The sequence below is a fragment of the Saccharothrix longispora genome, assembly GCF_030852425.1.
In the GTDB taxonomy this organism is placed as follows: domain Bacteria; phylum Actinomycetota; class Actinomycetes; order Mycobacteriales; family Pseudonocardiaceae; genus Actinosynnema; species Actinosynnema longispora.
Genome location: NZ_NSDM01000005.1, coordinates 409,306 through 466,976 on the forward strand (window position 1 = coordinate 409,306; position 57,671 = coordinate 466,976).

Sequence of the window (57,671 nt, forward strand, 5' to 3'; positions counted from 1 at the left end):
GCCCCCGTCTCCGCCGTCCTCGACATCCCCGCCGGGCACGTCCGGTTCGTCGCCGCCGACCGGACCGACACCGCGGTCGAGGTCCGGCCCGCGAACGCCTCGAAGGGCCGCGACGTGAGGGCCGCGGCGCGGACCGCGGTCGAGTACCGCGACGGCGTCCTGCGGATCTCGGCCCCGTCCTCGCCGAAGGACCAGTTCCTCGGCCCTTCCGGCCGCGTCGACGTCACGGTCCACCTGCCCGCCGGTTCCCGCGTCGAGGCCAAGGCCGCCGACCTCGGGTTCCGGGGCGTCGGACGGCTCGGCGAGGTCGCCTTCGCGGGCTCGCACGGCGCGGTCGAGCTCGACGAGGCCGCGGGCGTCCGCCTCACCACGCACGCCGGTGACGTCTCGGTCGGCCGCCTCACCGGCCCGGCGGAGATCAGCACCGGCAAGGGCGACATCCGGATCGCCGAGGCCGTGCGCGGCGCGGTCGTGCTGCGCACGCAGGCCGGCGACGTGTCGGTCGGCGCGGCGGCCGGCGCCTCCGCCTCGTTGGACGCGGGCACCTCCCGCGGTCGCATCGACAACGCGCTCCGGAACACCGGCCGCGGCGCCCCCGACCTGGAGTTCCACGCGACCACCGCCCACGGCGACATCACCGCCCGCAGCCTCTGAACGGCCGCGGCCCCACCAGGCGGCGGACGGCGGGTACCGCGGGCCGGGCGCTCCGGGTCAACCGGTGGCGTCGACCCGCGGGGCCGGGCACTCGCCGCCCGGCGCGGTCAGCAGCTCGAAGTGCCACATCTCGTTGGCGTACGCCTGGCACAGGCCGTAGTCCGCCCCGTTGCGGACGAGCCAGTCGGCGGCGTCGGTCGGCCCGATGTCGATGGCCTCACCCCGCACGTGCGCCGACTTCTCCGGCGTGGTGACCCACCGGCGCGCCTCCTCGACGCTCCCGTGCACGGCCACGGCCTCGTCGAACAGGCGCCGCTGGTAGCCCTCGCCGCGCCAGCCCGAGGTCACCCTCAGCTCGATGCCGGCCGCGCGGGCGTCCACCGCCGCCGCGCGCACGGCCGCCACCAGGGCGGCGTCCAGCCGGGAGAGCGCGGGGTGGTCGGAGTCGTCGAGCGCGATGCTGGTGTTCGCCGGGATGCTGCCGTCCACCTCCGGGCCGGCGCCACCGCCGTTCCCGGGCGCGGCCGGGGAGGCGCACGCGGACAACGCCACCACACCCGCCGCCGCCGTCAGCAAACCCGCCGCGCGCACGTGCGCCGATCGCCGGAACATGTTTCCTCGCAGGTGGTCTCGGAGTCCGAACGCCTCCGACACTGCCCGCGGGATGTCTTCGCCCCGTGCGCGTCGTGTCCCCGTCGTGCGACAGTCTCAGCCGTCGCGGGCGGGCTCGCCCCTCGGCACGGTGAGGGTGAACACCGCGCCCCCGTCGTGGTCGACGTCCAGCCGGCCGCCGTGCAGCCGGGCGTTCTCCAGCGCGATGGCCAGCCCGAGGCCGCTGCCCGGGGTGCGGGTGCGGGCCCGGTCGCCGCGCACGAAGCGGTCGAAGACGACCGGCGCCAGCCCGGCGGGCAGGCCGGGACCCGAGTCGGCGACGGCGACGCGCACCCGGTCGGGCTCGGTGCCGTCCACGGTCACCACGACCGGCGGCTCGCCGTGCCGGACCGCGTTGGCGACGAGGTTGCGCACGATCGTGTGCAGGCGTCGGGGATCGCCGAACGCGGTGGCGTCCCCGGTCCGGCGCACGGTGACGTCCGCGCCCGGCGCGCTCCACTCGACGGCGTCCGCGGCCAGCGCTTCGAGGTCGACCGGCTCGGGCCGGAGTTCCGCGACCCCCGCGTCGAACCGGGACATCTCCAGCAGGTCCTCGACCAGCGCGCTCAGCCGCCGCACCTGGGTGCCGACCAGTTCCGCCGACCTCGCGCGGTCCTCGGCGTCCGGGCTGTGCAGGCCGTCGGCGGCGGCGACCGCCGACGCCAGCGGGGTGCGCAGGTCGTGCGCCACGTCGGCGACGAACCGCCGCTGCTGCCGGTCCTGGCGGCGCAACCGCTCGATGGACTCCCCCAGCCGCTGCGCCATCGCGTTGAACGACCCGGCGAGGTCGGCCAGCTCGTCCCGCCCCCGCACCGGAAGCCTGGTGTCCAGCGCCCCGTCGCCGAACCGGCGGGCGGCGTCGGCGGCGGTCCGCACCCGGCGCTGGACGCCCCGCGCGGCCAGCACGCCCAGCGCACCGCCGACCAGGACCACCACCACCGCCACCGCGGCGAGCCGGTCGCGCAGCACCGCCAGCTCGTCGTCGATGCCGCGCGTGCCGTAGAACTCGGCGAGCAGCACGCCGGGCTCGACCTGGCCGACGATGACCAGCTGCGGACCCTCCGGGGTGTCGGCGGTGTAGCGCACCGACGACAGCCGCTCCCTCGCCCGGTCCACCTCCCGCACGGGCAGCTGTCCGGGGAACTCGCCGGCCGTGCCGGCGACCGGCAGGTACGCCCCGTCCCGCGCGGTGGAGAGCGCACCGGACGACGGCGTGAAGTTGACCACCGCCCAGGTGAGGCCGAGGCGGGCCCGCATGTACTCGGCGACACCGTCCACGACGGACGTGAAGCCGGCGCCGCGGACGAGGAACTGGTGGGCCTGCTGGGCGTCGGAGTCGAACGCGGCCTGCGCGGAGGCGGTGAAGCGCTCCCGGGTCGCACCGGCCTGGAGGTGGTAGGCCGTCAGCGCCACGGCCGCGGTGGTGAGGAGGGTGATGACCGCGACGGTCAGCACGATCGCCGCCCGCAGGCCGATCGTCGGACCGGGCCGCCACCTCACGGCTCGACCAGGCGGTACCCGAACCCCCGCACGGTGCGCAGCAGCACCGGGTTGGCCGGTTCGGGCTCGATCTTCGCCCGCAGGCGGGCCACGGCGGCGTCGACCAGGCGCGAGTCGCCGGCGAACCCGTAGTCCCACACCCGCTTGAGCAGGGTCTGCCTGCTCAGCACCTGGCCCGCGTGCTCGACGAACTCGATCAGCAGGCGGATCTCCGTGGACGTCAGGCCCAGCTCGACCCCGCCCCTGGTCACCACCATGGCGGCGGTGTCGACCTCCAGGTCGCCGACGGCGCGCACGTGCCGCCTCGGCGGCCGCGCGGGCGCGGCCCGGCGCAGGATCGCCTTCACCCGTGCGTCGAGCACCCTGGGTTCGACCGGTTTCACCACGTAGTCGTCGGCGCCGCACTCCAGGCCGACCACGACGTCCACCGCGTCGCCGCGGGCGGTCAGCAGGATCACCGGGACCGCGTCGTGCGCGCGGATGCGGCGGCACACCTCGAAGCCGTCCACGTCGGGCAGCATCACGTCGAGCAGCACCACGTCCGCCGACGTCGGCCGGTCGGCCAGCGCCTCCAGCGCCCGCTCCCCGGTGGCCGCGACGGCGACCTCGTGGCCGAGCGCGCGCAGGGCGCGGGACAACGCCTCCGCCAGGACCGCGTCGTCCTCGACGAGCAGCAACCGTGACACTGGTGGAACTCCTCGTCCTCGGCCGGTCGGCGGCAACGGTATACCAGCGGTTACGCCGAACGGCCGACAGCCGCGTGACGAAGTGTGACGAACGCGCACGGCCGGGTCACGGCGTCGTCGCGGCGACGGCACCGGACCGGTCGGGGGCGGCCGGAGGACGGGTCACGCGGGCCGGGCCAGCGCCAGCGTGAGCTCGAGCACCCGCTCCGGCGAGGTGATGTCGCCGAACAGGTCCCGCACCTGCCCCATCCGGTACCGCACGGTCTGCGGGTGCACGAACAGCGACGCCGCCACCTCGTCCCGCCGGCCATGGTGCAGCAGCCACGCCCGCAGCGTCTCCTCCAACCGCCGCGCGGTCGCCGGCCGCTGGTCGCGCAGCGGCGCCAGCACCCGTGCGCGGAGGTCGGCGTACGCCTCCGCGTCGGCGTCGAGCACCAGGTCGACCAGGCACTGCTCGGTGTCGACGGTGCCCTCGGACAACACACGGGTACGCGTGGCCCGGGTGAACGACGACGCCACCCGCGTCCACGGCCGGGTCGGGCCGACCACGGCGGAGCGGTCCGCCAGCAGGCGCAGCACGTGCCCGCGGTCCGCGTCCGGCACCAGGAGCACGGCCGTCGAGTCCTGCAAGTCCTCCAGCAGCAGCGTGCGGGGGTCGAGCACCCGGTGCGCCGCGTGGGCCTGCGCGGACGGCAGCACCACGGCCGTGAGCGAACCGGGAGGCGTCCAGCCCGCTCGTTCCGCGCCCGTGAGCAGCACGTCCTCGTTCGCGCCCGCGATCAGGTCACGGCAGAGCCGCTCCAGGTAGCGCTCCCGCGCCCGACCCCGGACGGCCAGTTCGTCGGCGTGCCCCGCGGCGCTCGCCGCGGACAGCTCGTCGATGTAGGCGAAGAGCAGCTCGGCGAACGTGGCGAGCCCCTCGGCGGGCAGACCGGACGACACGGCCCCGGCGGCGAGGCCCCGCCACGCCACCCGCGCACCGACCCGGTAGGCGCTGAGCAGGGCGTCCATCGAGCGTCCGTCGCGCACTTCGCCGCGGCCCAGCTCGTAGGCGGCCTCGGTGGCGACCTCCTGGGTGTCCGCGCCGTCCGCCACGTCCAGGAAGTGGCCCAGCGCGGTGCGCACGGCGCGGCGGATCGTGCCGCCCATCCGGCCCGACAGCGCGCCCTCGTAACTGGGCACCTCGTCGATCACCGCCTGGACCACCTCGTTGGCCGTGACCGGCAGCAACGCCCGCAGCGCCGTGATCGTGGCGTGGTCGAGACCGGGTTCGGCGACACCTCCGACAGCGCGGCTCACTTGTTCTCCCGGTACAAATTCCAGAGTGGAGTTCACGTCGTGCGGTCAGGACTTTACGCCCCGGGACACATCATGCTGGACACATGACAAGCGTCGCCCTCCGCACCAGGGCGTTGAGGCTGCTGGAGATGGTCACGACGCCGCTGCTGCCGTCGGACTACCTGGACCTGGTCGACCCGCTGCGCGCGGGCGCCGACCTGCGTGGACGCATCGAGGCGATCCACCCCGAGACCCGCGACGCGGCCACCATCGTGATCAAGCCCGGCCGCGGCTGGAAGGGCCACGTCGCCGGGCAGTACGTCCGGGTCGGCGTGGACGTCGACGGCGTGCGGCTGTGGCGAGCCTACTCCGTCACCTCGCCCGCGAACCGGGCCGACGGCCGCATCACGATCACCGTGAAGGCCATGCCGGACGGCAAGGTCAGCAACCACCTGGTCCGCAGGGCCGAACCGGGCGCGGTCATCCACCTCGACCAGGCCGCCGGCGACTTCGTGCTGCCCGGGACCAGGCCCGCGAAGGTGCTCTACCTGACGGCCGGCAGCGGCATCACGCCCGCGATGGGCATGTTGCGCGACGCCGACCTCGCCGACGTGGTCGTGCTGCACTCCGCGCCGACCGAGGCGGACGTCATCTTCCGCGACGACCTGCGCGACCTGGCCGCCGACACGACCATCCGGTTGATCGAGCGGCACACCGACACCGAGGGCGTGCTCGACGTCACCCGCCTCGACGAGCACGTGCCCGACTGGGCCGAGCGCGAGACCTGGGCGTGCGGTCCGACGGGCCTGCTCGACGCCGCCGAGGAGCACTGGGCGCGGCACGGCGTGGCCGACCGCCTGCACACCGAGCGGTTCCGCCCCACCGTGCTGGCGACGGGCGAGGGCGGCGCGGTCACGTTCACCACCACCGACCGGACCGTCGAGGCCGACGGGGCCACGCCGCTGCTCGACGTCGGCGAACAGGCGGGCGTGCTGATGCCGTCCGGCTGCCGCATGGGCATCTGCTTCGGCTGCGTCACACCACTGCGCGCGGGAGCCGTCCGCGACCTGCGCACGGGCGAGGTCACCACGGCCGAGCCCGGAGTCCTCATCCAGACCTGCGTGTCCGCCGCCGCGGGCGCCTGCGAGATCGAGCGCTAGGAAGCGAGCAGCATGACCGCGATCGACCCCACCGCCCACCTGTCCGACGAGCAGATCGAGCAGCTCGGCCGCGAGCTGGACGCGCTGCGCGACGAGGTGGTGTCCAGCCGCGGCGAACGCGACGCGGCCTACATCCGCAAGGTCATCTCGGTGCAGCGCAAGCTGGAGATGGGCAGCCGGGGGGTGCTGCTGTTCTCCCTCTTCCCGCCCGCCTGGCTGATCGGCACCGCGGGCCTGTCCGTGGCCAAGATCCTGGAGAACATGGAGATCGGCCACAACATCCTGCACGGGCAGTGGGACTGGATGCGCGACCCGAAGATCCACTCCACGACCTGGGAGTGGGACCACGTCTCGCCCGCCGCGCAGTGGAAGCACTCGCACAACGAGCTGCACCACACCTACACCAACGTGATCGGCAAGGACAACGACCTCGGCTACGGCATCATGCGCGTCGACGAGGACCAGAAGTGGCACCCGTTCCACCTGGGCCAGCCGCTGTGGAACTTCATCAACGCCTGCTTCTTCGAGTACGGCATCGCCGCGTACGACCTGGAACTCGGCAAGAACCTGCACAAGCGCCGCCGCAACAACCCCGAGTTCCGGGCGCGGGCCCGCGAGGTCGGCAAGAAGATCCGCAAGCAGGTCCTGAAGGACTACGTCATCCACCCGCTGCTGTCCGGCCCGTCGTTCCTCACGACGCTCGCCGCGACGTTCACCGCGAACCTGGTCCGCAACCTGTGGAGCCACTCGGTGATCATGTGCGGTCACTTCCCCGAGGGCGTCCAGACCTTCGAACGCCGCTCGATCGTCGGCGAGACGCGTGGTCAGTGGTACCTGCGGCAGATGCTCGGCTCGGCCAACATCAGCGGCAGCAAGGCGCTGCACATCATGACCGGCAACCTGTCGCACCAGATCGAGCACCACCTGTTCCCGGACCTGCCGAGCAACCGCTACGGCGAGATCGCGCCGAAGGTGCGGGAGCTGTTCGACCGCTACGGCCTGGAGTACGTCACGGGTTCGATGCCGAAGCAGGTCTTCTCGGCGTGGCGCAAGGTCTTCCGGTTGTCGCTGCCGAACAAGGCGGACCGGGCCAGGACCAGGACGCCCCGCCGCGTGGAGGAGCGCGTCGCGGCGTGAGCCCCGGCGGGCGTCCCGCTTCCCGGTGTGACGGCTTCCCGGAGCAGCTCGTCCCAGGGCGGTGCCGGCGGGGGCCGGGCGGTCGATGGAGTGGGCCTCCACCGCCGGGGCGTCCGTACGCACCGGCACGAGGTAGCCGGACAGGTCCGGGCCGACCACCCGGGCGGCGCGCCGCCCGTCGCCTCCACCGGTGCGCCGTGCCTGCCGACGACGGCGCGGTGGCTGTCGCGCGGCGCGGTCGCGCACGTGGAACAGGTGGCCGTGCGCGGTCACCACCTCGTCCACCGGCCGGCTACCTGCTCGAAGGCCGATCCCCGCCGCGCTGCGACGCCTGGACGTCTTCGCCCGGAGGGTCGACGTCCGTCACCCCGGGCAGCACCCGCGCGTGCCCGGTCCTCGACCCCGGCACCGGGGCGCTGCGGTGGGCGACTGCCGGGCACCGCCGCCACCACCGGGCACCCGCACCACCGGGGACGCGGGACCGGGATCACCCACACGCCGGCCGAACGGGTCACCCCCCACCGCGGCGAGGGCGGCACCACCACCGACTTCCCCCTCGCCTCGCGACCCCGTGTCCCCGCGCCACCCGCGGAAGACCGCGGGTTCCTGGTCGTCCGCACCGTTCGACCGGGCTCGTGACAGGTGTCCGGGACCGCCGACCCTGTGCGGCGACGGCACGTCGGTCGACGCTGGAGGGGGCGCCGGATGGTCGCCGGAAGTGCCTCCTTCCCCTCCCAGCCCACCGAGGTCCCCCACTGCGCCACCGACTCCGCCGCGCACTCGGCGGACACCTCACTCCCCAGACGATCCTCCGCATCGGCTACGGCACGCACGTCCCGCCCACCCCACGCCGCGACGTCACCGACCTGCTCCTCGAACCCTGCGCGTCCCGGCCCTGAGCGTTCCCGCCGCCGTGGCGCGAATCCGTCGCCATGTGGCGGTCCAGCCGCTCCCCCAGCCGCTGCCACCGTCCATAGCATCGGGGCATGGACGACACTTCCGCCGAGGACGGCGTGGAAATCCGATCGGACACCGGCGGGCACATCGGGCGGCGGGCGCTGCTGGAGTCGGGCGCACGCCTCGCGGTCGGGGCGGGCGTGCTCGGCACGGCCGCGGCGACGCAGGGCGGTACCGCCGCGGCCGCCGCCCCCTCGGCCCGCCGCCCCGCCACCGGGCTCCGGCTCCCGGACACGGCCCTGGCCCGCCAGGCGATGCGGTTCGCCCGGGACGAATCCTCGGAGGTCCTGTTCAACCACGTCATGCGGTCCTACCACTTCGGCGTCCTGCTGCTGGAACGCGCCGGCGCCCGCTACGACCGCGAACTGCTGTTCATCGGCAGCGTGCTGCACGACCTCGGCCTCGTCGAGCGCTTCACCACCCCGACGGAGCGCTTCGAACTGGACGGCGCCGACGCCGCCCGCCGCTTCCTGCGGGAGCGCGGCATGGCGGCCGATCGCGTCGACGTGGTCTGGGACGCGATCGCGCTGCACACCAACGCCACCATCGCGGCCCGCAAGCGCCCGGAGATCGCCGCGGTGGCCGCCGGCGCCGGAGTCGACGTCGGTGGGCGCGGACTGGAGGCGCTGGACCCCGACGACGTGGCCGCGGTGGTCGCCGCCCACCCGCGAACGGGGTTCAAGCGCGACACCGTCGACACGATGGTCGACCAGTGCCGCCGCAAGCCCATGGCGTACTTCACGCACCCGTTCGCGGAGGTGGGTCGACGCCACATCCCGGGCTTCGCGGTGCCGACCGTCGAGGACGTGGTGCTCGCGGCGCCGTTCCCCGACTGATCACCGTCGCGCAGTCGCGGAAGCCCCCATCCGGCGCTCCCCCGGACCACCTGGCCGGGTACAGCGTGTCGGAACAGCCCGGTCGGTCGGTGCCGACATCCCCGATCGGCGAGGGCGCGCAGGCGGGCGGGACTCCGCGACCGGTGACGCGCTCGGTGTTCGCGACCGCGCTTCCGAACCGGCGAGGAGGCTCCCACCCCTGATCAGGAGAACGCGCGACAGAACCCTGGTGACCACGGGTGGTCCTGGTCGGCCTCCTCGTGTCCACCCCGACGCCGGCGCGAGCGGGAACTGCCGCGACTGCGGGCCCCCCCGACTACGGGCAGGTGTTCACCGACACCTCCTACCAGGGCGGCTGCTTCGAGTGGCCACTGCACCGGGGAACCGTGCACTTCCCCGACTGCGTGAAGAACAAGGCTTCCTCGTTCAGGAGGAGTCGGGCGCGGTCGTCGAGCGGGCCGGCGGGTACGTCGTCGCGCTCGTGCAGGAGGACACCGAGGGCACGTACGCCCGGCAGGACGGCCGGCCGGTGCGGCACGAGGACCCGGAGGACGCCGACGGCCACCTGGAGATCGCCGACGATGCCGACGGCCGGGTCGTGCCCGGCCTCGACGTCACCGTCACCCACGACGGCCGGAACGTGCCCGACACCCGCCTGCCGCTCCTCTGGCACCCGTTCCTCCCCCACCACGGCACCAACTCCACCGTGCCCGGCAAGGGCGATCACGACGTCCAGGTCCGCATCGCCCCGTCGGGGTTCATGCGCCACGCCCCCGTCAACGGCAAGCGCTGCGAACGCCCCGTCGAGGTCGCCTCCCTGACCGTGCCGTTCACGCCCAGCCCCGACGCGCGCCGAGGCGACCGGCCGCGCCCGGGGAGGCCGGTGTTCGGCTGGAGCGCGTCTCCCCGCTGCGGTCGTGGTGGGCGGCCCGGACGTCGACGGCGGCGCGCTGCTCGTCGTCGCGGGTGGCGGTGGTGACGTCGCGCAACATCCGGAGCAGGGCGTTCAGCACGGTGGGCTCGTGCCGGCCGCACCGGCGGACCTGACCGCACACGAGGTCCAGGTAGTAGGTGATGTCCCGGTCCGGGGCCACGAGCCGCCCGACGCCCCGGTGGTCGTCGTGGAGGGTGCCGCCGAGCCGCCTGCCGCCGACCTCCACCGCCACCTCGGAGAGGTGCCCGACGGCGTGGACGGCGGTCACCGGGTCGTTGATGCCCGGCGACAGCGCCTTGACGGCGATGTCGACGAGCTGCCGGAACCCGAACGCCGCGTCCTGCTCCATCGTGCGCTCGTAGTCGAGCACGACGCCCTCCCGCACGCCGGCCTCCACGTCCGCGAGCTCGACGGGACCTCCCCCGCGGCTCCAGGCGGACGCGAGCGGTGTGCCGCGCACGACGTGGTCGCCGGGACGCACGTCGAGTCGGATCAGGACGTCCGACGCCGCGGCGGTGCGGAGCAGGCGGTCCACGTCCTACGCCACCGGACCGCCCGCGGCACGGCCGGGCATCGCCGCGGAGGTGTCACCCGGTGGACGACGATGGCGGCGTGTGCCACTGTGGAGGGCGCGCAGCGAGCCGAAAGCAGTCCCCTCGCTCCTGGTCGTGACCAGTGGCATCGCGGCTGGGCGTCGTCATCCGCCGAGGTCCCCCACCGCACGTCCAGGTTCGGCGCGGTCGGGAGGAGACGGCATGACCGCTGGTCACACGCTCGACGACATCGGCGCCGATCCCGTCTTCCGCGCCACGGCGGCGCCGTACCTGATCCTCGACCCCGACCTGCGCATCCGCGCCGCCAACCCCGCCTACCAGAAGGCCACCCTCACCACCGAGGTCGACCTGCGGGGCGTCCACCTCTTCGACGCCTTCCCCGACGACCCTGGCAACCCGCACGCCGACGGCCAGGTCAACCTGGGCGCGTCCCTCCAGCGGGTCCTCAGCCGCGCGCAACCGCACCACATGGGCATCCAGCGCTACGACGTGCCCCACCCCGAGGACCGCACCCGCTTCGTCAAGAGGGCGTGGAGCCCGCTGAACACGCCGATCCTCGACGACCGCCGCGTGGTCGGCATCATCCACCACGTCGAGGACATCACCGACCTCTGCACGGCCCTGGAGCCCGACACCCCCGACCTCCGGCGGTGGCAGGACCCGCGGCGGCTGGGCGAGCTGACCGCGGTCCTGTCCCGGCTGCGACGGGACCACCACGCAGTGGTCACCGAGAACCGCCAGCTCCACCAGGCCCTCCACCGCCGCGGCGTCATCGAACAGGCCAAGGGCATCCTCGTGGGCACCCGCCTCTGCACCCCCGACCAGGCGTTCACCATCCTGGTCCGGCTGTCCCAGGACACCAACACCAAGCTCTACGACGTCGCCCAAGCCCTGATCGACGACACCCTCGGCCGAAGGCGCCCGCCGACCCCCGGCCCGCGAAGGCGGGACGAGCACGTGCCGGCACGCCCGCCCGACGATCCGGCGGCCGACGACTGAGAGCCGTGCCCCCGCGCCGCGGGACCGGCTCAGGGGGTGTGGCGCTCGGGTCGGGGCGGGACGCGCAGGGCGAGCAGGGCGGTGTCGTCGTCGGGGCGGTCGTGGTTGTGCTCGGCGATGACGCGGCCGATGTGGGTGACGACCTGCCGGGCGGTCATGTCGTGGCAGTCGGCCAGGACCAGGGCCAGGCCCTCCTCGGTCAGCTGGGGGCGTTCGGCGCCGGGGGCGCTCGCGGGTGGGCGGGCTTCGGTGGCGCCGTCGGTGTAGAGCAGCAGGGCGTCGCCGGGGGCGAGGCGGAAGCGGACGTCGGTGAGGGTGACGTCGCGGACGATGCCCAGCAGGGTGCCGGTGCGGCCGACGGGGATGACGCGGCCGTCGGCGCGGCGGATCAGCGCGGGCGGGTGCCCGGCCAGGCAGAGGCGACCGGCGACGCCGCCGCGGGTGGTGCGGAAGGTCGCGTGGACGGCGGTGAGGAACCGGGGGCTGTGCTGGTCGAGCATGGCGGTGTTCAGGCGGGCGAGGATGGTCGCCGGCGACAGGGTGCGGGTGGCCTCGGCGCGCAGGGTGTAGCGGGCCAGGGCGGTGACCTTGGCGGCCTCGGTGCCGTGCCCGCACACGTCGCCCAGCACCGTGCACCACCACTGCGCGGTGGCCTGGAACAGGTCGTAGAAGTCCCCGACGACCCGGTCGCCTTCCGCGGGGAGGTAGGAGGCCGCCGTCTCCAGCCCGGGCACCGGGGTCAGGGTCGGGGGCAGCAGGCTGTCCTGGAGGCTGCGGGCCAGCTCGGTGGAGGTGCTCAGGGCGGTGCGGGCGGTGGCCAGCGCCGCGCGCGAGGTGGTCAGCGAGTGGCGCAGGTTCAGCTCGTTGGACACCGCGCGGGCGAGGGTGGCGAGGGCCTTGAGCTCCTCGGGCCGCCACCGGCGCGGGGCGTCGTCGACCACGCACATGCTGCCCAGGACCTCGCCGCCCGGACCGAGGACGGGGTAGCCGGCCCACGCGCCGACGTCCACCGGCGCCACGGAGGGGTGGTCGCGGGTGCGGGGGTCGGTGGCGGCGTCGTCGACCACGAACGGCTCGCCCTCCAGGCCGACCAGGAAGTAGCAGAAGCTCCGGCGCACCGGGGCCTGCCTCGCGGCCGGGGCGTCGGGACCGACGCGGGACTTCCAGAACGAGCGCTGGTCGTCGACCAGCGTGATGAACGCCCGGGTGCACCCGGTGGCCGCCGCCGCGAGCCGGGCCAGGTCGTCGAACGCCTCCTCCGGCCCGGTGTCGAGCAGTCCCGTGGCCCGCACCGCCGCCAGCCGCGCCGGGTCCGACAGCCCGGCGGGCAACCCGTCCTCCCGCAGACCGCCGGGAAAGACCACACCGTTCACCGACGTCACGACGGACCCCTTTGCGACAACTCCCCGGTCACCCGACCGAGGGTGCCGTCGTCGATCCGTGGACCGCCCGACGTGTACACAGCGTAGTCCGCCGTGGCGATACCGCCGTCCGTCGCCCGATCGGCCGCGGTGCTCGTGCGGCGACCGCGTCGGGCCGTGGCCGTGTGGTGGCGAGGTCGCGCCGGCGGTGGACCGACGCCGGCGGGACGGCGCCCCGCGTCGCCGTCAGCGGTGGGCGTGGAGCGCGGCGGCGATGTCGGGCAGGGCCAGCACGTCGTGCACCAGGCCGGTGTCGATCGCGGAGCCGGGCATCCCGAAGTAGGCGGAGGTGCCCTCGTCCTGGGCGAAGCCGGTGCCGCCGCAGTGGACGACGGCGCGGACGCCCGCCTGGGCGTCCGCGCCCTTGCCGGTGAGCACGACCGCGAGGACACGGGGACCCCACATGACGGCGAGGGTGGCCGGCAGCAGGTCGGCCGAAGGGCGGGACGGGGGCGGCGCCCCGGTGTCGAGCAGCCCGATGCGGGCCTGGGAGGTGACGGTCAGGTGCCGGGCCGCGGGCACGACCAGCACCGTGCCCACCACGAGTTCGTCGCCGTCGACGGCCGCGCGCACGCGCAACGCGGTGCGCCGCACCAGGATCTCCGCCAGGAGGCTGACGCGATCGGGACTCACGTGCCGGGCGACGATCACCGCCGCGGGCAGGTCCGCGGGCAGCGGGTCCAGGACCCGGGTCAGGGCGTCCAGGCCCCCGGCCGAGGCCACCAGCGCCACGACCGGGAACCGCAGCAGCCCGGATCGGACGCGGCGAGGTCGCCGCCGACCGGCTCGTCCACGATGCCGCTCCTCCCGCGCCCGGGCGGCGACCGCGGATCGGCCGACGCGGGACCGGCGCGTCCCGGCACAGGGTAGAGAACGTCCCAGGGGTGTCCGACCGCCTGGTCGACCAGGCGCAGGTCGCGTTCGGGCAGGGGCCGTGCGTGGACGTGCTGTACGAGAAGCACACCGTGTGGCTGCGCGACACGAGCCGGGAGCGCCGGTGGCCGCTTCACCGCCCGTGCCGCCGAACTCGGCGTGCGCAGCACGCTGTCGTTCCAGCTCCACGTCATCGACGACGACCTGGGCGCCCTCAACCTGTGCTCGCGCCACGTCGACGCCTTCACCGAGCAGCCCGAGCCGGGTGGGGCCGAGCGCTGCCGTGCCGATCCGGAGCTGCTTCGACCAACACCGTGGACCACGACCTGACCGCCCCCGCAGCCCGGCCGCCGATCCCACCGCCCGGCCTGGTCACCTTCGGTCACAGCACCGCGGACCGGGGCGCGCTGGCGGAACTCCTCCGGGGGGCCGGCGTCACCGCCGTCGTGGACGTCAGGACGGCTCCGGGCAGCCGTCGCGACCCGGACCTGGCACGACAGCGGTTGGCCGGGTGGCTGCCCGACGAGGGCGTCGCCTACCGCTGGGAGCAGCGCCTGGGCGGCTTCCGCAAGGCGCCGCCGGACTCGCCCGACACGGTCTGGCGCAACGCGTCGTTCCGCGGCTACGCCGCACACACCCGCGCCCCGGGGTTCATCACCGCGATGGACGTCCTCCTGGACCAGGTGGGCGAGGAGCGCACCGCGGTGATGTGCAGCGAAGCGGTGTGGTGGCGGTGCCACCGACGCCTGATCGCCGACTTCGCCGTCCTGGCGCGCGGCGTGCCCGTCCTCCACCTGATGCACGACGGACGCCTCACGGCGCACACCCCGACGCCGGGCGTGCGCCTGCGCGACGACGGCCTGCTCGTGTACGACGCGTGAGGCCGCACCGCGCTCCCACCCGGTCGGGTGCGCAGGGGTACGGGCGCGCCGCTCCAGGTGCTCCCCAGCCACCTTCGGTGGTGCTGCCCCGATGGCCGCCACCAGGGCCCGGTGACACCATCCCCGGGGGGCGGTCGGGCGGGCTGGTGATCCCGGGCGGACGCGCCCGCCGCCGAAGGTGGGCGCGGAGCGGACCGGCCCCGCGTTCGTGGACGAACCCCGCGCGTGCCCGCGGGTCCGCCACGTCCTGCCGACCGCGACCGCCCTCGCGGCGAGCCTCCGCGAAACCCGTTGGCGGCCCGCGGCGACCACTGCTACCTTTCCGGCGGCCGTGCCGGAGAACGAGGAGGTGGTACCCGTGAACGTATCGACATGGGTGCTCTCCTCCGGGATCACGGTCGGGCGATAGGTCGTCCGGGAGCGCCGTTCACGAGCACTCCCGAAAGGCACGACCATGCGATTCACCTCCGAACACCGCCTCGACGACGACGTCCTCGAACGCGGGTTCACGCTCGGTGACATCCCCGGCATCCTGTGGACGCCCGCGGCCGCGGCCGCACCGGCCCCGCTGATCCTGCTCGGTCACCCCGGCGGGCTGCACAGGATGCACCCCCGCTTGGCGGCCCGTGCCCGGCACGCCGCGGCGGAGGGCTTCGCCGCCGCCGCCATCGAGCTCCCCGGGGGTGGTGACCGGCCGCGTTTCGCCGCTGTCGAGGAGGCCCGCGCCGACCTGCTCCGGGTGCTGGAGGCCGGTGAGCCGGTCGACGACGGGATCGTCGACCGGCTCGTCCTCCCGCTGGTCGACGAGGCGGTCCCGGAATTGCGGGACACCCTGCACGCCCTCCTCCCGCTGCCCGGGCTCGGTGGCCCGGTCGGCTACTCGGGAGGGGTGATCGCCATCGGCGTCCGGCTGGCGCTGGTCGAGCCGCGCATCTCGGCCGCCCTCCTGTTCGCCGGGAGCTTCGTGCCCCGCGTCACGTTCGAGGAGGCCCGGCGGGTCACCATCCCGCTCCAGGTCCTGTTGCAGTGGGACGACGAGGGAAACGACCGGCAGATGGCCCTGGACCTGTTCGACGCCTTCGGTTCCGAGGAGAAGACGCTGCACGCCAACACGGGCGGGCACACCGGCGTCCCGCGGTTCGAGGGGGACGACGGGAACCGGTTCTTCGCCCGGCACCTGAGGTGATGGCGGGCCATCACCTCACGCACGACGAAGCCCTTCCGCGCGGCGGAAGGGCTTCGTCCCGTTCGATGCGCGGGCGCGCTAGCCCCCGACCCGGGAGGTCGCGCCGGCCCGTCCGACCTCCGCCGCCGACGGTGCCACGCCGCAGCTGGGGCGATACACCATCCGGTTGGAGCAGCTCGCGAGGTTCCAGTTCATCGCGAGGAACGACCCGGCCGGCGGGTTCGGGTGGAAGTAGTCGTTGACGTTGCAGTCCCAGTAGTAGTCCAGGTTCCCGTGGCTGGCCGCCGCGAGCGACGACTCCGGGCTCTGGCCCATCGGAGCGACGCTCGCGTTGGCCGGGTCGGCCCTCGCGGCGAGCGCCGTCACGGCACTCACCCACACCGTTCTCGGGCGGTTGCGCCGCGGATGGGCAGCAGCGGCGTCGAACCCGCAGCGGTGAGCACATCCGCCGGTGAGGCGACTCCAGCGCTCGACGCGTGGTCGAGCACGGTCGAACGTCTGCGGACACCACCCGCACCCCGACGCGCCACCGACACCGCGTCCTGACCGGCTTCGGCGCGGGTCGGACGCCGCGGCCGTCGAGCCGCGGCGTCCGGTCGTTCCCGAGCGCGTCAGTTGGGGCAGTGGTAGCTGCTGCCGTAGTTCGGCAGCAGGTCGTCACGGACCCAGCCCCGCTTGCCGGTGGTGACGTTCCGCAGGTAGGTCCACGTGTAGCCGTCGTTCGCGCTCGTGTAGCAGTAGTAGTCCAGCCGGTGCGAGGGCTCGATCGTGCCGACCGACGTGCAGGACGTGGACGAGCCGGTGCGGATGCGCGCACCGGAGGTGCCACCCGTGATCCCCGAGATCGGGTCGGAGTTCGGCGGCACCACCGAGCTGTTGCAGGCGTAGTGCTGCACCGTCACACCGTCCCCCTTGGGCGTCTCCGCGTGGGCCGGAGCCGCGATCAGCACCGCCGGCAGCGCCACCCCCGCGACGGCCGCTGCCAGCTTCGACATTCCTCTCATGTCCTCCCCCTTCATCGAAGTTCCCCCAGGCAGGAGCGACTTTCCTCCCGACCGGTGAACTCCACAAGAGTGTTGCGCCAGGGTGAAAACGTCCGGCCCCCACGGCGCCCAGAAGACTCCGATCAGGGAGGACACCTTGCCGCACAGCCATTCCGCGACCGCCGACCTCGTACGCACGACCGTCACGTCGATCGCCGTCCCGCGGTGCGAGGCGGTGCTCGTCGGCCACCGGTTGCGCGACCCCGTTCACCCGCAGGTGTTCCACGACCGGGTCGACGCCGTACGGAACCGGCCGACGGGGCGGCGTCAGGCCACACGGTGGTGCGCCGACGTTCCAGGCCGTGGATGTCGTCACGGTGGTCGTGGTGGCGAGCGGCGGAGGTCTCGTCCCGGCCCCGGCACTCGACGGCGCAGGCGATCCGGCCCGAGGCCGGTGCGGGCACGACCAGGGCCGTGCTCCCTTCGGCATCGGTCAGGGCGATCTGCCGGGTCGTGCTGGTGAACCAGTACCGGGGTTCCCCGGAACGCACGTCGGCCGGCACGTCGGTGGCGGAGCCGAAGACGACCAGCGTCACGTGCGCGGTGTGCTCGCTGGTGACGCTGTTGAGACCGATGCCATCGCCGGCCGACACCGCCGACCCCTCCTCGGGACCCCACTTCGGCCGCGGGTCGTCTTCGAGGCCCTGCGGGTGGCTGACCAGGTAGAAGCGCGAGAACAGCACCCGGACGGAGGTCTCGTGCAATGCCCGGGATTCACCCACGGTGGGTCCCGGGCACACTGTGCCCGTCAACCAGCTCATGGTGCCAGTACCGCCACCAGCCGCCGCCCGCGGATCTCACGGCCCTCGTCGCACAACCGCCCGTCGACCAACTGGCCCCGTCCTCGACCGGTTCGAACTCCGGGAACGCCGCCGGCGCTCCAGCACGACATCCGAACTCCGCGCCAGGCCGCTCAGGGTTGCGCAGATCGTCCAGCAGCCGGAAGGCGGGCCGACATCGCCTCCCCCTTTCCGACAACTCCCCCGCACCGCAACGGACATCCACATCACCCGTTCGGCGCACCCCGCGGTGAACAGCCGGGTGCGCTTGCCCATCGCCCTACCGCCGGTTTCCCGGATCAGCCGAGCGCAGACCCGCGAGAAGATGTTCCGGGAGGCACCTCCGGCCACGGGCGTCCACCCCGTTCGCCGGTGTCGCCGCCGGCGCCGTGCGCACAGGCCCGATCGGCACCACCCGGACGGGGGTGGCCGCGGTGATGCGTCGTGCGCAGCCGGACATGGCACGCCATGAGACGGTGACCGCCGCCGTGGGGTGGGAGCATCGTTGCGAGGGGGAACCGCCGGGATGGAGACGTGATGGCGAACGGCGTGACTCCGGCGGCGGCCGTCATCGCCGGTACCCCCGCGGTTCCGAACTCGGCGCGCCGCGCACCTCGTCGGTGGTCGCCGGGAACGCGCACGCCGTCGTCGGTGTCGGGCGCGCCGCCCGGTCGGCGAGCCCGGACCACCGGTTGCCGGGTGTCGGCCCCGGCGCTGATCTCGCGGATGCTCGACGTCGACCACGGCATCGCGGTGCCCGCCGGGACGGTGGTGGTCACCGCGGGGGTGCCGGGAAGCCGTGGTCATCGTGGCGCGCGCTGTGCGGTGCCCCCGAAGACCGTCTTCAGAGTGGCCCGACGGGTACGCGCCCCCGTGCCCTCCACGTCGTGCCGGACTTCGCCGAGCCGCCTGGTACCCGGATGCCGGCGGCGGGCCGATCGAGGCGGCCGAGAGGCTGTTGGAGCGCTGCGGCATGCTGTGGACCCCGATGAGCTCCTACCGGGACGACGGTCACCGCGCCGCCGTCGTCGTGCGGTCACCTGGAACCGCAGCCGGTCCGCGAGGGCGTGCGCCGGCTGTCCCCCGATCGCCGGAGCGGTGTGATCGAGTCGCCAGAGAAGGGAAACCCATGAGTCATCCGAACTGGACGCCGGACGACGTCGGCGAGTACTACAACGCCCTGACCCCCGCGTCCGACGTGTTCCTCGCCGGCAACGAACACCACGGCTACTGGTACGACGACGAGGACGAGGCGCCCATCGAGGAGGGCTCCGCGCGCCTCACCCGCAAGATCGTCGACACACTCGGTCTGCGCCCCGGCGAGCACCTGCTGGACGCCGGGTGCGGCGCGGGCGCGCCCGCGGTGCTGATCGCCGACGAGTACGGGGTCCGGGTCACCGGCGTCACGATCAGCTCCGTCGGGGCACAGCTGGCCCAGGCACGGGCGGACGCGAGCGGCCTGTCCGACCGGGTGCGGATCGAGGTCGGCGACTACCACGCGCTGACCCACCCCGAGAACCACTTCGACGCCGTGGTCGCGATCGAGTCGCTCATACACGCCGTGGACCTGGACAGGGCGTTGCGGGAGTTCTACCGCGTGCTCCGGCCCGGCGGTCGGATCGCCATCTCCGAGCCGACGAGGTTGTCACCGGAGGTGACGATGCCGTCGATGTACATCCGCGAGCCCGCCAAGGCGGAGGACTTGCTCGAGGCGTTCGTGGCAGCGGGTTTCGTGCTGGAGGAGTGGGTCCACTGCGGCCGCCGCGTGTTCGGTCAGAGCGGCAGGCGTTTTCCGAAGCACGCCGAGTCCCTGCGTGAGGAGTTCGTCGCGCGGTTCGGCGAGGAGGCCTTCCTGGGTCTTCGGGAAGCGATGAAGGGATTGGACCCGGGACCGGAGAACATGAGCTACCTGATCCTCTGCGCCAGGAAGCCCGCCGGGTGAAACACGCCTGGGCACGACTGGGCGAGGACGGGAGCTTCCCGTCCTCGCCCAGTGCTTCCCGGAGGCTGTGCGCGTCGCGTCATGCGGCGGCGTCGGTGGTAGCAAGGCCAGGTGGGCACACCCGGCCGTCGAGGCCGCACTCGGCGAGGCGCCGGTCGACCGTCACTCGCCCACCACCCTGACCACGGCGGCGGCGTGGAATGCCCACCGTCGCCGGACCAGCAGCTCACGATGGGTACGGGTTCGTGTGGACGCAGTCCGGATCGCGCCGGGGACTCGACCCCGCGCGGCAGCTGCCGGTCCTCCGCGTCCGCAGACCGACACGACGACCTCGGAGCGCTACGGCCCCTCCGGTTCTCCGACTCGCCGGCGGAGGCCGCCCACCCGACACGGACAACCTGGTCCCGCGACCGGACGTGCCCCTCCCCTGGAACAGCACCCCGGACGACCGCCGCGCGACGATCACCCGCGTTGGCGACCCCGGCCCGGCCCGGCGCACCGGGTGCGGGGAGACCGGCCCGGCCTGAAGCCGGATGAAGCCTCTGCCGTCGCCACCGTCGGGCAGGCGTCGATCGGCGGCACCGGGAGGACACCCGGCGATCGCTGCGAACGGGACTGGCCCGCCGCCCCCCACCGGTCGAACCCGGCACAGGTACGGACCTCGTCCGGCCGAGTTCCGGTACGGGTCATCCGCGGACCCAACGCTCGTGGGCGTGCGGGTCGACGTTGCCGCCGCAGACGACGGTGACGACGTGGCGGCCGCGGAAGCGGTCGCGGTCCTCCAGCACGGCGGCGACGCCGAGCGCGGCCGAGGGCTCGACGACCAGGTCGGCGTGCTCCAGGAGCAACCGGATGCCCGTGATGATCGACGACTCCCGGACGAGGACCGCGTCGTCGGCCACGGCCAGGAGGTCGTCCAGGACCTCGGGGATGGGGTGGCGCCCGGCGACACCGTCGGCGATGGTGTCGGTCGACTCGGTGGTCACGACGCGGCGCTCGTGCCAGGAGCGGGTCATCGCCGGCGCGCCCGCGGGCTGCACGCAGATCACCTCGACCCCGGGGGCCAGGCTCTTGAGCGCGTAGCCGATCCCGGTGGCCATCGCACCGCCGCCCAAGGCGATCAGGACGGTGTCGAACCCGCGCCGTGCGCGCGCCAGCTCCAGTCCGATCGTCGCGGCGCCCTCGCAGGTCTCCACGTCCAGGCTGTCCTCCAGCAGCCGGACGCCGCGCTCCCGCGCGATGTCCGCCGCCCGCTCGCGGGCCGTTTCGATGTCGCCGTCCACCAGTTCCAGCTCCGCCCCCAGCGCCCGGACCCGGTCCAGCTTGGCGACGGACGCCCGCCGCGATGCCACGACCGTCACGTCGAGACCACGCCGTCGCCCCGACCAGGCGAGCGCCTGACCGAGGTTCCCGGCGCTGGCACACACCACGGCGGCCCGCCCCTGCTCGCCCAGCAGGCTCGTCACCAACTCGGTCGCCCGCCCCTTGAAGCTGCGGACGGGGTTCACCGTCTCCACCTTGACGCTCACCGCGCAGCCGAGGCGGCGTCCCAGTGCCTCGCACGGGTACAGGGGGGTGTCCAGGAAGACGGGGTCGATCACCCGGCGGGCCGCGTGGATCCGGTCGAGGTCGAGTCGCGTCCTGAGCACGCCGGGACGATACACACCGACGACGTCGGTCGAGCGGGCCGCGGGACGGGAACCGCGACATGGGCTGCCCGGAAGCGGTCGGCGCCGGCTCGGCACGACGGAGGCGCATGCCGCCTCTTGACCGGGACTCGTCGTTGTCGCCGACGACCGGGGCGCCGTCCCGCACTCGTCGGCCTGGTCATCCCACGACGTGGTCGCGCCTTCACGAAGGGCTGACCCGGCCGGTCATCACGCGGGCGGAAGCGCGCCTCGACGTCGCGCCACCCGACGGCGGTGAGGCCGTCGGCCACGGTCCGGTTGCTCAGCACCCCGGTCGAAGTAGTCGGCATGTGGTGAAGTGGCGGCGGAACCTGTCGTGGTCGAAGCCGTGGACGACGAGGTCCACGTCCCGGCCGCTCCCGGCGCGCGATCACTGACCCCCTTGCCGTGCGACGTTCTCCGGTGGTCCGGTACCACCACGGCTCCGTTGTGGCGGCGAGCGTCCCGCCGGGGGCGGTGCCGATCCACACGCGACAGCATTACGGTGGCCCGATGCCGGACAACCACGCGTCCGCGGACCGGGTGGCCGAGGGCTGGGCCCCTCCCGCACCCCGCGACACGAGCAGTCCCCTCCGCTTCCTCGTCTGGCTCGCCCGCTCGCAGGCGCGGCGCGTCGCGGCGGGCGCGGCACTGGGCAGCTCCTGGATGGTCGGCCTGGCCGTGCCGCCGTGGGTGCTGTCCCGCGCGGTGGACGACGGCCTCGTCGCGGGCGACACCGCGGCCCTCGTGACGTGGTCGGTGGTGCTGTTCCCGGTGGGGGTGCTCAACGCCGTGCTGGCGATCTCCCGGCACCGCACCATGACGAAGATCCGCATGGACGCGTCGTTCCGCACGGTGCGCACGGTCGTGCGGCACACGGCCCGGTTGGGCTCCTCGCTGTCCCGCCGGGTCGGCACGGGCGAGGTGGTCACCATCGGCATCGCCGACGTGCAGACCGTCGCGCAGTCGATGACGGTGACGGGTCCTGGCTTCGGCGCGGTCGTGGCCTACGCGGCGGTCGCCGTGGTGCTGTTCACCATCTCGCCGCCGCTGGCCCTGGTGGTGCTCGCCGGCGTGCCGCTGCTGGCCGCCGGCGTCGGGCCGCTGCTGCGGCGCGTCGAGCGCACCGGCGGCGACTACCGCGTGCACCAGGGCCGGCTGACGACGCGGCTGGTGGACGTCCTGGGCGGGCTGCGCGTGCTCAACGGCCTGGGCGGCAAGGAGTTCGCGGCCGAGCGCTACGGGCGGCAGTCGCGGGAGCTGGTGGAGCGCGGCTACCGCGTCGGCGGCCCGGCGAGCTGGGTGACCGCGTTGGCGAGCGGGCTGCCCGCGCTGTTCCTGGCCGTGGTGGTGTGGTTGGCGGCGCGGATGACCGCGCGCGGCGAGATCACCATCGGCGACCTCGTGGCGGTGTACGGCTACGTCGCCGTGCTCGTCGTGCCGGTGTCGTTCTTCATCGAGGGCGGCGGCGACATCGCCCGCGCCCTGGTGGCCGCCCGCCGCATCACCGACCTGCTCAACCTGCGGCCCGAGCACGAGGGCGGCGACCGGGCCGCGGTGGACCTCCCTGCCGGCGGCGGACCGCTGACCGACCCCGCGTCCGGCGTCCTGGTGCGCCCCGGCCTGTTCACCGCGCTGGTGAGCGCGCGCCCCGAGGAGGCGATCGCGGTGGTGGAGAGGTTGGGCCGGCTCACCGGCACCGACGCGACGTGGTCCGACGTGCGGGTCGACGCGGTGTCGGTCGACCGGTTGCGGGAACGGTTGGTCGTCGCCGACAACGACGCCGAGCTGTTCGCGGGCACGGTGCGCGACACCGTCGCCGGTCGGCACGAGCCCGACGACGAGCGGGTGCGCGCGGCCGTGCGCACCGCCGTGGCGGAGGACGTCGTGGAAGCGCTGCCCGGCGACCTGGACGCGCCCGTCGCGTCCGGCGGCAGCACCCTCTCGGGCGGGCAGCGGCAGCGGCTGCGCCTGGCGCGCGCCGTCTACGCCGCGCCGGACGTGCTGCTGGCCGTGGAGCCGACCTCGGCGGTCGACGCGCACACCGAGGCCACCGTGGTCGACCGGCTGCGCGAGGCCAGGCGCGGGCTCACCACCGTGGTCACCACGACCTCGCCGCTGGTGCTCGACCGGGCCGACGAGGTGGTCTTCCTGGCCGACGGCCGCGCCGCCGCGTCCGGCGCGCACCGGGAGCTGCTGCGCGACAACGCCGCCTACCGGGACCTGGTGTCCCGCGTGCAGGACGGGGAGGTGGGCAGGTGAGCGCGACGCTGCCCGTGGCGGGCCCGGCCCGGGTCCGGGCCGCGGCGTGGGGCGACCTGCGCGCGGACCGGGCGGCCGTGGCCGGCCTGCTGCTGCTCAACGGCCTGGCCTCCGCGGCGGGCCTGGTCGGGCCGTGGCTGCTCGGCCGGATCGTCGACGCGGTCCGGGCGGGCTCCGGCGACGTGCTGGGCACCGTGGACCGCCTGGCGCTCGGCGTGCTGGTGTTCACCGTCGTGCAGACGTTGCTGGCGCGGTGGGCGCTCGCGGTGGGCTACCGGTTCGGCGAGCGCACGGCGGGCCGGGTCCGCGAGCGGTTCCTGGCGCGCACGCTCGCGTTGCCGCCGTCCGTCGCGGAGCACGTGCCGGCCGGCGAGCTGATCGCCCGCGGCAGCACGGACGCCTCGGTGGTGGCGACGACGCTGCGGCGGGCCGTGCCCGAGGTCCTGGTGGCCCTCGTCCAGGCGTTGTTCCTCATCGTCGCGGTGCTCGTGCTGGACCCGCTGCTCGGCCTGTGCGGACTGGTGTGCCTGCTCGGCGTGGGCGCGGCGCTGCGCTGGTACCTGCGCCGCGCCCGACCGGCCTACCTGACCGAGGCGGCGACCGGGGCGCGGCTGGCCGACGTCGTCACCAGCACCGCGAAGGGCGCCCGCACGATCGAGGCGCTCGCGCTGGAGGGCCGCCGCGCGGAGGCCGCGGACACCGCCGTCGCCGGCGCGCGGGCCGCCCGCCTGCGGACGCTGTGGCTGCGCACGGTGCTGTTCCCGTCGTTCGACGTCTCGTGCGCGCTGCCGGTCGTCGGAGTGCTGCTGGCGGGCGGGGCGCTGCACGCGAACGGCCTGGTCAGCGTCGGCGTGGTGGTCGCGGCCACGGTCTACCTCCGGCAGTTGGTGGGTCCGCTGGACACGCTGGTGGTGTGGGTGGAGCAGTTGCAGGGCGCGACGGCGTCCTACGCGCGGGTCGAAGGGCTGGCGGAAGTGCCGCGCGACGAGCCCGGCCCGGTGGCGGCTCCCGGGAACGACCGGATCGAGGTGAGCGGCGTCCGCTACGCCTACGCGGGCGGCCGGGACGTGCTGCGCGGGGTGGACCTGGTGGTGCGGCCCGGCGAGCGGCTGGCCGTCGTCGGCACGTCCGGCGCCGGGAAGTCCACGCTGGCCCGCCTGCTGGCGGGCCTCGACCGGCCGCGCGCGGGGTCGGTGACCGTGGGCGGGACGCCGGTGGCGGACCTGCCGCCGGACCGGCTGCGGGAGCAGGTGGTGCTGGTGACCCAGGACCACCACGTCTTCCACGACACGGTGCGCGACAACCTGCGAGTGGTGAAGCCGGGCGCCACCGACGAGGAGCTGCGCGCCGTGCTGGCGGCGGTGGGCGCGCGCTGGGTCGGGGACCTGCCGCAGGGCCTGGACACCGAGGTCGGCGCGGACATCAGCCTCGACGGCGCGCGCGCCCAGCAGCTGTCGCTGGCGCGGGTCGTGCTGGCGGACCCGCACACGCTGATCCTGGACGAGGCCACGGCGCTGCTCGACCCGACGACGGCGCGGGAGACGGAGCGGTCCTTGGGGGCGGTCCTGCGCGGGCGCACGGTCATCGCGATCGCACACCGGTTGCAGACCGCGCACGACGCCGACCGCGTCGCGGTGCTGGAGGCGGGCGAGCTGGTCGAGCTGGGCACGCACGACGAGCTCGTCAGCGCGGGCGGTCCCTACGGACGGCTGTGGCGCTCGTGGCACGGCGGGCACGGGGAACCGGGCGGGCGGGACCCGGGAGGACGACCGGGCTCGCCCCGGCAGGGAGGTCGGTGACGGGACGGAACGGGACGCGCCGAGGCCGCCGGAGCCCGAGCCGGTGCCGGGCGCGCACCTGGTGGAGACGCCCGCGCCGGACGAGCCGGCCCAGGGCCCGGGCCTCGAGTCCGCGGGCATCGACCCGGTCACCACGATCGCTTGGTGGTCGACCTGGAGGCCCTGGAAGAACCGCGGCCGTTCCGGGCCGGCAAGTCGCTTCCCGAGCGGCCTCCGTCTCTTCCACCCGTTCGGGCAAGAGGCGGCCCCTTCGCCCGCGACTACGGTTTCGCGCGTCGACGCCGCGTGTCGGCGAGTCCACGAGCACCGGATCGAGGTGGCGACCTCACCCCTGCCGGCGATGAAGATGTGCCGACGGCTCCACGAGGGCTTCATGGGGCGACCGCTCGCCCCCGCCCAGGCCCAGGCCGTCGGACCGGCCGGTAAACCGCCGGCGACCGCGGTCCGCGAACGACTGGACTGGCTGCCGATCAGGCTGCCGGAACCGGCGAACCGGGAGTTCACCGCGTTCTCCACCGACCCCACCGCCATGGCCCGCTCCTTCACGCGCGAGGTGGCCGAGTGGCTGGTCGACGAGGCCGGCCCGAACCCGTTCCAGAGCCCGGTGCCCATCCTGCTGACCACCCGAAGCACCTCCTGGCCGTGGTCGACGTCATCCCGGGCCTGCTCGACCGGATGGGTGCGGCACCGGCGCAACCACCCACCTCGGCCTGACGCCAAGCGCTCGAGCCACTCCACCCGAGGCTCAGGAGCACCCCGCCGCACTACGACCTCCCGTCACGCAAGCCGCCTCCCGCCCGGAGATGACCGCACTCGCCGATCCGGTGCACGACCTCCCCCCTGCTGACACCGGCCGCGAGACCCGCCCGTTCGACCCGGAGCGCGAACGCGGTGGTACTGCCCGGGCAGGTGACGCGTCCGGCAGGCAGTACCGCTCGCAGGGGGCGCTCCAGGCTTTCGCCGTCGCGGACGCGGCCCCCACCGACCGGGCGCGGCGGGTCAGGAGCGGTCGGCGAGCGGCCGCACGAGGTGCCGCAGGTGGGTCTCCAGGTCCTCGGGCCGGTAGAGGTCGGGGTTGGCGTCCAGGTGGACGCGCAGGCCGTGCTGGTCCGGCTCGGGGTAGATGATCACGGACAGGTCGGTGACCGGGCCGTTGTTCAGGTTCCGCTCCAGGACAGGGCTTCCCGCCAGGGCCATGTCGTACCCCCTGGCCCACACGTTGACCTTCGGCCCCAGGAACGGCACGGCTCCCGAGGCGTCGCGCAGCAGGTCTTCCACCCGGCACCGCTGGTGCCGCAGGCAGGCGCGGAGTTCCCGGACGACCTGCGGGACCAGGTCGAGGGGTTCGGCGGTGGGCGGCACGGACAGGCGCACCGGTACCCGGTTGGCGAGCACGGCGGTGGCGCGCCGGGCGAGCGGGCCGAGCCGTCCGGTGACGGGGAGCTGGATGATCACCTCGGGAACTCCTGACCGCCGGGCCAGGTGGTGCGCGAGCAGGGCCGTCATGATCGCGGGCAGGCTCGCGCCGAGGGTCTTGGTCAGCGTCCGCACGTGGGGTGGCAGGTAGCAGCTGCGGCGCAGCGCTCTGCGGTAAGGCGGTGTCGGGACACGACCGGCGGCGTTCACCGCCCGGTAGGGCTCGTCGAACCGCCTCAGCCAGTACTCCCGGTCGACGGCCGCCCGGGTGGATGCCTCGTAGCCGCTCTCGTCGGCCAGCACCTCGACCAGGGAGGGGAAGCCCGGTGGCGGTGCGGGGTCCGGCGCGGCGTACAGCTCGGCGATCCGCCGTCCGATGAGGACGGACCCGTAGGCGTCCAGCACGAGGTGGTGCACCTTGCGGAACCAGAGGTGCCGGTCCGGCGCTACCCGGAACAGGGTCTCCTGGCACAGCGGGCCGTCGAACAGCGGCATCGGCCGAGCCAGCTCGGTCAGCATCGTGGTCTCGGCCGCCGCGTGCGGATCGGGTTCGGCGGTGACGTCGACGAGCGGCATCGGCCAGGTTCGCGGACGGGTCACGACCTGGCGCGGGCCGTCGTCGCCCGCCTCGAACCGCACCGCCAGCGTCTCGGCTTCGATCGCGGCGCGGTGGACCGCGTGGGCGAACCGGTCGTGGTCCAGCGGGCCCGCGATCTCCAGGTAGCCGCCCAGGTTCCACAGTGGAGAGGTGGGGTCGTCCTCCTGCATGGACCAGATCGCCCGCTGGGCCGCGGTGAGCCGGTGGGTCACGACACCCTGACGGGAAGGGTTTCGAAGGCCCGGATGGTGAAGCCCGGACTGCGCCGCTGCGGCTCCCCGGCGAGCCGCAGCGCGGGAAAGCGGGCCAGGCGGGCGAAGGCCACCGCGGCCTCCATCCGCGCCAGCCGCGAGCCCAGGCAGTGGTGGATGCCCGTGCCGAAGCTCAACGACCGCACCCCCGGCCGGGTGATGTCGAAGCGGTCGGGATCGGGGTAGCGGTCGGGGTCGCGGTGCGCCGAGCCGTAGACCAGGGCGACCACCGCTCCGATCGGAATCGGCACGCCCGCGACGTCCAGCCGCTGACCGGCCACGCGGGAGTTCACCTGCACCGGGCTGTCCCAGCGCAGCACCTCCTCGACGGCCGCGTCGGCGCGTCCCGGCTCGGCGGCCAGCAGCCGGGTCTGCTCGGGATGGGTCGCGAGCGCGTGCGCTCCGTTGCCGAGCAGACCGACCGTCGTTTCGAACCCGGCGAGCAGCAGCCCGGCCAGCATGCCGGCCAACCGGCGGTCCGGCAGCGTCCCGCCCGGACCGGTCAGCTCCGCGACGAGGTTGGACACCACGGCGCCGTCGGGCCGGCGCCTGCGCTCGGCGATCACGGCCAGGAAGTAGGTGATGAGCCGGTCGTGGCTGTCGACCATGCGCCGCTTCTGCCCACCGGTGAGCACGACCTCGAAGAAGAGGGAGAACTCCGCCACCATCTCGACCAGGTGCGGCAGGTCGGCCGACGGCAGGCCGAGGATCGCCGACATCACCATCATGGGCAGTCGTTCCAGGTGCGGCTGCAGATCCACGACCGCGCCGTTCGCGCCCCGGCGGACCACCTCGGCCAGTTCCCGTTCGTACTGCCGCTCGACCACGGGACGGAGGCCGTCGACCACCGCGGGTGTGAAGTGCTGCTTCAGCACCTGGCGCGAGGCCGCGTGCGCGGGCGGGTTCCGGTACACCGGCCACTGGTCGATCGAGCGCAGGACCTGGTCCGGCCACCGCCCCAGGCGGCGCTCCTCGTGCAGGGCGCTGTCGATGACCAGCAGCCCTTGGTCGCGGTGCAGTGCCGCGCAGTCGGCGTAGCCGTTGACCAGGAACATGTTCAACGGCGTGAAGTGGTGCACCCGAGCGTCGCGGCGGAGCGCGCGGTAGACGGCGTAGGGGTCGGGACAGGAGCGCGGGGACAGCAACGAGCGGATGAGCCCCGCCGGTTCCGGCACGGCGCCTACTGGATGACGACCGCGGAGCCGGAGCCGACAGCGTTCGGCACCCCGGGTTCGACCAGGCACGCCCCCGGGAGCGGGGGGACGATGACCGACTCGCCCGTGAAGGCGGCGCCCGCGTATCGGCCCTGCGAGATCGTCCCCTTGGTGATCGAGACCATCTGGTCGTCCGGGCGCACCGAGCGGTTGACGACGTAGTCGACGGTGCTCGTCTCCCCGACGGGCGCCCAGGTGATCTCGATGGTGCCCTCGGCATCGCCCGCGGTGCAGCTGAACGCGGGACTGGTCGCGTGGAAGGTGAACGTGGCGCCGGTGATCCGGTCGTCGCCGACGCAGGGGCCCAGGTCGCCGCTGCCGGTGATCTCGGTCGGCCTGGGGGTCGTGGTCAACCCGGGGGTGAATTCGGATGAACCGCTGCCGGGCCCGCAGAACACGAGGGTGGGCAGAGCGGCCTGGGCCACCGGCGCGTGCGGCGAGAACGAGACGATGATGGCGGACAGTGACGACAGAACGGCGAATCGATGCATGCCTTCTCCCCTGCGCTGCCAACCAGGTCGTCGGTCCGTTCGCCAGCGTAGGGCTGGGTTCACCCGGCTGCACCGTCTGGATCGGATGACACGGACGCACGAACAGGCGACAATTCAGGTCACTGTCGGTGACCAGTCGGTAGCGGTCCTGCCGGGTGACACGCACACCTCGTCGCCCTCGGCGTCGGCCGGCACCCGGAAGACGCGCCACCGCACCGCGGCGATGAACCGGTTGTTCCCGCACCCGCTGTCCGACCGGTCCGACAACACCTCCGGCGACGACAGCGGTCGGGCGGCATCCCCGACGAGTGGCACCACACTGCCCGACCTGGCTGGATGGACATTCCGGCGGGCACGGGGTTCGAGGCGGACGGTGTTGCCACCGGCGTACGGGTAGGCGGTGAGGTTCCTGCTGCTGTGGCCGTTGGCGAACCGCACGCCCAAGCTCGCCGTACCGGACTGCGCCGCCTCGACGGTGAACCGGGGCGTACGCGCCCGCGGCGGCATCGCCGTCGCAGAACCCGGTGGCGTGCAGCCGGACTGCCCCGACGCCCCCGGGTCCGGAGCCGACCCCGATAGGCAGGCCGGCGTTCACACCCCCGTCGACCAGGGTGCCGGCCGCGGCGAGGCGCAGGTGGGCGGCGCCGGCAGGCCGCCGTCGGTCCGGCGCGGGGCGTCCCAGCCGGACGTCGACGCGCTCCGGGACTGCGCGTCCGACAGGGGCAGACCCGGGTTCCAGGCGTTGTGCGACGCTGGTGCCGGTCGTGTCCGCCGTGGCGGTGCCGTTGCAGGCGGTGTCGTTGCGCGGGTTCCGCTCCTACCGCGAGCTCGTGGTGCCGATGACCACCGTGCAGCAGCAGTCCTCCGACACCTCCACCCGCGTCACCAGACCGTGGGTCGTCATCGCGGCGGCGGTGAGGGGCGCCTGGTGCTCGCTCGTCTCGACCAGCAGATGACCACCGGGCGCGAGCCACTCCCCCGCACCGGCCGCGACGCGCCGATGCACGTCCACCCCGTCGGCACCTCCGTCGAGCGCCACCAGCGGCTCGTGGTCGCGTGCCTCGGGCGGCATCATCGCGATCTCGTCCGTGGGCACGTAAGGCGCGTTGACGACGAGGACGTCCACCTTGCCGCGCAACGTGTCCGGCAACGGCTCGTACAGGTCGCCCTCGTAGACCCGACCCCGCTCCGCGAGATTGCGGCGAGCGCAGGCGACCGCCGCGGGGTCGATGTCCGCCGCGTGCAGCTCCACCCCGCCGACGGCGGCCGCGACCGCGATACCCAGCGCACCGGCGCCACAGCAGAGGTCGACCACCACGGCACCGGGACGCGTCCGCTCGACCGCCTGCTCGACCACGAACCGCGACCGCTGTCGCGGCACGAACACCCCGGCGTCGACGGAGATCCGGTGGCCGAGGAACTCGGCGTACCCCACGACGACCTCGAGCGGCTCGCCCTCGACCCGGCGCCGCACCAACTCGGCCAGCTCGCCGGGCGAGGTCGCGGCGTCGAGCAGCAACCGGGCCTCGTCCTCGGCGAAGACACAGCCCGCCGCGCGGAGTGCGGCCACGACGTCGGACTCGACCGGTGATGCGGGGAAGGCCGACATGGCGCCTTTCACGATGGGCTGACCCGAGCAACCGTACCAACCCAGCCCGCGCGACCTTCCTCTGCTTCCAGGCTGGGGGATGCGGTGCCGGTGCGCCGCGCACCAGCCTGCCGGAAGGCGTTCACCGGAGTCCAGCGGGCACCACCTCGCCCGACATCCGGCGCACCCGCGTTTCGCCACGAGGCGGTAATCACCGCGCGCGACGAACAACGACGAAAAGGAGACCCACTGGGCGCGACGAAGTCGCACGGCGCACCGGTGCGGGCTCCTGAGGGCCGTTCACGCGCGGGGCCCGGCTCCCCCTGTCCGCGATCACCGTCGGTGACCTGCCGGAGCCCGAGGTGCCGGGCGGCTGGGTGCGGGTGCGTGCCGTGTCGCTCAACCGGTGTGGCCGCAGGCCCGCAGCGACGTCACGTGGCGACGACCCGGGTCACACCGCGCCGACGACACCGGGGGCTCGGCCGGGTGGGACGTCGAGTCGTCCCACCCGGCCGGTCGGCTCAGCCCAGCAGGCAGAGCAGGGAGCAGGCGGTCGCCGAGGACCACGCCGAGTAGGACGGCGGGGTGCCGGCGGGCGAGTTGCGCGGCGTGTAGCTCGCCTTCGCCTCGTTGGTCAGCGGGAACAGGGTCAGCAGGGCGTAGGTGGAGCAGTGGAAGCGCTTCGTCTCGCCCGGCTGCAGGGTGAAGGTCCCGGCGGCCGTTTCGCACGAGGGCTCGACGTAGTCCACGACGCGCGCGTCGGTGATGGCCACCGGCCCCTGGTTGGTCACCGTGATGCGCCAGTACGCGGTCGCGTTGAGCAGGCCCAGCGTGCCCACGGCGGCCTTCTCGGCCCACGGTCCCGAGCCGTTGGGACCGCAGTGGGACGCGGTCTTCGAGGCGCAGATCTCCTTGTCCGCTGTGACCACCGGCCGGCAGGCCGGTCCCGGCGCGACAGGGACGGTGACGGTGTTGGAGGTGAACGCGCCGGTGGTGTCGGTGCCGGTGGCGGTGTTCGACACGTCGGCCACGGCGCAGTCGGTGGCGATCGTGGTGCGGAAGCACACCTGCGGCGGGTCGCCGGTGAAGTCCACGGCCAGCCGCGGCCGGCTGCCGCCGCCGAAGTCGGCGCCGCTGTTCAGCACCAATGTGGTGGTGACGGAGATCGTCGGGTGCGCGATGGGGGACACACCGCTCAGGTCGACCGTGCCGTCGGGCGCGAAACCCGGGGTGGCCACGGTGGCGCCGTCCTGGTCGACCACGGTCACCCGGGACGCGCCGAAGTCGACGTTGCCGGGTGTGACGCCGACGAGCCGCGCGGAACCGTAGCCCTGCACGTGACCGGACGCGCCGTCGCAGTAGAAGTCACCGGGGGTGAGCGAGACCCGACCGCCGGAGCGCACGCACGGCGACGCACCTGTGAGCGGGTCCATCGAGAACAGCACGCCCGCGTCGCCTAGCCCGATCATGCAGCCCGTCGGCACGTCGTAGGTGTAGCCGTAGTCGCGGGTGACACCGCCGTTCACCGTCGGGTGGGTGATCGGGTCGGGCAGGCCCGCGCACGCCGACGCGGTGGTCCAGTCGTGGCAGATCGCCGCGCCCGCGTACGGGCCGCCCCAGATCGCCAGGTAGCTGCGGACGTGGCCGTCGGGGTCGGTGATCACCTCGGGGTTGAACGCGATCACGCCCCCGGGCAGCCCGACGGCCGAAGACGGCGCGGGCAGCGCCGAGCCGTCCAGCGCGTAGCAGGTGGTCACGCCCGGTGAGGAGCCGGTGGTGGTGGAGCAGGCGCCGACCTGCGCGCCCGTGGTGCTGTAGGCGGTGTAGGCGTTGTAGGTGTAGTTGCCCGGTGCGCCGACGGGTCGTGGCGAGGCCCACCCGGCGCAGGCGGATTCGGTGGCCGGGTCGAAGCAGCCCATGGCCGCCTGGCTGCCGGTGTTGGGCCGTGATGAGGAGGCGAACACCTTGCCGGCCACGACGGTCATCGCGCCGTAGAACCACGGGTTGCCGGGCTGGTCGCCGCTGGGCGGGACGATCGGCGCGTACGGCTGGCCGGGGCAGGCGGCACGGGTGGCGACGGTCCAGCACAGGACCGCGCCCGAGCCGGCCAGGCCGTAGAGGTTGCCGCCGACCTCGACGAAGCCGGCCGTGTTGTTCGCGCCCGATATGCCACCGGGGGTGGACAGGGGCCAGTAGCCGCAGTTCGCCGCAGTGGCCAGGTCGAGGCAGCCGACACCGACCGACGAGGTGGTCGCGGCGGTGTAGAGGACCTGGGAGGGTGCGGCGGGGTCGCGGAAGTACTGGTGCGCCATCGGACTGCTGATGTCACCGGTCGCGCCGCTGCCCAGCGGGCCGGAGGTGGTGTTGAGCGGTTGGGGCCACGGCCCGCCCGCGCATGGCTGCCCGGAGGCCAGGTCGACGCACACCACCTTCGGCACCGTCGGGGCCGCGTGGTGGTAGATGTTCCAGGACTGGAGGGCGCCGGTGGGGGTGCGGTGCAGCAGCGGGGTGAACCCGTCGCCGCCGGTCGCCGTCGTGCTCGCCTGCACGGGCGGGGTCAGCAACCCGGACAGCGACGTCTCGTCCGGTGCGGTGACGGGGTTCTCGGCGCGCACCGCGACCACGCCCGACGGGGGTTCGGCGCCCTGGAAGGTGCTGCCGTCCGCGGACCACGACGGCGTCCACCCGGGCGGCACGTCCAGCGAGCCGGTCACGTAGGACTGACCGGCACCCACGGCGTCGGTGATGGTGGCCGACCCGACACCCGTGCCGTTGTTGTCGTAACCGACGACCCAGGTCGCGGTGGCGCCGTGATCGGCCGGGGCGGACACCCCGACGACGGACTTCGCCAACGTCGACGTCACGGCGGGCACGGGATCGGCCGCCGCCCCGGGAACCACCAGGACGGCCGCGACGAGCGCGCCCGTCGCCGAGCAGATGACCACACGTCTTCGCATGACGATCCTCATTTCGCTCTGCCGGAACACCGGTCATCGTTGTCCGGACTCAGGCACGCTAGGGATCTGTGTCGATGGAGAAACGCGGGGTCACCCGCCTGCGGCGCACGAGCATCCCAACAGCGCAGCACCCGACGGCCTCCTCCTACCGGCACTGGGTATTCCACGTGAAGGCCGCACGCGGTTTCACCCGGACGTCCCCGAGTTCGGCGTACCGCGGTCCACCGGGACGCGATGGCGCGGGCCGCTCCCCGCCGCGTCGGACGGCGATGGGGAGGCCGACGGGTGGCAGTGGCGACCACGTGTCACCGATCCGGATGGCAAGTGGACAGCCGGCCCCCAGGGGATCGTTCCGGCGGTCCGCAGAGCACCACACGGGCAACGGACGGCCTGCCGCAGGACCGGATGCGCCCACCGCAGCGGCCCGGGCGGGTTCGCAGCGCTTTGCGTGTCGCGTCCACGTGTACGTTCGCCCGTCGACGGGCATCCGGTCCGGTGTCGACCTCGTGAAGGCGGTTCGGGTGGATTCGTGGCGTGACGGGCTTGGTGTGGCGGTGGTCGTTCATCCGGGCGCCGTGGTGGATCACTCCGGATTGCGGGACCTGGTGTCGCGTGGCGCCCGGGACCGCGGTTGGTGCGAGCCGCGGTGGTTCGAGACCACCCGTGACGACGCCGGGACGGGGGTGACGGCACTCGCCCTGCGGGACCACCCGCGGCTGGTCCTGGCGTGTGGTGGGGACGGCACGGTGAACGCGGTGGCCGCCGGGGTGGCGCACACCGGGGTGGCGATGGGCGTGGTGCCGATCGGCACGGGCAACCTCGTGGCCAGGAACCTGGGGATCGGCAGCGGGGTGGAGGACGCCGTGACGTCCGCGTTCGACGGGGCGGACCGCCGCGTCGACATGGGCCTGCTGGACGGACGCCCTTTCGTCGGCATGGGCGGGATCGGTCTGGACGCGGAGATGGTCCGCGACACCTCGCCCAGGATGAAGCGCCTCCTGGGGTGGCCCGCGTACGTACCGGCGGTCCTCAAGGGTCTCAGGTCGGGCGCCAGTCGGGTGGCTGTCCGGTTGGACGACGGCCCCTGGCTGACCCGACGCGTCCTGGGGGCGGTCGTCGGCAACATAGGCGCGTTGCAGGGCGGCGTTTCCCTCCTGCCGGAGGCGGACCCCGCCGACGGGCTCCTGGACCTGGCGTTGCTGCGGGACGTGCGCACCAGGGGGTGGCTCGTCACGGCGGGGCGCCTGATCGGTTCCCGTCGGGTGGACGGGCCGGCGGTGGAGCGGTTCCGGTTCCGACGCCTGGAGTTGCGCAGCAGTCGCACCAAACCGTTCGAGGTGGACGGGGAGGTCTGCGGGACGACCAGGTCGCTGAAGGTCGAGGTGGACCCCGGAGCGCTCGTCGTCAAGGTGCCGGAACGCGCTCGGTGACCACGTGCCGCAGCCGCAGGCGGGGAGTCGCCGGTGCCGCGGCGCGGAGTCGCCGTGCTGCGCCGGACCGGACCACCCGAGTCCTCGGCGGTGCTCCACGTCGGCGCGCCGTCGACCAGTCCTGCGGCGACCTGATCAACGAGCAGGAACCGCGGCAGCCCGACCGCAGGTCGGAGCACGTGGCCGACGTCGGCACCCCCACAGGCACGCGGGCGTAGGCCCTCGGGGGTGCGGATCGGCGAGCTGCCCGAGCGCACGGGCGCGAGCCCGCGCTCACTGCGGTACTACGAAGAGCAGGGCATGCTGAGCAGCTCGACCGGCAACGACGACTTCCCGAACGGCTCGACGCCGGCGGACAGGACAACGCGGCTCCCCTCCCGCGGACCACCGGGCCGGGAGCGGGTCGTGCGGGGTGCGGGAGCCCTGCTCGGCCGGTCGTCGGGGGCAGAGGACGTGTCGGCAGGTACGGGGATCAAGCTGCGAGGACGAAGGAGAGGAAGAATCCCCCGGCCGTGGCGAAGGCGTTGACCGGGCGGCCGTGCTCGAACGCCTCCGGCATCAGGGTGTCGGCCAGTGAGGCGATCACCGCCCCGCCGGCGAACGACAGCGCCACGGCCAGCACGGCATCGCTCAACCCGCCCGCGACCAGCCTGCCGAGCACCACCGCGGCGGCCAGCAGCAGCGCGCACACCGCCCACGTCGCGATCACGGCTCCCCTGCCCCGTCCCGCCTCGCGCATGGCGACGGCACCGACCAGCGACTCCGGGAGGTTGGAGAAGAAGATCGCCACGAGCAGCGTCAACGACACCCCGCTCGCCAGCGACACCCCGAGCGCGAGGTTCTCCGGCACCCCGTCCAGCGTCACTGCGGCCAGCAACGCGAACCCGACGCCACCGCGGGCACCGGCCTTGGTGACCTCCCGCTGCCCGGGCCCGGAGCGGCCGGTGACGTAGCGGTCCAGGGCGGTGTCCGCGAGCACGAACGCCGCTGCCCCTGCCAGCAGGCCCAGCCCGGACCGCACCGCGCCGCCGAGGTGGAACGCCTCCTCGAACAGTTCGAAGGCCAAGGCGGAAATCAACGCCCCGCTGGCGAACGCGAGCAGGATTCCGGTGATCCAACGCGGCGGGTGCCACAGCGAGCCGGCGACAGAGCCGATCACCAACGCGCTCGACGCGGCCAGGCCGTACAGCACTGCGGTGAGCATGACGATGATTCTGAGGGCAGACGGCCACCCGCACCACCCCGGACCGCCGAAGGCGTCACCGCTGTCGACGGCGCCCCCGTCCACGACGACTGCGTGGTGGCCGAGCCCGACGGCAGCCGGCACGTGCACCGCGGGCGCCGGTCACGACCGACGCCCCGCCGCGGTGCACGACCCGGCTACCCGCGGCCCGCTCGCACCAGCAGCCGCTGTACCGGCCCCCTGATCGACCGGGTCCGCCGGGTCCTCCGCTCGGTGGTGCGGATCGTCCAACGCCCACGACCGCCGTGCTTCACCGTGCCGCCCGGGAGGTGGTGGTCGGACGAAGTCCTGCCCGGATCACCCGACACCGCCACCGCGTCCGCACGGACCTGATCGGACCGGCGGCCGATCGGTGCTCGCGGTCGGGCGCGCTCGCCGGTCAGGTGGTCGTCAGCCGACGATCCACTGCTGGTTGGCCGCGCCGGTGCAGGTCCACTGGCGCACTTCCGAACCGGGGGCGGTGCCGAAGTCGTAGTCGTCCAGGCAGAGGCCGCTGTGCCGGTTGACCAGCGTGGTGGTGCCGTTGGTGGTGGTCATCCGCCACTGCTGGACCGGCAGGCCGTTGCAGGTCCACTGCTGCACGACCGAACCGGGCGCGGTGGCGAAGTCCTTGTTGTCCAGGCACAGACCGCTGTGGCCGTTGGCGACGGCGTAGTAGCCGTCACCGACCGGTGTCAGGTACCAGTCCTGCACCGGCAGGTCCGCGCAGGTCCACTGCCGCACCTCCGCGCCCGGCGTGGTGACCCAGTCGTAGTCGTCCAGGCACAGGTTGCTGTGCCGGTTGCGGATGTGCGCCCGCGTGGTGGTGTCCACCTCGCCGGAGGGACCGGCCAGGACGGTGGAGGTGGAGACGGGCACGCCGAGGTCGGGGGTGCCGTCGGCGTTCCAGGAGATCTTCTGCACCCGGGTGGTGCGGGTGGTGCCGCACCCCTGGGAGGCCGAGGAGTTGGCGTGGTAGGCGATCCAGGTCTCCGTGCCGTCGGGCGAGGTGAAGAACGAGTGGTGGCCGGGGCCGAACACGCCGTTGGCGTCGTTGCGCTGGAAGATCGGGTTCGGGAACTTGTACCAGGACGCCGCCGACAGCGGGTTGCCGCCGCGGTACTCCAGCATGCCCAGCTTGTAGTTGGGTCCGTTGCAGTGGCTGCCCGAGTACGTCAGGAACGTCCGGCCACCCCGCTGCAACGCGAACGACCCCTCGTTGACCGCGCCGTCCTGCCGCTCCCACGCCAGGGTCGGCGCGGAGATCCGGGTCCCGAACGCGGAGGCGGTGTAGGGGTTGGACATCGGCGCGATGTAGAGCGACTGCAGCCCGTCGGCGTGGAAGGCCGAGAAGTGGAAGTACAGCGCGCCGTTGAGCTTGAGCAGCGCGCCGTCGATCGCCCACCCGTTGTCCGGCATCAGGTTCAGGATGCCCCGGTAGGTGTAAGGGCCGGCCGGGTCGTTGCCCGCGCTCTCCAGCACGTGGGTGCGGCGCGGAGCACCGGCCAGCTCCACCGAGTAGTACAGGTACCAGCGGTTGCCGACCTGCTCCAGGTGCGGCGCCCACATCACCGTCCCGCCGGAGCGGAACACCAGCTGCTCCGGCGCGCTGCGCAACCCGGCGATCGTCGACGACCGGCGCATCACGATGTCGGAGGTCCAGGTGGTGGCGACGTGGTAGTAGTTGCCGTTGAACTGCACCAATGTCGGGTCCGCGCTGTTGGGTGCGGGCACGGCCGGGTTGGTGAACGACGGACCGGGCGCGGCTACGGCCTGCGGCTGGCCGATCGGGCCCAGGGTCAGCCCGGCGACGACGGCGGCGACGAACGACATCGCCCACCGGGCCGTTCCTCGACGTTGAGCGAACAGCACGATCACTCCTCACGGTGTACGTGGAACAGGGTTCGGTGGTGGCCGCGGTGCGGCTCCGGGTGGCGCCCCGGTCATGCACGAAGAGGCCGACCTGACGCCGCACGGCGGTCGACGTGGTTGTTGTCCCTCTGCGTGCCGAGGCGGCCTCGGGTGGTCCGCGGTGCGGCGCGATCGGCGGATTCGCGGAGGACGACCGTCAGCTGTCCAGCGGCCGATCACCCGGAGGACGCGACGTCCGCGATCCGGCGGGGCGGGTGGTGGTGAACGACCGCCCTGCGCGGTGGTACGACGTTCCACTGATCGACCTCACGGCTTCCTCCTTGAAGCGGTGACAAGACGCGGCCTCCGAGCCGGAACGGAACGCCATCGTGGTCCGCGTCGACGAGCAGCACACCGGTGATGTGCATCACGTCATTGTGTTAACGCTAACAGGTCGAATCGAGCAACTCAATAGGCAGCTATGACCTTCCTCTGAAGCCTTATGGCGGTTGCGGTGCGAACACGACTCCTCGAAAAGTTAGCGCTAACATTTCGTAACACCGTTCGGGACCAGGACAGATGCGCACTTCGTCCGACTTCGCCGGCACAGCGCTCAGGCGGCTCGCCTGCTGTACCGGCCCCTTCACCGCACCGCCGGTGATGTCCGCGTGGTCTCGCGACGGGCGGGCACGCACGCGGCGCGGTCAGCGGTGCTCGCCGCGTTGACGCGTCGGCTCCCGCGTCGAGCCGGCCCGTTCGTCGGACCGGCCGTCGCGGCAGGTGGCCGCGAGCCGGGGGTCGACCTGAACGTCGGTCGGGCGGCGGCCCGGCTGCATGTCCCAGCCGCCTCTGAGCAGGCGATCCAGCAGCTCGGACGTGAACTCGGCGCGGAGCCGTTCACGCGTTCCGCGCGGGACGACCTCGACCGGGGCGGGGCACGCGCTGCTGCCGGAGGCACGGGAGGTGCCCGCCCGGGTGGGGGCGCTGCCGTCCCTGGTGTCACAGGCGGCCGATGCGCGCACCATCACCATCGGAACGCCGGCCGACAGCGTGGACCGCGTGGGCCCCGACCTGATCGACCTGTTCCGCGCCCGTCATCCGGGGGTGGCGATCCGCGTCGTCGAGGGCGACCTCACCGATCCCACCGCGGGGGTCGTCCTCGGCAGGGTCGACGTGGCGCTCACCCGCGGCCCGTTCCAGGCCTCCGGTGTCGCGATCGCCGAGATCCGCCGTGATCCGGTCGGGGTCGTCGTCCGCACGACCGGCCCGCCGGCGTCCCTCGACCGGGTCCACGTGGACGACGTGCGGGACCGGCGCTGGTTCCGCCTCCCCGGCACCGCCGATCCGCTCCGGCGGGACTACTGTCCGGCGGCCGGAGCCCGGTGAACGACGCCGACACCACCGTGCGGACCGTCCGTGAGCGCATCCCGGCCGTTCTCCGGTCGAACGCGATCGGTCCCGCCCCCTCACGATCAGCGAGTCCCCCGGCATCACCGTCGTCCCGGTGGACGGCATCGCTCCCAGCCCACTCGTCATCGCTTGGCGCCGCCGCGATCGGAGCGCACTGGTCCACGGTTTCGTGGACATCACCGGAACCGTCGCGGCGCACGCGGGGGGATCGCGGTTGATCCCCGGTCCGGGCGCACCCGGGAGTCCGCCGTCATCGCCTCGTCCTCGTGTTCGAGGTTCCCACCCGACTCGATGTCGACCTCGAACGCAACGCCTCCCGCGCCCCGCACCGACGGAGCAGTCGGAGAACACCTGCGCGATGGGCCGGCGAGCGGGAGCCCGGTCGCCGTCCCACCGCTGGTCAAGCAGCGGGGTGGGTCAGCGCGAGGACGGCGCAGGACGCGGCCAGGCCCAGGCACAGCGGCGAGTAGTAGCGCCGGTCGAGCCGGGCGAACTCGGTCGTGCGGCGGGACGACACCAGCAGCCCGGCCGTGCCGCGCAGCAGGAACACGACCGCGACGCCCGCCGCGCCCGCGGCGGGAAGCCAGCGGGGCCCCGGCACGGCGACCAGTTCGGCGCGGGCGGCGACCAGGTAACCGGCCACGACGAGCAGCACGGCCACGACGAGCGTCACGCCCGGCGTCGGCAGCTTGTCCACCGGGACGTCCACCACCCGGCGGGCGAACTCCTCGCGCGTGCGCAGCGGCCACGGCGAGAACATCCACAGCACGTGCAGCGCGCCGATCAGCACCAGCACGGCGGCGGTGAGCACGGCCAACACGATCATCACGCCCCCCTTTCCGTACACCCCTGTACGGTCTTCCGTACAGTACCGTACGGAGGTGGCGAAGCAGCGGCTCTCGAAACAGGACTGGCTCACCGCGGCGCTCACGGCCCTGGCCGAAGGCGGGGTGGCGGCCGTGGCCGTCGAGCCACTCGCCCAACGGCTCGGCGTGACACGCGGCAGCTTCTACTGGCACTTCGCCGACCGGAACTCCCTGCTGCACGAGGCGCTGGAGTGGTGGGAGCAGGAGGGCACCGAGGCCGTCATCGAGCGGGTCGACGGCATCGCCGAACCCCGGCAGCGGCTGCGGGCGCTGTTCCGCATCGCGATCACCGAGGACCCGACGAACGGCCTGGAGCCCGCGCTCGTGGCACACGCCGACGACGCGGCGGTGGCACCCGTGCTGAACCGCGTCACCCGACGCCGCGTCGCCTTCCTCGCCGACGTGTACGTCGAACTCGGCCTTCCCGCCGGGGAGGCCAGGTACCGAGCCCTGTCCGCGTACGCGGCGTACGTCGGCTGGATGCAACTCCGGCGGGCCACGCCCACGGCAGTGCCGGAAATCGCCGGCGACCCCGACGCGCTCACCCACCTCGTGGAACACCACGTGTTGCCGTCCCCGGCCACCACAACGCCCTGATCGCGTGCGCCGCTCGAAAGTCATCGCCGTCCGTGCCGTCAGCACCGCTGCGCAGCGACACGGCGGAAGACGCCGAACCGCTCGTGCCGCGCCCACGGCCGGTTCGGCTCCCTCGCCGACGCCCCCTTGCTGCGACGGGTTCTTCCGTCCTACGACCACGAGCACCGTCGTTCCGGGATCGGACGCGCACCCCCGGGTCGACGCACCTCGGCACCGCCGGACAGATCCGCGATCAACGCCAGACCGTCCTCGACCGCACCCACGCCCCACACCCCGAGCGCTTCGCCCCGCGGGCACAACGTGCCCCACGTGACGTGACGACTACCGGGCGGAGTCCCCGAAGTGCCTCCCGGCACGAGAGTGGAACCACGCCGGTACCACACCAGGCGTTCTCGACTGCCTGACCGACGGGCACGGGCCCTGCGACGTCGGCCCAGGCCACAGTCCTGCTCCTCCGACTTCGACACCCCACGGGGCGAGCGGTTCGTGGCTGCCCGTGGACTCCACGATGCCGCGGGGAATCCGGGAGGCAGGCGCTGGACCGCACCGCGCCCACGCCGCCGAATACCCCCACCCGTCGCGGTGCCACCGGCCGCACACGCGAGCGTTCGTCTTGTTCCGCATGGAAAATCCGGGGCCCCGACAACGACGCGCCGGCACTCGGTAGGTTCCCGCCGGAAGTGGTGGCGAACGGGAGGTCCGGTGCGGGAACAGCTGGTCGAGTCGATCCTCGCGCGGTTCGAGGAGGTCCGCCGCACGGGTGACTACGCCCCGGTTCTGGCGGAGGACGCACTGGACGAGGCGGACTCGCTCCTGCTGCGGGTCTCCGGACCGGCGTCGACGCCCGACTTGCCCGTCGACGTGGTCGCGCTGACGGTGATCGGACAGCTCCACCTGTTCCGGCACCACGCGCGGCAGAAGATGGAGGACCTGCAGGACGCTCTGCTGTTCCTGGGCGAGGTGCACCGGGTCGCACCCGACGCGTTGTCGGAGCAGATACGCGAGATCTTCGACGACATGCCGGAGATCGCCGAGCCGGAAGACCACGTGTTCGGGTACAGCGGCGACGCGGACGCCTACACCGAGCAGGGCGACGCGCTGCTCGGCTGGTACGAGGAGCACGGCGACGTGGAAGCGCTGGAGGCGGCCGTCCGGGTCTACCGCGCCGCCGTCGAGGCCACCGACCCGCCGGGGAACGCCCGCTGCCTGCGTGACCTGCACGCGGCCCTCGTCGAGCTGTCCCAGGTGACCGGGGGTCCCGAGGCGGCTCGGGAGGCCACTGTCGTGGCGCGTGCCCTCACCGCGGCGGGTGCGGACGAGGCGTCTTCCGCCGAGGGTGGGGCCACCGACCTCGCGAACCTCAGCGGCACGCTCCGGGTCGAGTTCACCAGGACCGGGGACGAGGCGGTGATCGACGAATCGATCAGCGTCGCGCGTGCCGCCGTCGAGGCCGCCCGGGACGACGAGGAGCGCGGGCTCGCCCTGACCAACCTGTCCGCGTCCCTGGAGGCCCGGTACGAACAGCTCAACGACCTGGAGGCACTGCGCGAGTCGGTCGACGTCGGTCGGACCGCCATCGCGGCAGACCCGAGCGTGATCCCCGCCATCGCCAACCAGGCCGTCTTCCTGAGGGAGTTGTTCATACGCACCAAGGACGCCGCCCTGCTCGACGAGTCGCTGGCCGCGCACGCGCGGGTCCTGCGCGCGACGCCGGACACCCACCCCTCCTTGAACTCCCGGCTCGTGAACGCCGCGAACACCCTGCGCGTGGTGCACCGGTGGACCGAAGACCCCTCCCCCGTCCTGGCCGCCGTCGAAGTGCTGGAGGACGGCGGCCGGGAGGAGATCGGGCCGGGTGAGGTCGCCACGCTCGCCGAGGCGCTGGTGGACCTGGCCGAGCGGACCGGTGACGAGGACATCCTCCACGAGGGGATCGCGACCTGCCGGGCCGTCCTCGCCGAGCTGGCCGACGACGATCCGTCGCGTGCCGGCCTCCTGTACTCGCTCTCCGTCGCGCTCCACCACCTGACGGGGCACAACGACGATCCGCACGTCCTGCGCGAAGCGGCCGACACCGCACGGGAAGCGGCCGCCGCCGCCGGGGATGACGTCGAGCTCGCCCGACGGGTGACCCACCTCGGGTTCGTGTTGCGCCACGCGTTCGACGCGACCGGTGAAGACGCCCTGCTCGCCGAGGCGCTGGTCGCCTTGACCCGTGCCTTGGCGCTGACCACGCCGGACGTCGTCGAGCGGGTCCTCGGCGACCGCGAGGCGGCCGTCGAGGCGGTGGTCGAGGACGACCGCGTGATGCAGCTGTGGATGCTGGAGCGGGCCGCGATCTGGGCCGTGCCGACCGTGCGCGGCATGCCCCGCGCCGAGCTCCTGCGCCACGCGGGCGACATGGGCGGGAACGCGCGCGCGGTGGCGCTCGAACTCGCGCGGGAGTTCGTGGCGGCACTCGACGAGGTGCTGGGATCGGGGTTCTCCGCGACCGAGCGGTCGGACCTGATCACCGCCCTGCGGGAGCGCGTGACCGCGTTCCACGACACCCGCGACGCCGACGAGGTGCTCGTCGGCGAAGCGCTCGACGAGGTGGTCGACCTGCTGTGCGCGGTTCCGGACCCGCTCGACGACGAGGCGGTCACGCAGGCGGCCGGATTGCTGCTGTGGTCGAGGTTCGCCGCGCGCGGCACGCCCGAGGGCGGCTCTGAGCTGATGGTCGCCCTCGACCTGCTCGCGCCCCTGTACCTGATGGGCGGTCGGGCGCACGTGCCGGAGCTGATCGCCGAGCGGTTCGACGAAGCCCCGCCCGCGGCACCGGACAGCGCCGCGACCCTCGGGAAGCTCGGACGCGCCCAGTACCGCGACGCCGACACCGATCCGGACGCCCTGGACCGGGCCGTCCGGTTGTTGCGGCGGGCGGTCGACCTCACGGGGCACGGGCACGCCGAGCTCCCGCTCCTGCGCACGAACCTCGGCACGGCGCTGACGGCGAGGTTCGACCGCGACGGCGACCAGGACGACCTCGACGAGGCCGTCGAGGAGTGCGAGGCCGCGGTCCGGGACGCCCCGCCCGACGCCCCGGTCCGGGCGGTGTGCCTGTCCAACCTGGGCATCGCCCTGTTGACCCGGGCCCGGCGACTGGGCAGTCGGCGGGACCTGGACGACGCCATCGCGGCCTGCCAGGCCGCGGTCGACGGGTGGCCGGACCACCCCGACGTCGAGGCGATGAGGACCAACCTCGACACGACGCGGAGCGCCCTGGCGGACCTCCTCGCCCACGAGGCCGGGTTGAGCGACCGGATCGACACGACGTCCGACGCGGCGGAACTGGCCGACCTGCTGTGGAACCGGTTCCTGCGCACCGGTGACCCGGCGGACCTGGACCGGGCCGTGCGCGTGCGGCAGGACGCCCTCCACGCGGGCGAGTCGCCGACCGAGCACCTGACGGGCCTGTGCGACCTGCTCCGGGTCCGGTTCATCCACTTCGGACGGTCCGAGGACCTGACCGCGTCCATCGCGGCGGGACGGGCCGCGATCGAGGCGACGCCCCACGGGGATGCGGACCTCGCCTGGTGCAGGTCCGCACTGGCCAACGCCCTGTCCCAGCGGTACCAGACCGGTGGCGCGCCCGAAGACCTGGACGAGGCCGTCCGGTACAACCGCGAAGCGGTGGCGTCGGACACCGAGTCCTCGCCCACCTACCTGTCGAACCTCTGCACCTCCCTCCGCCTGCTGTTCGAGCACACCGACCGGGTCGAGCACGTCGACGAGGCGGTCGAAGTCGGGCGGGCCGCCGTCGAGGCCGCGCCGAAGGGCACCCCGCTCCTCGGCATCTACCTGGGCAACCTCGGCGGGGCGCTGGTGGCCCGGTTCCGCCGCACGAGCGGCCAGGCCGACCTGGACGAGGCGATCGACGCGCTGCGCCGAGCCGTGTCGGCCATGCCGGCGGCGAGCCCCGAGCGCGGCATGGCGCTGGCCAACCTCGCCGCCGCGCTGCACACCCGCTTCGAGTCCCGGCGGGACAGCGCCGACCTGGACGAGGCGGTCGACACCGGCCGACGGGCCGTCGAGGCGACCCCGCCCGACCACACCAGCCGCGCGCTGCGCCTGTCGAACCTCGCGGCCGCCCTGGAAACCCGGTCCGGCCTCGGCGACGCCCCCGCGGACCTCGACGAGGCGCTCGAGGCGTGCCGGGAGGCCGTGCGGGCCCTGGCTCCCGGCGATCCGCGACGCGCGTCGGCGTTGCTGAACCTCACCACGGGGTTGCTGCACCTGCACGACCGGACCGGACGACAGGACGCCCTCGACACCGCGGTCGACGTCGCCCGCGACGCCCTGGGGGCACTCCCGGTCGACCACCCGGACCGGCCACGCCACCTGCTGTCCCTGGGCCTGGTGCTCCACCGGCGCGACACCCTGACGGGCACGGACCCACGAGCCGCGCTCGCAGCGTTCCGGGAGGCGGTCTCGATCGAGCTGGGCGCACCGCGCGTCCGCGCCTCGGCCGCCGCGCACTGGGCGCGGCTGGCGGCGTCCGACGGGCGGTGGACGGAGGCCGCCGAGGCGTACGGGACGGCGATCGACCTGATGGGGCGGACCGTGTCGCGCGCCCTGACCCGACGCGACCGCGAGGCGTTGATCGACGGCATGGCGAGGCTCGGCGCGGACGCCGCCGCGTGCTGCGTGCGCGCCGGGTCGCCGACGCGGGCGGTCGAGCTGTTCGAGCAGGGGCGCGGCCTGCTGCTCGGGCACGCGCTGGACAGCCGCACCGACCTCACCGCGCTCGCCGAGCGCCACCCGCCGTTCGCGGCGACGTTCACCGAGCTGTGCGCGGCGTTCGAGGACCCCGACGCGGACGTCGCGGCGCGTCGCGGGCTGGCCGCGCGGTACGACCGGTTGCTCGCCGACATCCGGGCGCTGCCCGGTTTCGACGCGTTCCTGCGCCCGCCGACCGCGCGCGACCTCGCCCCCGCCGAGGGGCACGCCGTGGCGATCGCGGTGTCCGACTTCGGGTCGTGCGCGCTGATCCTGTCCGCCGCGGGCGAGGTGACGCCCGTGCCGCTGCCCGCGCTCACCCCCCGGGCCGTCGCGCAGGAGGTGCTGGACTTCCTCGACGCGGTCGAGGACACCCGGTCCGAGCGGGCCCGGACCAGGGCCGCCGCGCTCGACCGGGTGATGCGCACGTTGGAGTGGACCTGGGACGTGCTGGCCGAGCCGGTGCTCGACCACCTGGGCACCCCCGGGCGGGTGTGGTGGTGCCCGTCCGGCCTGCTGTCGCTGCTGCCGCTGCACGCGGCGGGCCACCACGGCACGGGGTCGCTCAGCGTCGTGGACCGGGTCGTGTGCTCGACGACGCCGACCCTCCGGGCGTTGGCCCACTCACGGCGCGGCACCGACCCTGCCCGACCGCGCGCCGACCGCGCCCTGGTCGTGGCGATGCCGCGCACGCCGGGCCACGACGTGCCGCTGCCCGGCGCCGAGAGGGAGGCGGTGGTGGTGCGCACCCACCTGCCCGGCCCGGTCGACGTGGTCAGCGGTACCGCGGCGACCCGCGACGCCGTCCTGGCCGCCCTGCCGAAGGCCCGGGTCGCGCACTTCGCATGCCACGGCGACAGCGACCTGACCGACCCCTCGCGGAGCCTGCTGCTGCTGGCCGACCACCACAGCCGCCCCCTCACCGTGCTCGACCTCGCGCACCTGCGCCTGGACGCCGACCTGGCGTTCCTGTCCGCGTGCTCCACGGCCCGCCCCGGCGGGCGGCTGGCGGACGAGGTGCTCCACCTGGCGTCGGCGTTCCAGTTGGCGGGGTACCGGCACGTGATCGGCACCCTGTGGCCGATCGGCGACCAACCCGCCGTGGACTTCGCGGAACTGGTCTACCCGGCGATCGCGACGGGCGGCGACATCGCGACCGCCGTGCACACCGCGACCCGCACCCTGCGCGACCGCCACCCCGACAACCCGCTGGTGTGGGCGTCCCACGTCCACGTCGGCGCGTGAGTCAGACCCGCGGCCGGCCCAGCAGGAACTCCGCGACGCACTCCGGGTAGTCCTCGTCGTCGGCCGCCAGCACCATCCCCCGCACGCCCGCCCCACCGTGGTAGCAGGCCACGAGGGCGGGCCGTGCGGCGCCGGCCGTGTCCCGGGTGGTGAAGACGAACCGCCCTTCGGCGGCGGTGACGAGCGCGATCCCGTGGGTCCTGGCGAACTCGACGGCTCCTGCCTGGAACGCCGAGGTCGCCACCAGCACCCCCTTGTGCGCGCCCACGCTCTGCACCTTCTGCCGCAGCACCTGCACCAACTCCCGCTTGATCGGGTTCCGGTGCGCCTTCGCCTCGACCACCACCAGGAAGTCCATCCCGGCGAACCGGTACCGCACGGTCGCGTCGAAGTCGTAGGTCCCGTCCACCCCGGCGATCTTCTCGTGCAGGCTCACCACCAGCCCTTCGACCTGGGACTCCGCAGCGCCCAACAACTGCCCCGCGACGAACTGCTCGAACTCCCCGGGAGTGATCCCCGGGTTCGGGTACCGCCCCACCACCTGCTCGTCCTGCACCACCACGCCACGTTACCGCGCGAGGTGACGGTGTTGATCACTCCTGGGACTGCGAACGGGTCCGTCAAGGGAGAGCAGAACGAGCGTCCTCGAGCAGGAACCCACAGGCCCGACCCCGGGTGCGGGATCGCGGTTGTCGAGCAACCGCGACTCCTCCCGGACGAACGACCACCGGGGACAGCGCAACCGGTCGTCGGCGTTGTCCGAGCGCGTACCCATCGCGACATCCTCTCAAGCCGAGGCACACGAGCAGGTGAAACGTGTTGTCGTTGTGCTGTTCTTCCAACCGAGCGCCCATGCGGAGCGAATCCCGGAGACCGGCCGTCTGTTTGTCCGCACTGAAGTTATTGATCCAGGAGAGCGATTACGGCATGTCCCCGCGATGCCAGGCGACCTCGACCCCCTGCTCAACGACCCGAGGCCCCCGACGTCGGCGCGGGCGGAGTCCCTGCTCCGACTTCCGACACCCACGGATGCCGCGCACTCGGCTCCCTGTTCGCCGACTACCGCCCGGTGTCCAGCGCCGCAGCCCCGGTCACGATCCTGGACGCCGCGCGCGCAACGGCGACTGGCGGGTCGCGCCATCGGTCAGGACGCCGCGGCCTCGGACGGGGACTTCGGCGATCGCGGGTTCCTGCGATGACCCACCGCATCAACCCCGAGGAGATGGACGCCCACGCCAAGAAGTCGGAGGACGTGGGACAGCGGGTGAACACGGCGCTGGGCGCGGCCACCAGTACGCGGTGGCGTGGTTCGACGCGGCATGACGACCGACTGCGCCGCTCCGACCGGCCCACCCGGGCGCGGCCTGTGCCGCTCGAAAGTCATCGTCGCCGGTAGAGCGACTACTGGCGGTGTGGGGAGCCGCGCCCGGACGAGCACGTCCCTGCTGTACAAGGTGCACCGGGAGCTCGGCGTCCCTCGCCGACGACTCGCGGGCCCGGTCCGCTCCGAGCCCGCGGACCGGGCCTGGTCCACCGCACTGTCCGGGCCGGCGGACCGTCACCGATGGCGGGAAGCCTTCCCCGTCGCACCGGGCACCCTGCTCACCTGGCACCGCACACTCGTGGCCCGCACTACTCGCCCGGGAGAACCCGCGATGGCACCACCGACGAACCAGGGCGAGATGGCCAGGCTCGACCACCGCGTCACCCACTCGACGAGCCGGCGGACCCTGCACGGCGCGTCGTCGACCCGGCACCACGCCGGCATGGCCCGACTTGGCGGCAGTCCCCACCACCCAACCCGCTTGGTGGTCGAAGCGCTGCGGACCCGCGAGAACCGCGAGGTCGTCAACGAGCGACGGACCGGTACCGCCCCCCGCACGGGAACCGCATCGATCGCCCCACCGTCACCGCGTCACGAGGCGGCCTGCGCCATCGGGGACGTCGACGGCGGCAGGTGGCGCCGGGGCCCGGTTCCACCGCATGCGCGACCACGGCAGGGACATGTCGTCGGTTCCATCGATCTGGTGCGGTCGCAGTTCGTCCACGGGCGTGGCCTGCCGGTGCCGGGAGTAGGCGGCCTCGACGTAGCGGTGCCCGGTGTCGGGGGCGAGGAACAGCACGTGCCGGTCGGGCTGCACGCGCTGCTCCCACCGTGCCGTGAGGTAGGCCGCGCCGGCCGAGAGCCCGGCGAAGACGGCGTGGTCGCGCAGCAGCGCGACGCTGCCGGCGAGCGCGGCGTCGAAGCCGACCCAGTGCAGGGTGTCGTAGAGGGTGTGGTCGACGTTGGCGAACGGGATCGAGCTGCCGATGCCGGCGATGATGATGTCGGGGTCGCGCACGTGCTCGCTGCCGAAGGTGATGCTGTCGAAGGGCTGGACACCGATCAGCTCGGTGTCGGGATCGGTTTCGCGCAGGTAGCGGGCGAGGGCGCCGGTCGAGGCTCCGGTGCCCACACCGCCGACCAGGGCGAGCGGTGACGCGCCCAGCTCGCGGCGGACGAGGTCGGCGATCGGCCGGTAGCCGAGGTAGTGGACCTCGTCGTGGTACTGCCGCATCCAGTGGTGGCGCGGGTTGTCGCGCAGGATCTCCCGCACGCGGGCGACCCGTCGGTTCTGGTCGAGCTTGAGGCTCGGGGTGGCCGGCATCGGCTCCACGGTGGCGCCCAACACCTCCAGTTGGACGCGCAGGGTGGCGTCGACGGTGGTGGAGGCGACGATGTGGCACTTGAGGCCGTAGCGGTGACAGGCCAGGGCGAGGGCGTGCGCGTAGATGCCGCTGGAGCTGTCGACGAGGGTGTCGCCCCTCGCGATGGCGCCCCGGTCGAGCAGGTGGCGCACCGCGGTGAGCGCCGAGGCGACTTTCATGGTCTCGAAGCGCAGGCAGGTGGTGCGTTCGTCCAGGCGCAGCACCGCGGGACGGCTGAGCGCGTCGGTGATGTGGTCGTCCACGTCGTACCTCGGTCCGTCAGGAGTGGGCGCGGTAGCGGTACAGGACTGTTTCCTCGGCGCTGAACTGGGAGAACGGGAACGGCTCGGCGGACAGCGCGGTCACGCCGGCACCGAGGAAGTGGCGGGCGACGGCGCTGCCGGTCTGCGCGTAGACGACCAGGGGGACGTCACGGGAGCGGCAGGTGGTCAGGATCTCGTCGAAGGTGCCGTTGCCGATGGTCATGCCGGTCGCGACGACGGCGTCCGCGACGTCGAGGACCTCGCGCATGTCGGGGGTCACCGGGTCGCCCCACTGGGTGGTGCGCAGCACGAGGTCGCACGGCAGGCATTCGGCGCCGCGCTCGCGGATGGCCGCGACCAGCGGGTTGACCACGCCGATGAGGGCGACCTTCGCACCGGCGGGCACGTCGAGCAGGCCGGCCACCGCGGCGTCCCTGGCCTTGGCCCTGACCTCGGGTGTGCCGACGGGCAGGCGCACCTGCTCGGCTCCGCTCGTGCGGTGCGGGCGCGCGTTGGCGAGGTAGGCGTCGAGGACGGCGACGCGCACGGGGGCGGGCGCGGCGGCCAGCAGGTCCGCCACGGGTGCTCCGGACGCCTCGGCGCAGACGGCGGGATCGACCTCGCCGTCCGCGAAGGCGCAGCCGCCGATCGCGGTACCGACGCGGGCGAGCACGTACTGGTTGCGGTAGGTGGTGTTCCCGCCGGCCAGCCGGGTGCCGTGGTGCACCCAGAACACGCTGGTGGCCGCGGTCGAGCCCGGATCGGGTCCGTACCCGCCGGCGCGCACGGCCTCGGCGAGTTCGTCCACTGTGGTCGTGACGGTCACGTTCTCCCCCTGGTGAGTCCGAACAGGAATGTGACGACGCCGTCGTGCCAGTCGTGGCGGTGGCGCACCGCGGTGGTGAAACCGCGGAGCTCGGCGTGGCCGATGATGGTGCGCAGGTCGGCGGTGTTGGACACGATGAGCAGCACCTCGCCGTCGGGGGCGAGCAGGTCGCGATCGACCAGTTCGTCGAAGAAGCGGGTGACCAGCGGGGCGCCCACGCAGACGTTGCGCACGACGTCCGGGTCGTCGCTGACGGTCTGGCTGACGGCGGGCGGGTTGAACGTCACCACGTCGAGCCGCGCCCCGTCCGGCGCCGCGGAGAACAGGTCGGAGACCAGGGGGCGGAACCGCGTGCCGGAGCGATCGCCGACGTGGGTGGCATAGTGGCGGTCCGTCGCTTCGACGCTGGCGGGGTGGACGTCGAGGGCGTAGACGGTGCCCGCTCCGCGCAGTCCGGCGGCGACGGCTTCCACCCCGGCGCCCACGCCCATCGCGGCGTAGACCTTGCCCCTGGTCTCGATGTCGCCGTCGAGCAGCCACCGGTGCAGCATGCGGCTGGTCTCGCCGGGGTGGAACACGCCGGGCGGGAGCCGGAACCCCATGCCGTTCCACGTGTAGTCGCGTTCGGTGTGCAGGTCCCGCTTGGGCTGGTTGATGGCGATGATGTGCTCGGCGGGCAGGACGGGTGGTAATTCCTCGGCTGACACGTGCACGTTCGCTCCTCGTGGTGGGTTCAGCGAGCGGGACCCCGGTAGGCGACGGCGAGGCGGCCCGCGTCGTCGCGCCCGACGTCGGCGTCCACTTCGAAGACCTCGCGCAGCCGCGCGGGGGTCAGGACCCGCTCGGCGGGGCCGTCCGCGACGACGGCGCCGTGCTGGAGCAGCACCAGGCGGTCGCAGTAGCGTGCGGCCAGGGCGAGGTCGTGCAGGGCCACGACGACGGTCTGCCGCGTCGCCGCGACCAGTTCGAGCAGTTCGAGCTGGTGGCGCACGTCGAGGTGGTTGGTGGGCTCGTCGAGCAGCAGTCCCCACGTGCGCTGGGCCAGCGCGCGGGCGAGGTGGGTGCGCTGGCGTTCGCCGCCGGAGAGCTGCTTCCACGGACGGTCGGCCAGGGTGGTCAGGTCGAGCCGGTCGAGCGCGGCGGCGGCGATGGCGCGGTCGGTGGCGTTCGGTCCGCGCCACGGCGACCCGTGGGCGGTGCGGCCGAGCATGACCACTTCGCCGACGGTCAGGTCGCTCTCGGTGTCGGCGGTCTGCTCGACGAATGCCACGTGCCGCGCCCTGGTGCGTGCCGGCCACCCGGCGATGTCGGTGCCGTCGTAGCGGACCTCTCCCCCGGTCGGGGGTCGCAGACCGGCCAGGCACCGCAGCAGCGAGGACTTGCCCGACCCGTTGGGGCCGATCAGGCCCACCGTCTCGCCGGGGTGTACCACGAGGTCGACCTCGCGCACGATGGTGCGGCCGGGCACGCCCCAGGACATGTGTCGCGCTTCGATCTTCACAGCTCACCCCGCTTGCGCAGGATCAGCAGGAACAGCGGGACGCCGAGCAGCGCGGTGAACACGCCGACCGGCACCTCCAGCGGCGAGAACGCCATGCGGGCCAGCGCGTCGGTCCACACCAGGAACGTCGCGCCCACCACCGCGGACAGCGGCAGCAGGAACCGGTGCAGCGGGCCGACCAGGAACCGCACGCCGTGCGGCACGATGAGCCCCACGAAACCGATGGCGCCCACCGCCGCGACGGCGACGGCCGTGAGCAGGGAGGTGGTCACCAGCAGGACCATCCGCACGGTGCGCACGTCGATGCCGAGCGAGGTGGCGGTGTCGGTGCCGAACGCGAAGCCGTCCAGCGCCGACGAGTGCAGCCAGACGACCAGCAACCCGACGGCGCAGGTGATCCCGCACAGCACGACCGACTGCCAGCGGGCCGGTGCCATCGAGCCGAGCAGCCAGTGGGTCAGCGCACGGGTGCTGTCGGCGTCGCCGGAGGACATCAGGACCAGCGAGGTGACGGCGGTGAACAACTGGCCCACGACGACACCGGTCAGCACGATGCGCACCGAGTCCAGCCCGCGGCGGCGAAGCAGGAGCACCAGCAGCGCGAAGGACAGCAGCGCACCGACGAAGGCCCCGCCGGTCATGCCCAGCTGCGAGCCGGCGAAACCGAGGATCACCACGACCACCGCCCCGGTGGACGCACCGGAGGACACGCCCAGCAGGTAGGGGTCGGCCAGCGCGTTGCGCGTGACGCTCTGCAGCGCCGCGCCGCACACCGCCAGCGCCGCGCCGACCAGGGCGGCCAGCAGCACCCGGGGCACGCGCAGGTCCCAGATCAGCGAGTCGGCGAGCCTGGGCAGCGGCTGCACGGGCAGGCCGAACCGAGCGCCGACCGAGCGCCCGATCTCGGACCACCCCATGCCGCCGCCGAGGCCGACGCGCACGGCCGCGACGAGCGACACCGCGAGGACGAGCAGGCAGAGCAGCAGCACGAGCACGCGGCGGCCGGCGGGGCGCGGTGCGGTGGCGGTCGGAGGCGGTGCGACGACGGGGTCGACCGCCGGGTCGAGGAGCGCGGCCGGATCAGCCACGGGCGGTGATCTCGTCGAGCTTGCCCCCGAAGGTGCGCAGCGCGTTCACCGTGCGCACGGAGGGGTCCATCTCGATGCCGGCCAGCTCGATGACCTTCCCGTCGCGCAGGGCCGCCAGCTGGGACACCGCCGGGTGCTCGCGCATCATCGCCAGCTTCTCCGCCGCGCTGTCGCCGGGGTTGCCGCGCTCGGAGAGGTCGCCGACCACGATGACGTCGGGCTCTCGCTTGGCGACCTCGTCCCACGACACCTCGGGCCACTCCTGGTCCACGTCGTCGAAGACGTTGACCACGCCGGCCAGCTCGCTCATGTGGCTGGCCATGCCGCTCTTGCCGGCCACGTACGGGATGCCGTTGAACACCGAGTACACCCAGACGACCTTCAGCCCGTCCGGGCGCTTCTCACCCGCGGCGCGGACCTCGTCCAGGATCGCGCGCTGCTCGGAGACCATCTGCCCGGCCCGGTCGGCGACGCCCAGCACCTCGCCCAGGTCCTCGAAGTCGCGGAACATCCGCTCGAAGGGCTCGGTCCTGCCGTCGGGGCAGTTGACCGCGCTGACGAAGGTGGGCACGCCGAGCTGCTCCAACTCGTCGCGGGTGCCGGCGCGGTCGGCGGTGAACAGTTCCTTGAACGAGGCCACCACCAGGTCGGGGTTGGCCGCGCGCAGCGGCTCGGCGGTGAGGACCTTCGGCGAGAGCACCGGGATCTTCGCGTACGCCTCGGCGTACTGCGGCGACACCTTCGTCTTGAGGTTGGCCGTGCCGACGACCCGGTCACCCACGCCCAGTGCCAGCAGTGTCTCGGTGGACGACTGGTCCAGGGCCACCACCCGCTGCGGCGCGCCGTCGAAGGTGAGCCGCTTGCCGCAGCTCTCGATGGCGACCGAGCCGGACGGGGCGACCGCGTTCGGGGCGTTCTCCGGTGTGGCGCAGGCGGCGGCCAACACCACCGCGGCGAACACGGGCACCAACCGGGCGGAACGCGACATGGACCCCTCCACTGCTCGACAACGGCACCGCTACCCTGAACGATAATCATTACCAAAGCAAGCCCCCCTGCGAAGAGGAGTCCGCGTGGTGCACGACGTCGCCCCCGCCGAGGAGAAATCGGCATCGGTGCTCCGAAGCCCGTCCTTCATCCGGCTCTGGACAGGCACCACCGCGTCCGGTATCGCGACCTGGGCGCTGCCGTTCATCCTCGGCCTGGCCGTGCTCGAGAGGTCCATCACCGCGGTGGAACTGGGTGTCGTGCTGGCCGCCCGGACGCTCGGGTTCCTCGCCGCCGTGCCCGTGGCCGGGGTGCTGGCCGATCGGCACGACCGACGACGGGTCGTGCTGTGGGCGGGCCTGGTCGCCGGGTTCGCGGCACCGGTGATCGCCTTCGGCATGGGGCGGTCGGTCGTGCTGATGGCCGCCGCCGCCGCGGTGGTCGGCGCCGGGCAGGGCGCGTGCCGACCGGCGTTCCAGGCCCTGACCGCCGAGGTCGTCGCCGAGGAGCAGCGGCAGCAGGCCAACGCGGCGCTGACGCTCTCGGTGCGGGTCACCACCCTGGTGGCCCCGGGGCTCACCGCGCTGCTCGCCGTCGTCGTCGACACCCCGGTGCTCCTGATCGCCACCGGCGTCCTGTGGTTCGGCGCCGCCCTCATCCCGCCGACCGGCACCGGTCGGCCACCGGTGGCGGACGGCGCCGGGGCGCGCTTCACCGCGGACTTCCTCGACGGCGTCCGCGAGGCCCGCAGGCACCCCTGGTTCCTCGCCGGCCTCGGTGCGCTCACCGCCGTGATCGCCACCGGCTACTCCGCCACCGGCGTGGTGCTGCCCCTGGTCAGCCGGGACCGCTACGGCACCGAGGCCGTGCTCGCCGCCGCCCTCACCGCCTACACCGTCGGCGCGCTCGTCGGCGCGGTGCTCGTCGCCCGGTGGAGGCCCCGCGCCCAGGGGTGGACCGCGCTCGCGGGCCTGGCCTGCTACGGGTTCGCGCCGCTGAGCCTGCTGCTCCCCGTCCCGGCCCCGGTGGTCGTCGCCGCGTACGTCCTGGCGGGCCTGGGCATCGAACTGTTCAACGTGCCGTGGTTCACGGCCACCCAGCGGGAGGTCGACCCCCGCATGCTGGCCAGGGTGTCCTCGCTCGACTTCCTGCTCTCCTACGGCCTCGCCCCGGTCGGCCTGGCCCTCATCGCGCCGGCGATCACCCACTTCGGCCCGCAACCGGTGCTGGCCGCCTGCGCCGTCGTCTGCTTCGCCGCACCCGCCGCGGCGGCGCTCGTGCCGTCCTCGCGCGGGTTCCGGACCGCCCGGTGACCGGCCTCGTCCCCGAGCAGGTCGACGCGACCGACCCCGCCGCCCGGCGGGTGCTGACCGAGACCGGAGCGGTGGTGCTGACCGGCTTGCCCGCCGTGCCCGACTCGCTCGCGGTGGCCGCCGCCCTGCTGTTCGGCACCGGCCTGCGGGAGCTGTACCCCCATCGCACCAGGCGCTCGGTGGACGGCGCCGTGGTCCCGCTGCACGCCGACAGCTTCGACCTCGTCGTCGACCTCGCCGGCACCCCCACCCGACGCCGCCACCCCGACGAGGACCACGTCCTGGTCATGCTCGCCCGGCAGGCACCCACCGGGGGTGGGTCGTTCGCACTCGACGCCCACGCCTTCACCGACTCCCTGCCGCAGGACCTGAGGACCTTCCTCGCCGCCACCGACGTCGACCTCTACGGCCGTTGGGCGGGAACCCGCGGCCTGCCCGCCACCCCCAGGGTCGGCAGGCACATCGAGTACACCCGCGGCGGCAGGCGCATCACCCGCCGCACCGACGGCGCCGTGCCGCTGCACCGCGACCCCGACACCGAGTACACCACCGCCATGCTGTCCCGCTTCACCGCCGAGGTCGACCGCGTGCAACCCACCCTGCCCCGGTTCACCCTCGCCGAGGGCGACGTCCTGGCACTGGACAACTACCGCTGCTGGCACGGCCGCGACCCCCACACCGGCGAACGCGCGACGCACATCCAAACCCTGCGCACAGCCGACGCGGGCTGACCTCCGTCCACAGCGCCGCGAAGCCGTAGCTGCACGCGAGGACCAGGGCACCGGCCATGAGCGTCACCTTCGGTCCGAGACGGGTGGTCATCCTGGCCGACACCGGCGACACGGCGATCATGCACACCCCGCCCGGCGCCTGCAGGAGGCCGGTCACGAGCATGGACTCGCCGAACCCGTACCCCGCCGTCGCGGGCATCCGCAGGAGCTGGGTGAACACCAGCGAGTTGGTCAGCACGGCGGAGCCGGAGACCAGCGAAGCGGTGTTGGTGAGCAGGACCTGCGGCCGGCGGCTCACCCGCAGGTCGATCAACGGTTGCGGGATGCGCAGTCCACGTCCCTCAACGCGGTGAAGGCGAAGTCGCCCAGGTCCACCCGGCCCGGGTGCCCGCACTCGCCGTCCCTGCCCGCGGCCGGGCACACCACCCGCGCAGGCAGGAGCACCGCGCCGTCCACTCGCGCCTTCCCCAAGTCCAGCAGCAGCCCGGACGGTCGCTCACCCGCATGTCCGCACAGTTGAACTGGCCGCTGATGCGGGCACCGGGCAGGCGCAAGGCCCCGCCCTCACCGCTGCCGCGCACCGTGGCGCCACGCAGGACAAGACCGGCAGGTCGCACCTGCTCGTCGGCCTGGGCACCGCCGCCGCCCAGCAAGGGTTCCGCGTCCGCTGCGCGCCGGCCACGAAGCTGGTCAACGAACTCGTCGAGGCCGCCGGCGAACGCCGACTCGCCAAGACCACCGCCCGCTACGGCCGGGGTGACCTGGTCTGCGTCGACGAGTTCGGCCACAGGGAACCCGACCGGCGCGTCGAACTCCTCTTCCAGGTGCTGACCGAGCGCGAGAAGACCGACTCGCCCACGCCCGGTCGGCGACCGCGCACCGAGCCGACACCGTCGGTGGGAGCTGATTCACTGGCCGAATGTTCGAAACTCCCGACGAGCTCCACAGCCTCCAAGTCCTGCTCGACACGTCTTTGGCCGGCGCCGGCAGCCACCTCAAATCGATCATCCGGCCAGGTGAAAGCACCTTGGATGCCGAGCAGGTCGTCCGAGTCTGCCAAGGCATGTGCACCCTGGCCATCGCCACGGTCACCCGGCGCGGGGAGCCACGCATCAGCGGCGCCGACGGGCACCTCCTGCACGGTCGCTGGATCGTCGGCACCCACCGCCAGGCCGCCAAGG

The 57,671-nt window shown here is 73.6% G+C and carries 48 protein-coding genes and 1 pseudogene (2 of these 49 only partly in view); 21 read left to right on the forward strand and 28 right to left on the reverse strand.

Annotated elements, in window-relative coordinates:
- Positions 1-654 carry the 3' portion of a DUF4097 family beta strand repeat-containing protein gene (locus CKY47_RS14975; RefSeq protein WP_306746450.1) on the forward strand. 18 nt of this gene lie to the left of the window's left edge, so 654 of the gene's 672 nt are visible here — the last part of the coding sequence; its start codon lies off the left edge, out of view; its stop codon occupies positions 652-654.
- Between the two features lie 57 nt (positions 655-711).
- Here CKY47_RS14975 and CKY47_RS14980 read toward each other — a convergent pair whose 3' ends face one another.
- The 4 genes from CKY47_RS14980 to CKY47_RS14995 all read right to left on the reverse strand — a co-directional run bounded on the left by CKY47_RS14980 (position 712) and on the right by CKY47_RS14995 (position 4,790).
- Positions 712-1,266 carry a M15 family metallopeptidase gene (locus tag CKY47_RS14980; RefSeq protein WP_306746392.1) on the reverse strand — a complete coding sequence of 185 codons (555 nt, stop codon included), beginning with the start codon at positions 1,264-1,266 and terminating at the stop codon, positions 712-714.
- A 96-nt stretch (positions 1,267-1,362) separates the two neighbouring features.
- Positions 1,363-2,805 (reverse strand): sensor histidine kinase, encoded by a 1,443-nt coding sequence (locus CKY47_RS14985; protein ID WP_306746393.1) that lies wholly within the window; start codon positions 2,803-2,805, stop codon positions 1,363-1,365.
- Positions 2,802-3,491, reverse strand: coding sequence for a response regulator (locus tag CKY47_RS14990; RefSeq protein WP_306746394.1), 690 nt, complete (start codon positions 3,489-3,491; stop codon positions 2,802-2,804). Before CKY47_RS14990 ends, CKY47_RS14985 begins: the two co-directional genes overlap by 4 nt.
- A 162-nt stretch (positions 3,492-3,653) precedes the next feature.
- Positions 3,654-4,790 (reverse strand): PucR family transcriptional regulator, encoded by a 1,137-nt coding sequence (locus CKY47_RS14995; RefSeq protein WP_306746395.1) that lies wholly within the window; start codon positions 4,788-4,790, stop codon positions 3,654-3,656.
- Between the two features lie 83 nt (positions 4,791-4,873).
- Between CKY47_RS14995 and CKY47_RS15000 the strand changes: the two genes are divergently transcribed.
- From CKY47_RS15000 to CKY47_RS15010, 3 genes are all read left to right on the forward strand, one after another.
- Positions 4,874-5,929, forward strand: coding sequence for a ferredoxin reductase (locus CKY47_RS15000; RefSeq protein ID WP_306746396.1), 1,056 nt, complete (start codon positions 4,874-4,876; stop codon positions 5,927-5,929).
- Positions 5,930-5,941: 12 nt separating this feature from the next.
- Complete coding sequence (locus tag CKY47_RS15005) at positions 5,942-7,066, forward strand: fatty acid desaturase family protein (protein WP_306746397.1); 1,125 nt, start codon at positions 5,942-5,944, stop codon at positions 7,064-7,066.
- A 986-nt stretch (positions 7,067-8,052) separates the two neighbouring features.
- Positions 8,053-8,859: an HD domain-containing protein gene (locus CKY47_RS15010; protein ID WP_306746398.1), complete on the forward strand. Its 807-nt coding sequence runs from the start codon at positions 8,053-8,055 to the stop codon at positions 8,857-8,859.
- A gap of 343 nt (positions 8,860-9,202) precedes the next feature.
- On the opposite strand, the gene CKY47_RS15015 is transcribed toward CKY47_RS15010, so the two are convergent.
- Together CKY47_RS15015 and CKY47_RS15020 are read right to left on the reverse strand one after the other, a co-directional pair.
- Positions 9,203-9,532, reverse strand: a complete 330-nt coding sequence (locus CKY47_RS15015; RefSeq protein WP_306746399.1) for a hypothetical protein — start codon at positions 9,530-9,532, stop codon at positions 9,203-9,205.
- Between the two features lie 157 nt (positions 9,533-9,689).
- Positions 9,690-10,328: a DUF2254 family protein gene (locus CKY47_RS15020; RefSeq protein WP_306746400.1), complete on the reverse strand. Its 639-nt coding sequence runs from the start codon at positions 10,326-10,328 to the stop codon at positions 9,690-9,692.
- Positions 10,329-10,548: 220 nt separating this feature from the next.
- Between CKY47_RS15020 and CKY47_RS15025 the strand changes: the two genes are divergently transcribed.
- On the forward strand, positions 10,549-11,346 hold the full coding sequence (locus CKY47_RS15025; RefSeq protein WP_306746401.1) for an ANTAR domain-containing protein: 798 nt from the start codon (positions 10,549-10,551) through the stop codon (positions 11,344-11,346).
- Positions 11,347-11,375: 29 nt separating this feature from the next.
- Here the strand turns inward: CKY47_RS15025 and CKY47_RS15030 are convergent, their stop codons facing one another.
- Entirely contained in the window at positions 11,376-12,728 is a 1,353-nt protein-coding gene (locus CKY47_RS15030; RefSeq protein ID WP_306746402.1) for a PP2C family protein-serine/threonine phosphatase, read from the reverse strand.
- Between the two features lie 225 nt (positions 12,729-12,953).
- On the reverse strand, positions 12,954-13,499 hold the full coding sequence (locus CKY47_RS15035) for a chemotaxis protein CheB (RefSeq protein ID WP_306746403.1): 546 nt from the start codon (positions 13,497-13,499) through the stop codon (positions 12,954-12,956).
- Positions 13,500-13,799: 300 nt separating this feature from the next.
- On the opposite strand from CKY47_RS15035, the gene CKY47_RS15040 reads away from it, so the two are divergent.
- The 3 genes from CKY47_RS15040 (at position 13,800) to CKY47_RS15050 (ending at position 15,707) form a co-directional block, all read left to right on the forward strand.
- Positions 13,800-13,970 carry a hypothetical protein gene (locus CKY47_RS15040; RefSeq protein ID WP_306746404.1) on the forward strand — a complete coding sequence of 57 codons (171 nt, stop codon included), beginning with the start codon at positions 13,800-13,802 and terminating at the stop codon, positions 13,968-13,970.
- Positions 13,955-14,521, forward strand: a complete 567-nt coding sequence (locus CKY47_RS15045; protein ID WP_306746405.1) for a DUF488 domain-containing protein — start codon at positions 13,955-13,957, stop codon at positions 14,519-14,521. Before CKY47_RS15040 ends, CKY47_RS15045 begins: the two co-directional genes overlap by 16 nt.
- Positions 14,522-14,975: 454 nt before the next feature.
- Positions 14,976-15,707: an alpha/beta hydrolase gene (locus CKY47_RS15050; RefSeq protein WP_306746406.1), complete on the forward strand. Its 732-nt coding sequence runs from the start codon at positions 14,976-14,978 to the stop codon at positions 15,705-15,707.
- Between the two features lie 78 nt (positions 15,708-15,785).
- Here the strand turns inward: CKY47_RS15050 and CKY47_RS15055 are convergent, their stop codons facing one another.
- From CKY47_RS15055 to CKY47_RS15065, 3 genes are all read right to left on the reverse strand, one after another.
- Complete coding sequence (locus tag CKY47_RS15055; protein ID WP_306746407.1) at positions 15,786-16,082, reverse strand: hypothetical protein; 297 nt, start codon at positions 16,080-16,082, stop codon at positions 15,786-15,788.
- A gap of 236 nt (positions 16,083-16,318) precedes the next feature.
- Positions 16,319-16,702 (reverse strand): SH3 domain-containing protein, encoded by a 384-nt coding sequence (locus CKY47_RS15060; RefSeq protein ID WP_306746408.1) that lies wholly within the window; start codon positions 16,700-16,702, stop codon positions 16,319-16,321.
- Between the two features lie 191 nt (positions 16,703-16,893).
- On the reverse strand, positions 16,894-17,472 hold the full coding sequence (locus CKY47_RS15065; RefSeq protein WP_306746409.1) for a hypothetical protein: 579 nt from the start codon (positions 17,470-17,472) through the stop codon (positions 16,894-16,896).
- A 1,186-nt stretch (positions 17,473-18,658) separates the two neighbouring features.
- Between CKY47_RS15065 and CKY47_RS15070 the strand changes: the two genes are divergently transcribed.
- Positions 18,659-19,471 (forward strand): SAM-dependent methyltransferase, encoded by an 813-nt coding sequence (locus CKY47_RS15070; protein ID WP_306746410.1) that lies wholly within the window; start codon positions 18,659-18,661, stop codon positions 19,469-19,471.
- Positions 19,472-20,157: 686 nt separating this feature from the next.
- Here the strand turns inward: CKY47_RS15070 and CKY47_RS15075 are convergent.
- Positions 20,158-21,120, reverse strand: coding sequence for a threonine ammonia-lyase (locus CKY47_RS15075; protein WP_306746411.1), 963 nt, complete (start codon positions 21,118-21,120; stop codon positions 20,158-20,160).
- A 531-nt stretch (positions 21,121-21,651) separates the two neighbouring features.
- Between CKY47_RS15075 and CKY47_RS15080 the strand changes: the two genes are divergently transcribed.
- Entirely contained in the window at positions 21,652-23,400 is a 1,749-nt protein-coding gene (locus tag CKY47_RS15080; protein ID WP_306746412.1) for an ABC transporter ATP-binding protein, read from the forward strand.
- Positions 23,397-25,199, forward strand: a complete 1,803-nt coding sequence (locus CKY47_RS15085; protein ID WP_306746413.1) for an ABC transporter ATP-binding protein — start codon at positions 23,397-23,399, stop codon at positions 25,197-25,199. Before CKY47_RS15080 ends, CKY47_RS15085 begins: the two co-directional genes overlap by 4 nt.
- 999 nt (positions 25,200-26,198) lie before the next feature.
- On the opposite strand, the gene CKY47_RS15090 is transcribed toward CKY47_RS15085, so the two are convergent.
- From CKY47_RS15090 to CKY47_RS15110, 5 genes are all read right to left on the reverse strand, one after another.
- The gene (locus CKY47_RS15090; RefSeq protein ID WP_306746415.1) at positions 26,199-27,425 is read right to left on the reverse strand and encodes a condensation domain-containing protein; all 1,227 of its coding nucleotides are present in this window, start codon (positions 27,423-27,425) and stop codon (positions 26,199-26,201) included.
- On the reverse strand, positions 27,422-28,639 hold the full coding sequence (locus tag CKY47_RS15095) for a cytochrome P450 (protein ID WP_306746416.1): 1,218 nt from the start codon (positions 28,637-28,639) through the stop codon (positions 27,422-27,424). Before CKY47_RS15095 ends, CKY47_RS15090 begins: the two co-directional genes overlap by 4 nt.
- A 5-nt stretch (positions 28,640-28,644) precedes the next feature.
- A complete protein-coding gene (locus tag CKY47_RS15100; RefSeq protein WP_306746417.1) occupies positions 28,645-29,169 on the reverse strand; it encodes a hypothetical protein in 525 nt (174 codons plus the stop codon).
- An 817-nt stretch (positions 29,170-29,986) separates the two neighbouring features.
- Entirely contained in the window at positions 29,987-30,778 is a 792-nt protein-coding gene (locus tag CKY47_RS15105) for a putative protein N(5)-glutamine methyltransferase (protein WP_306746418.1), read from the reverse strand.
- 500 nt (positions 30,779-31,278) lie between these two features.
- Positions 31,279-33,714: a DUF7617 domain-containing protein gene (locus tag CKY47_RS15110; protein WP_306746419.1), complete on the reverse strand. Its 2,436-nt coding sequence runs from the start codon at positions 33,712-33,714 to the stop codon at positions 31,279-31,281.
- Positions 33,715-34,031: 317 nt separating this feature from the next.
- On the opposite strand from CKY47_RS15110, the gene CKY47_RS15115 reads away from it, so the two are divergent.
- Both CKY47_RS15115 and CKY47_RS36915 read left to right on the forward strand, forming a co-directional pair.
- Complete coding sequence (locus CKY47_RS15115; protein WP_306746420.1) at positions 34,032-35,144, forward strand: diacylglycerol/lipid kinase family protein; 1,113 nt, start codon at positions 34,032-34,034, stop codon at positions 35,142-35,144.
- A gap of 228 nt (positions 35,145-35,372) precedes the next feature.
- On the forward strand, positions 35,373-35,672 hold the full coding sequence (locus tag CKY47_RS36915) for a MerR family DNA-binding transcriptional regulator (protein WP_371320669.1): 300 nt from the start codon (positions 35,373-35,375) through the stop codon (positions 35,670-35,672).
- On the opposite strand, the gene CKY47_RS15125 is transcribed toward CKY47_RS36915, so the two are convergent.
- From CKY47_RS15125 to CKY47_RS15135, 3 genes are all read right to left on the reverse strand, one after another.
- Positions 35,617-36,348: a ZIP family metal transporter gene (locus CKY47_RS15125; RefSeq protein WP_306746421.1), complete on the reverse strand. Its 732-nt coding sequence runs from the start codon at positions 36,346-36,348 to the stop codon at positions 35,617-35,619. The two genes, CKY47_RS36915 and CKY47_RS15125, sit on opposite strands and share 56 nt — an antisense overlap.
- 429 nt (positions 36,349-36,777) lie before the next feature.
- Positions 36,778-38,238 carry a family 43 glycosylhydrolase gene (locus tag CKY47_RS15130; RefSeq protein ID WP_306746422.1) on the reverse strand — a complete coding sequence of 487 codons (1,461 nt, stop codon included), beginning with the start codon at positions 38,236-38,238 and terminating at the stop codon, positions 36,778-36,780.
- Between the two features lie 683 nt (positions 38,239-38,921).
- A complete protein-coding gene (locus CKY47_RS15135) occupies positions 38,922-39,242 on the reverse strand; it encodes a hypothetical protein (RefSeq protein ID WP_306746423.1) in 321 nt (106 codons plus the stop codon).
- Between the two features lie 34 nt (positions 39,243-39,276).
- Between CKY47_RS15135 and CKY47_RS15140 the strand changes: the two genes are divergently transcribed.
- Positions 39,277-39,603: a LysR family transcriptional regulator substrate-binding protein gene (locus CKY47_RS15140; RefSeq protein WP_306746424.1), complete on the forward strand. Its 327-nt coding sequence runs from the start codon at positions 39,277-39,279 to the stop codon at positions 39,601-39,603.
- 424 nt (positions 39,604-40,027) lie between these two features.
- Here CKY47_RS15140 and CKY47_RS15145 read toward each other — a convergent pair whose 3' ends face one another.
- Positions 40,028-40,453, reverse strand: coding sequence for a DUF3995 domain-containing protein (locus CKY47_RS15145; protein WP_306746425.1), 426 nt, complete (start codon positions 40,451-40,453; stop codon positions 40,028-40,030).
- A 55-nt stretch (positions 40,454-40,508) separates the two neighbouring features.
- On the opposite strand from CKY47_RS15145, the gene CKY47_RS15150 reads away from it, so the two are divergent.
- Complete coding sequence (locus CKY47_RS15150) at positions 40,509-41,090, forward strand: TetR/AcrR family transcriptional regulator (RefSeq protein ID WP_306746426.1); 582 nt, start codon at positions 40,509-40,511, stop codon at positions 41,088-41,090.
- Positions 41,091-41,792: 702 nt separating this feature from the next.
- A complete protein-coding gene (locus CKY47_RS15155; RefSeq protein WP_306746427.1) occupies positions 41,793-47,093 on the forward strand; it encodes a CHAT domain-containing protein in 5,301 nt (1,766 codons plus the stop codon).
- 1 nt (position 47,094) lies between these two features.
- Here the strand turns inward: CKY47_RS15155 and CKY47_RS15160 are convergent, their stop codons facing one another.
- From CKY47_RS15160 to CKY47_RS15190, 7 genes are all read right to left on the reverse strand, one after another.
- Positions 47,095-47,652, reverse strand: coding sequence for a restriction endonuclease (locus CKY47_RS15160; protein ID WP_306746428.1), 558 nt, complete (start codon positions 47,650-47,652; stop codon positions 47,095-47,097).
- A 1,348-nt stretch (positions 47,653-49,000) separates the two neighbouring features.
- Positions 49,001-50,044 (reverse strand): pyridoxal-phosphate dependent enzyme, encoded by a 1,044-nt coding sequence (locus CKY47_RS15165; RefSeq protein ID WP_306746429.1) that lies wholly within the window; start codon positions 50,042-50,044, stop codon positions 49,001-49,003.
- A 16-nt stretch (positions 50,045-50,060) separates the two neighbouring features.
- Positions 50,061-50,870, reverse strand: a complete 810-nt coding sequence (locus CKY47_RS15170; RefSeq protein ID WP_306746430.1) for a Rossmann-like domain-containing protein — start codon at positions 50,868-50,870, stop codon at positions 50,061-50,063.
- Positions 50,867-51,583, reverse strand: coding sequence for a class I SAM-dependent methyltransferase (locus tag CKY47_RS15175; protein WP_306746431.1), 717 nt, complete (start codon positions 51,581-51,583; stop codon positions 50,867-50,869). The genes CKY47_RS15170 and CKY47_RS15175 overlap by 4 nt, the downstream gene beginning before the upstream one ends.
- Positions 51,584-51,603: 20 nt before the next feature.
- Complete coding sequence (locus tag CKY47_RS15180; RefSeq protein ID WP_306746432.1) at positions 51,604-52,371, reverse strand: ABC transporter ATP-binding protein; 768 nt, start codon at positions 52,369-52,371, stop codon at positions 51,604-51,606.
- Positions 52,368-53,459, reverse strand: coding sequence for a FecCD family ABC transporter permease (locus CKY47_RS15185; RefSeq protein WP_306746433.1), 1,092 nt, complete (start codon positions 53,457-53,459; stop codon positions 52,368-52,370). Before CKY47_RS15185 ends, CKY47_RS15180 begins: the two co-directional genes overlap by 4 nt.
- Positions 53,452-54,447, reverse strand: coding sequence for an ABC transporter substrate-binding protein (locus tag CKY47_RS15190; RefSeq protein ID WP_306746434.1), 996 nt, complete (start codon positions 54,445-54,447; stop codon positions 53,452-53,454). The genes CKY47_RS15185 and CKY47_RS15190 overlap by 8 nt, the downstream gene beginning before the upstream one ends.
- A gap of 127 nt (positions 54,448-54,574) precedes the next feature.
- Here CKY47_RS15190 and CKY47_RS15195 point away from each other — a divergent pair, with 127 nt between their 5' ends.
- From CKY47_RS15195 to CKY47_RS15215, 5 genes and pseudogenes are all read left to right on the forward strand, one after another.
- Entirely contained in the window at positions 54,575-55,759 is a 1,185-nt protein-coding gene (locus tag CKY47_RS15195) for an MFS transporter (RefSeq protein ID WP_306746451.1), read from the forward strand.
- Complete coding sequence (locus tag CKY47_RS15200; protein WP_306746436.1) at positions 55,756-56,490, forward strand: TauD/TfdA family dioxygenase; 735 nt, start codon at positions 55,756-55,758, stop codon at positions 56,488-56,490. The genes CKY47_RS15195 and CKY47_RS15200 overlap by 4 nt, the downstream gene beginning before the upstream one ends.
- Positions 56,491-56,546: 56 nt before the next feature.
- Positions 56,547-56,843, forward strand: coding sequence for a hypothetical protein (locus CKY47_RS15205; RefSeq protein ID WP_306746437.1), 297 nt, complete (start codon positions 56,547-56,549; stop codon positions 56,841-56,843).
- A 168-nt stretch (positions 56,844-57,011) separates the two neighbouring features.
- A pseudogene (locus tag CKY47_RS15210) lies at positions 57,012-57,329 on the forward strand (ATP-binding protein); the annotation flags it as partial.
- Between the two features lie 80 nt (positions 57,330-57,409).
- Positions 57,410-57,671, forward strand: the start of a protein-coding gene (locus CKY47_RS15215; RefSeq protein ID WP_306746438.1) for a pyridoxamine 5'-phosphate oxidase family protein. The gene runs 278 nt beyond the window's last position; 262 of the gene's 540 nt are visible here — the first part of the coding sequence; its start codon is at positions 57,410-57,412; its stop codon lies beyond the right edge, outside the window.

Bases quoted from the DNA above. Each gene is read 5' to 3' on its own strand.
- CKY47_RS14980 (WP_306746392.1), bottom strand. From the start codon at position 1,266: ATGTTCCGGCGATCGGCGCACGTGCGCGCGGCGGGTTTGCTGACGGCG.
- CKY47_RS15000 (WP_306746396.1), top strand. From the start codon at position 4,874: ATGACAAGCGTCGCCCTCCGCACCAGGGCGTTGAGGCTGCTGGAGATG.
- CKY47_RS15005 (WP_306746397.1), top strand. From the start codon at position 5,942: ATGACCGCGATCGACCCCACCGCCCACCTGTCCGACGAGCAGATCGAG.
- CKY47_RS15010 (WP_306746398.1), top strand. From the start codon at position 8,053: ATGGACGACACTTCCGCCGAGGACGGCGTGGAAATCCGATCGGACACC.
- CKY47_RS15025 (WP_306746401.1), top strand. From the start codon at position 10,549: ATGACCGCTGGTCACACGCTCGACGACATCGGCGCCGATCCCGTCTTC.
- CKY47_RS15050 (WP_306746406.1), top strand. From the start codon at position 14,976: ATGCGATTCACCTCCGAACACCGCCTCGACGACGACGTCCTCGAACGC.
- CKY47_RS15060 (WP_306746408.1), bottom strand. From the start codon at position 16,702: ATGTCGAAGCTGGCAGCGGCCGTCGCGGGGGTGGCGCTGCCGGCGGTG.
- CKY47_RS15070 (WP_306746410.1), top strand. From the start codon at position 18,659: ATGAGTCATCCGAACTGGACGCCGGACGACGTCGGCGAGTACTACAAC.
- CKY47_RS15080 (WP_306746412.1), top strand. From the start codon at position 21,652: ATGCCGGACAACCACGCGTCCGCGGACCGGGTGGCCGAGGGCTGGGCC.
- CKY47_RS15100 (WP_306746417.1), bottom strand. From the start codon at position 29,169: ATGCATCGATTCGCCGTTCTGTCGTCACTGTCCGCCATCATCGTCTCG.
- CKY47_RS15105 (WP_306746418.1), bottom strand. From the start codon at position 30,778: ATGTCGGCCTTCCCCGCATCACCGGTCGAGTCCGACGTCGTGGCCGCA.
- CKY47_RS15110 (WP_306746419.1), bottom strand. From the start codon at position 33,714: ATGCGAAGACGTGTGGTCATCTGCTCGGCGACGGGCGCGCTCGTCGCG.
- CKY47_RS15115 (WP_306746420.1), top strand. From the start codon at position 34,032: ATGGCAAGTGGACAGCCGGCCCCCAGGGGATCGTTCCGGCGGTCCGCA.
- CKY47_RS15125 (WP_306746421.1), bottom strand. From the start codon at position 36,348: ATGCTCACCGCAGTGCTGTACGGCCTGGCCGCGTCGAGCGCGTTGGTG.
- CKY47_RS15135 (WP_306746423.1), bottom strand. From the start codon at position 39,242: ATGGTGCGCGCATCGGCCGCCTGTGACACCAGGGACGGCAGCGCCCCC.
- CKY47_RS15145 (WP_306746425.1), bottom strand. From the start codon at position 40,453: ATGATCGTGTTGGCCGTGCTCACCGCCGCCGTGCTGGTGCTGATCGGC.
- CKY47_RS15190 (WP_306746434.1), bottom strand. From the start codon at position 54,447: ATGTCGCGTTCCGCCCGGTTGGTGCCCGTGTTCGCCGCGGTGGTGTTG.
- CKY47_RS15205 (WP_306746437.1), top strand. From the start codon at position 56,547: ATGAGCGTCACCTTCGGTCCGAGACGGGTGGTCATCCTGGCCGACACC.